The 56,160-nt window shown below is 44.8% G+C and carries 63 protein-coding genes, 11 pseudogenes and 2 other annotated features (1 of these 76 only partly in view); of the genes and pseudogenes, 3 read left to right on the top strand and 71 right to left on the bottom strand.

The genetic code is table 11. The annotated features are described in order from the left end of the window. Positions 1-211: 211 nt before the first annotated feature. A complete protein-coding gene (gene pdaB, locus D368_RS15500; protein ID WP_065180728.1) occupies positions 212-976 on the top strand; it encodes a polysaccharide deacetylase family sporulation protein PdaB in 765 nt (254 codons plus the stop codon). Here pdaB and kbaA read toward each other — a convergent pair. Then, positions 977-1,572: pseudogene (kbaA, locus tag D368_RS15505) on the bottom strand (KinB-signaling pathway activation protein). A gap of 107 nt (positions 1,573-1,679) precedes the next feature. Between kbaA and gerD the strand changes: the two are divergent. After that, positions 1,680-2,237 carry a spore germination lipoprotein GerD gene (gene gerD, locus D368_RS15510; protein WP_128574966.1) on the top strand — a complete coding sequence of 186 codons (558 nt, stop codon included), beginning with the start codon at positions 1,680-1,682 and terminating at the stop codon, positions 2,235-2,237. A gap of 32 nt (positions 2,238-2,269) precedes the next feature. Here gerD and D368_RS15515 read toward each other — a convergent pair whose 3' ends face one another. From D368_RS15515 to D368_RS15525, 3 genes are all read right to left on the bottom strand, one after another. Beyond that, entirely contained in the window at positions 2,270-3,322 is a 1,053-nt protein-coding gene (locus tag D368_RS15515) for an Mrp/NBP35 family ATP-binding protein (RefSeq protein WP_003156567.1), read from the bottom strand. Between the two features lie 79 nt (positions 3,323-3,401). Next, positions 3,402-4,115, bottom strand: a complete 714-nt coding sequence (gene cwlD, locus D368_RS15520) for an N-acetylmuramoyl-L-alanine amidase CwlD (protein ID WP_070081277.1) — start codon at positions 4,113-4,115, stop codon at positions 3,402-3,404. Positions 4,116-4,175: 60 nt separating this feature from the next. Beyond that, on the bottom strand, positions 4,176-4,619 hold the full coding sequence (locus D368_RS15525; protein ID WP_017419478.1) for a DUF2521 family protein: 444 nt from the start codon (positions 4,617-4,619) through the stop codon (positions 4,176-4,178). Positions 4,620-4,749: 130 nt separating this feature from the next. Here D368_RS15525 and D368_RS15530 point away from each other — a divergent pair. Next, positions 4,750-5,208, top strand: a pseudogene (locus D368_RS15530) (DinB family protein); the annotation flags it as partial. Positions 5,209-5,235: 27 nt separating this feature from the next. On the opposite strand, the gene D368_RS15535 reads toward D368_RS15530, so the two are convergent. The 67 genes and pseudogenes from D368_RS15535 to clpC form a co-directional block, all read right to left on the bottom strand. Further along, a complete protein-coding gene (locus D368_RS15535) occupies positions 5,236-6,003 on the bottom strand; it encodes a class I SAM-dependent methyltransferase (protein WP_070081275.1) in 768 nt (255 codons plus the stop codon). A gap of 137 nt (positions 6,004-6,140) precedes the next feature. Continuing rightward, complete coding sequence (gene rpsI, locus D368_RS15540; RefSeq protein ID WP_003225846.1) at positions 6,141-6,533, bottom strand: 30S ribosomal protein S9; 393 nt, start codon at positions 6,531-6,533, stop codon at positions 6,141-6,143. Between the two features lie 20 nt (positions 6,534-6,553). Continuing rightward, positions 6,554-6,991 carry a 50S ribosomal protein L13 gene (rplM, locus tag D368_RS15545; protein WP_003156556.1) on the bottom strand — a complete coding sequence of 146 codons (438 nt, stop codon included), beginning with the start codon at positions 6,989-6,991 and terminating at the stop codon, positions 6,554-6,556. A gap of 159 nt (positions 6,992-7,150) precedes the next feature. After that, a complete protein-coding gene (gene truA, locus D368_RS15550) occupies positions 7,151-7,894 on the bottom strand; it encodes a tRNA pseudouridine(38-40) synthase TruA (RefSeq protein WP_071392197.1) in 744 nt (247 codons plus the stop codon). 12 nt (positions 7,895-7,906) lie between these two features. After that, positions 7,907-8,704 (bottom strand): energy-coupling factor transporter transmembrane component T family protein, encoded by a 798-nt coding sequence (locus tag D368_RS15555; RefSeq protein ID WP_014304219.1) that lies wholly within the window; start codon positions 8,702-8,704, stop codon positions 7,907-7,909. Beyond that, positions 8,701-9,569, bottom strand: a pseudogene (locus D368_RS15560) (energy-coupling factor ABC transporter ATP-binding protein). Before D368_RS15560 ends, D368_RS15555 begins: the two are co-directional and overlap by 4 nt. After that, positions 9,545-10,390, bottom strand: coding sequence for an energy-coupling factor ABC transporter ATP-binding protein (locus D368_RS15565; protein ID WP_007615256.1), 846 nt, complete (start codon positions 10,388-10,390; stop codon positions 9,545-9,547). The pseudogene D368_RS15560 and the gene D368_RS15565 overlap by 25 nt, the downstream one beginning before the upstream one ends. Positions 10,391-10,521: 131 nt before the next feature. Continuing rightward, on the bottom strand, positions 10,522-10,884 hold the full coding sequence (rplQ, locus tag D368_RS15570; RefSeq protein WP_003156550.1) for a 50S ribosomal protein L17: 363 nt from the start codon (positions 10,882-10,884) through the stop codon (positions 10,522-10,524). Between the two features lie 77 nt (positions 10,885-10,961). After that, positions 10,962-11,905: pseudogene (locus D368_RS15575) on the bottom strand (DNA-directed RNA polymerase subunit alpha). Positions 11,906-12,081: 176 nt separating this feature from the next. Next, complete coding sequence (gene rpsK, locus D368_RS15580; RefSeq protein ID WP_007410409.1) at positions 12,082-12,477, bottom strand: 30S ribosomal protein S11; 396 nt, start codon at positions 12,475-12,477, stop codon at positions 12,082-12,084. Between the two features lie 16 nt (positions 12,478-12,493). Beyond that, positions 12,494-12,862 (bottom strand): 30S ribosomal protein S13, encoded by a 369-nt coding sequence (gene rpsM / locus D368_RS15585; protein WP_128574967.1) that lies wholly within the window; start codon positions 12,860-12,862, stop codon positions 12,494-12,496. An 18-nt stretch (positions 12,863-12,880) separates the two neighbouring features. Then, the gene (gene rpmJ, locus D368_RS15590; protein ID WP_128574968.1) at positions 12,881-12,997 is read right to left on the bottom strand and encodes a 50S ribosomal protein L36; all 117 of its coding nucleotides are present in this window, start codon (positions 12,995-12,997) and stop codon (positions 12,881-12,883) included. A 33-nt stretch (positions 12,998-13,030) separates the two neighbouring features. Continuing rightward, positions 13,031-13,249: a translation initiation factor IF-1 gene (gene infA, locus D368_RS15595; protein ID WP_003156508.1), complete on the bottom strand. Its 219-nt coding sequence runs from the start codon at positions 13,247-13,249 to the stop codon at positions 13,031-13,033. Then, positions 13,227-13,509 (bottom strand): annotated as a pseudogene (locus D368_RS15600) (KOW domain-containing RNA-binding protein). Before D368_RS15600 ends, infA begins: the two are co-directional and overlap by 23 nt. Before the next feature lie 64 nt (positions 13,510-13,573). Next, positions 13,574-14,320, bottom strand: a complete 747-nt coding sequence (gene map, locus D368_RS15605; RefSeq protein WP_003156505.1) for a type I methionyl aminopeptidase — start codon at positions 14,318-14,320, stop codon at positions 13,574-13,576. Beyond that, a complete protein-coding gene (locus D368_RS15610) occupies positions 14,317-14,970 on the bottom strand; it encodes an adenylate kinase (protein ID WP_007410407.1) in 654 nt (217 codons plus the stop codon). Before D368_RS15610 ends, map begins: the two co-directional genes overlap by 4 nt. A gap of 51 nt (positions 14,971-15,021) precedes the next feature. After that, positions 15,022-16,318: pseudogene (gene secY / locus D368_RS15615) on the bottom strand (preprotein translocase subunit SecY). A 1-nt stretch (position 16,319) separates the two neighbouring features. After that, the gene (rplO, locus tag D368_RS15620) at positions 16,320-16,760 is read right to left on the bottom strand and encodes a 50S ribosomal protein L15 (RefSeq protein ID WP_003156499.1); all 441 of its coding nucleotides are present in this window, start codon (positions 16,758-16,760) and stop codon (positions 16,320-16,322) included. A 30-nt stretch (positions 16,761-16,790) separates the two neighbouring features. Next, a complete protein-coding gene (gene rpmD, locus D368_RS15625) occupies positions 16,791-16,970 on the bottom strand; it encodes a 50S ribosomal protein L30 (RefSeq protein WP_003156497.1) in 180 nt (59 codons plus the stop codon). A gap of 13 nt (positions 16,971-16,983) precedes the next feature. Then, positions 16,984-17,484, bottom strand: a complete 501-nt coding sequence (rpsE, locus tag D368_RS15630; RefSeq protein ID WP_003328273.1) for a 30S ribosomal protein S5 — start codon at positions 17,482-17,484, stop codon at positions 16,984-16,986. A 24-nt stretch (positions 17,485-17,508) separates the two neighbouring features. After that, positions 17,509-17,871, bottom strand: a complete 363-nt coding sequence (gene rplR / locus D368_RS15635) for a 50S ribosomal protein L18 (protein WP_003156492.1) — start codon at positions 17,869-17,871, stop codon at positions 17,509-17,511. A 34-nt stretch (positions 17,872-17,905) separates the two neighbouring features. After that, a complete protein-coding gene (gene rplF / locus D368_RS15640; protein ID WP_128574969.1) occupies positions 17,906-18,445 on the bottom strand; it encodes a 50S ribosomal protein L6 in 540 nt (179 codons plus the stop codon). A gap of 30 nt (positions 18,446-18,475) precedes the next feature. After that, positions 18,476-18,874, bottom strand: a complete 399-nt coding sequence (gene rpsH / locus D368_RS15645) for a 30S ribosomal protein S8 (RefSeq protein WP_003156489.1) — start codon at positions 18,872-18,874, stop codon at positions 18,476-18,478. Between the two features lie 31 nt (positions 18,875-18,905). Next, positions 18,906-19,091: a 30S ribosomal protein S14 gene (gene rpsN, locus D368_RS15650; RefSeq protein ID WP_003156488.1), complete on the bottom strand. Its 186-nt coding sequence runs from the start codon at positions 19,089-19,091 to the stop codon at positions 18,906-18,908. A gap of 22 nt (positions 19,092-19,113) precedes the next feature. Continuing rightward, on the bottom strand, positions 19,114-19,653 hold the full coding sequence (gene rplE, locus D368_RS15655) for a 50S ribosomal protein L5 (protein WP_003156487.1): 540 nt from the start codon (positions 19,651-19,653) through the stop codon (positions 19,114-19,116). 26 nt (positions 19,654-19,679) lie between these two features. Then, entirely contained in the window at positions 19,680-19,991 is a 312-nt protein-coding gene (rplX, locus tag D368_RS15660; protein WP_003156486.1) for a 50S ribosomal protein L24, read from the bottom strand. A 36-nt stretch (positions 19,992-20,027) separates the two neighbouring features. Continuing rightward, a pseudogene (gene rplN / locus D368_RS15665) lies at positions 20,028-20,397 on the bottom strand (50S ribosomal protein L14). 40 nt (positions 20,398-20,437) lie between these two features. Continuing rightward, a complete protein-coding gene (rpsQ, locus tag D368_RS15670; protein ID WP_003156484.1) occupies positions 20,438-20,701 on the bottom strand; it encodes a 30S ribosomal protein S17 in 264 nt (87 codons plus the stop codon). A gap of 22 nt (positions 20,702-20,723) precedes the next feature. Then, entirely contained in the window at positions 20,724-20,924 is a 201-nt protein-coding gene (rpmC, locus tag D368_RS15675) for a 50S ribosomal protein L29 (RefSeq protein WP_003156482.1), read from the bottom strand. Next, positions 20,914-21,348 carry a 50S ribosomal protein L16 gene (gene rplP / locus D368_RS15680; protein WP_003156478.1) on the bottom strand — a complete coding sequence of 145 codons (435 nt, stop codon included), beginning with the start codon at positions 21,346-21,348 and terminating at the stop codon, positions 20,914-20,916. Before rplP ends, rpmC begins: the two co-directional genes overlap by 11 nt. A gap of 1 nt (position 21,349) precedes the next feature. Then, positions 21,350-22,006: a 30S ribosomal protein S3 gene (rpsC, locus tag D368_RS15685; RefSeq protein WP_003156476.1), complete on the bottom strand. Its 657-nt coding sequence runs from the start codon at positions 22,004-22,006 to the stop codon at positions 21,350-21,352. Positions 22,007-22,009: 3 nt separating this feature from the next. Continuing rightward, positions 22,010-22,351 (bottom strand): 50S ribosomal protein L22, encoded by a 342-nt coding sequence (gene rplV, locus D368_RS15690; RefSeq protein WP_003156475.1) that lies wholly within the window; start codon positions 22,349-22,351, stop codon positions 22,010-22,012. A gap of 16 nt (positions 22,352-22,367) precedes the next feature. Further along, positions 22,368-22,646: a 30S ribosomal protein S19 gene (gene rpsS / locus D368_RS15695; protein ID WP_003156472.1), complete on the bottom strand. Its 279-nt coding sequence runs from the start codon at positions 22,644-22,646 to the stop codon at positions 22,368-22,370. A 57-nt stretch (positions 22,647-22,703) separates the two neighbouring features. After that, positions 22,704-23,537, bottom strand: coding sequence for a 50S ribosomal protein L2 (rplB, locus tag D368_RS15700; protein ID WP_003156470.1), 834 nt, complete (start codon positions 23,535-23,537; stop codon positions 22,704-22,706). A gap of 31 nt (positions 23,538-23,568) precedes the next feature. Beyond that, on the bottom strand, positions 23,569-23,856 hold the full coding sequence (rplW, locus tag D368_RS15705) for a 50S ribosomal protein L23 (RefSeq protein ID WP_003156467.1): 288 nt from the start codon (positions 23,854-23,856) through the stop codon (positions 23,569-23,571). Then, the gene (rplD, locus tag D368_RS15710) at positions 23,856-24,479 is read right to left on the bottom strand and encodes a 50S ribosomal protein L4 (protein WP_003156466.1); all 624 of its coding nucleotides are present in this window, start codon (positions 24,477-24,479) and stop codon (positions 23,856-23,858) included. Before rplD ends, rplW begins: the two co-directional genes overlap by 1 nt. Before the next feature lie 27 nt (positions 24,480-24,506). Further along, on the bottom strand, positions 24,507-25,136 hold the full coding sequence (gene rplC / locus D368_RS15715) for a 50S ribosomal protein L3 (protein ID WP_003156465.1): 630 nt from the start codon (positions 25,134-25,136) through the stop codon (positions 24,507-24,509). Positions 25,137-25,175: 39 nt separating this feature from the next. Beyond that, a complete protein-coding gene (gene rpsJ, locus D368_RS15720; RefSeq protein ID WP_003156464.1) occupies positions 25,176-25,484 on the bottom strand; it encodes a 30S ribosomal protein S10 in 309 nt (102 codons plus the stop codon). 248 nt (positions 25,485-25,732) lie between these two features. After that, positions 25,733-26,698 (bottom strand): alpha/beta fold hydrolase, encoded by a 966-nt coding sequence (locus D368_RS15725; RefSeq protein ID WP_101562634.1) that lies wholly within the window; start codon positions 26,696-26,698, stop codon positions 25,733-25,735. Between the two features lie 103 nt (positions 26,699-26,801). Then, positions 26,802-27,991, bottom strand: a pseudogene (gene tuf, locus D368_RS15730) (elongation factor Tu). A 115-nt stretch (positions 27,992-28,106) separates the two neighbouring features. After that, entirely contained in the window at positions 28,107-30,188 is a 2,082-nt protein-coding gene (gene fusA / locus D368_RS15735; protein WP_099566357.1) for an elongation factor G, read from the bottom strand. 52 nt (positions 30,189-30,240) lie between these two features. Beyond that, on the bottom strand, positions 30,241-30,711 hold the full coding sequence (gene rpsG, locus D368_RS15740) for a 30S ribosomal protein S7 (RefSeq protein ID WP_003156447.1): 471 nt from the start codon (positions 30,709-30,711) through the stop codon (positions 30,241-30,243). Positions 30,712-30,751: 40 nt separating this feature from the next. Beyond that, positions 30,752-31,168: a 30S ribosomal protein S12 gene (gene rpsL / locus D368_RS15745; protein ID WP_003156445.1), complete on the bottom strand. Its 417-nt coding sequence runs from the start codon at positions 31,166-31,168 to the stop codon at positions 30,752-30,754. A 115-nt stretch (positions 31,169-31,283) separates the two neighbouring features. Continuing rightward, positions 31,284-31,532 carry a 50S ribosomal protein L7ae-like protein gene (locus D368_RS15750; protein WP_003156443.1) on the bottom strand — a complete coding sequence of 83 codons (249 nt, stop codon included), beginning with the start codon at positions 31,530-31,532 and terminating at the stop codon, positions 31,284-31,286. Between the two features lie 168 nt (positions 31,533-31,700). After that, the gene (rpoC, locus tag D368_RS15755; RefSeq protein ID WP_007410398.1) at positions 31,701-35,300 is read right to left on the bottom strand and encodes a DNA-directed RNA polymerase subunit beta'; all 3,600 of its coding nucleotides are present in this window, start codon (positions 35,298-35,300) and stop codon (positions 31,701-31,703) included. Positions 35,301-35,362: 62 nt separating this feature from the next. After that, a pseudogene (rpoB, locus tag D368_RS15760) lies at positions 35,363-38,943 on the bottom strand (DNA-directed RNA polymerase subunit beta). Between the two features lie 244 nt (positions 38,944-39,187). Continuing rightward, positions 39,188-39,791, bottom strand: a pseudogene (locus D368_RS15765) (class I SAM-dependent methyltransferase). A 91-nt stretch (positions 39,792-39,882) separates the two neighbouring features. Further along, entirely contained in the window at positions 39,883-40,254 is a 372-nt protein-coding gene (rplL, locus tag D368_RS15770) for a 50S ribosomal protein L7/L12 (RefSeq protein ID WP_003156436.1), read from the bottom strand. Positions 40,255-40,295: 41 nt separating this feature from the next. Continuing rightward, positions 40,296-40,796 carry a 50S ribosomal protein L10 gene (gene rplJ / locus D368_RS15775; protein ID WP_003156433.1) on the bottom strand — a complete coding sequence of 167 codons (501 nt, stop codon included), beginning with the start codon at positions 40,794-40,796 and terminating at the stop codon, positions 40,296-40,298. A gap of 63 nt (positions 40,797-40,859) precedes the next feature. Then, positions 40,860-41,002 (bottom strand) — a sequence feature (ribosomal protein L10 leader region). Between the two features lie 48 nt (positions 41,003-41,050). Next, complete coding sequence (gene rplA / locus D368_RS15780; RefSeq protein ID WP_003156431.1) at positions 41,051-41,749, bottom strand: 50S ribosomal protein L1; 699 nt, start codon at positions 41,747-41,749, stop codon at positions 41,051-41,053. A 94-nt stretch (positions 41,750-41,843) separates the two neighbouring features. Next, the gene (gene rplK, locus D368_RS15785) at positions 41,844-42,269 is read right to left on the bottom strand and encodes a 50S ribosomal protein L11 (RefSeq protein WP_128574970.1); all 426 of its coding nucleotides are present in this window, start codon (positions 42,267-42,269) and stop codon (positions 41,844-41,846) included. Positions 42,270-42,436: 167 nt separating this feature from the next. Further along, positions 42,437-42,970, bottom strand: a complete 534-nt coding sequence (gene nusG, locus D368_RS15790; RefSeq protein WP_003156423.1) for a transcription termination/antitermination protein NusG — start codon at positions 42,968-42,970, stop codon at positions 42,437-42,439. Positions 42,971-43,134: 164 nt separating this feature from the next. Then, positions 43,135-43,314, bottom strand: coding sequence for a preprotein translocase subunit SecE (gene secE, locus D368_RS15795; RefSeq protein ID WP_003156422.1), 180 nt, complete (start codon positions 43,312-43,314; stop codon positions 43,135-43,137). Between the two features lie 32 nt (positions 43,315-43,346). Further along, complete coding sequence (rpmG, locus tag D368_RS15800) at positions 43,347-43,496, bottom strand: 50S ribosomal protein L33 (protein WP_003156421.1); 150 nt, start codon at positions 43,494-43,496, stop codon at positions 43,347-43,349. Positions 43,497-43,581: 85 nt separating this feature from the next. Beyond that, positions 43,582-44,238, bottom strand: a complete 657-nt coding sequence (gene sigH, locus D368_RS15805; RefSeq protein WP_003156415.1) for an RNA polymerase sporulation sigma factor SigH — start codon at positions 44,236-44,238, stop codon at positions 43,582-43,584. Positions 44,239-44,300: 62 nt separating this feature from the next. Continuing rightward, the gene (gene rae1 / locus D368_RS15810) at positions 44,301-44,813 is read right to left on the bottom strand and encodes a ribosome-dependent mRNA decay endonuclease Rae1/YacP (protein ID WP_003156414.1); all 513 of its coding nucleotides are present in this window, start codon (positions 44,811-44,813) and stop codon (positions 44,301-44,303) included. A 6-nt stretch (positions 44,814-44,819) separates the two neighbouring features. Next, a complete protein-coding gene (rlmB, locus tag D368_RS15815) occupies positions 44,820-45,569 on the bottom strand; it encodes a 23S rRNA (guanosine(2251)-2'-O)-methyltransferase RlmB (RefSeq protein WP_003156413.1) in 750 nt (249 codons plus the stop codon). After that, positions 45,553-45,984: a Mini-ribonuclease 3 gene (locus tag D368_RS15820; protein ID WP_003156412.1), complete on the bottom strand. Its 432-nt coding sequence runs from the start codon at positions 45,982-45,984 to the stop codon at positions 45,553-45,555. Before D368_RS15820 ends, rlmB begins: the two co-directional genes overlap by 17 nt. A gap of 4 nt (positions 45,985-45,988) precedes the next feature. Then, complete coding sequence (cysS, locus tag D368_RS15825; RefSeq protein ID WP_003156411.1) at positions 45,989-47,389, bottom strand: cysteine--tRNA ligase; 1,401 nt, start codon at positions 47,387-47,389, stop codon at positions 45,989-45,991. Further along, positions 47,386-48,039, bottom strand: coding sequence for a serine O-acetyltransferase (gene cysE / locus D368_RS15830; RefSeq protein ID WP_128574971.1), 654 nt, complete (start codon positions 48,037-48,039; stop codon positions 47,386-47,388). Before cysE ends, cysS begins: the two co-directional genes overlap by 4 nt. A 75-nt stretch (positions 48,040-48,114) precedes the next feature. Continuing rightward, positions 48,115-48,348 (bottom strand) — a binding site (T-box leader). A 2-nt stretch (positions 48,349-48,350) separates the two neighbouring features. Next, a complete protein-coding gene (gltX, locus tag D368_RS15840) occupies positions 48,351-49,802 on the bottom strand; it encodes a glutamate--tRNA ligase (protein ID WP_071392201.1) in 1,452 nt (483 codons plus the stop codon). Positions 49,803-49,893: 91 nt separating this feature from the next. Then, a complete protein-coding gene (ispF, locus tag D368_RS15845; RefSeq protein WP_003156407.1) occupies positions 49,894-50,370 on the bottom strand; it encodes a 2-C-methyl-D-erythritol 2,4-cyclodiphosphate synthase in 477 nt (158 codons plus the stop codon). Beyond that, positions 50,363-51,061 (bottom strand): 2-C-methyl-D-erythritol 4-phosphate cytidylyltransferase, encoded by a 699-nt coding sequence (gene ispD / locus D368_RS15850; RefSeq protein ID WP_071392202.1) that lies wholly within the window; start codon positions 51,059-51,061, stop codon positions 50,363-50,365. The genes ispF and ispD overlap by 8 nt, the downstream gene beginning before the upstream one ends. A 12-nt stretch (positions 51,062-51,073) precedes the next feature. Then, positions 51,074-52,174, bottom strand: a complete 1,101-nt coding sequence (locus tag D368_RS15855; protein WP_003156403.1) for a PIN/TRAM domain-containing protein — start codon at positions 52,172-52,174, stop codon at positions 51,074-51,076. A 113-nt stretch (positions 52,175-52,287) separates the two neighbouring features. After that, positions 52,288-53,370 carry a DNA integrity scanning diadenylate cyclase DisA gene (disA, locus tag D368_RS15860; RefSeq protein ID WP_003156401.1) on the bottom strand — a complete coding sequence of 361 codons (1,083 nt, stop codon included), beginning with the start codon at positions 53,368-53,370 and terminating at the stop codon, positions 52,288-52,290. Positions 53,371-53,373: 3 nt separating this feature from the next. Continuing rightward, positions 53,374-54,753, bottom strand: coding sequence for a DNA repair protein RadA (radA, locus tag D368_RS15865; protein ID WP_014304212.1), 1,380 nt, complete (start codon positions 54,751-54,753; stop codon positions 53,374-53,376). Positions 54,754-54,846: 93 nt separating this feature from the next. Further along, positions 54,847-56,160, bottom strand: a pseudogene (gene clpC, locus D368_RS15870) (ATP-dependent protease ATP-binding subunit ClpC); it runs 1,116 nt beyond the window's last position.

Consider the following 56,160-nt stretch of genomic DNA (forward strand, 5'->3'; position numbering starts at 1 on the left):
CCCAGCTTCTTTTATGTCAACAACTTTTTTAAGTTGTTTCCGAAGCTTTTTGTTGTTGTCTGCTGACCATCAGCGACGTTTAATAATATACCATGCATCCGCTGAATTTAGCAAGTATTTTTTTCGTTTTTTTGAAACGTATTTCGTTATATTCATCTCCGCCGCGGCATACGATGTAATCAAGCATGGACAAGATAAGGAGGCGTCATCAGTGAACCACTTCTACGTGTGGCACATCAGAAGGATAAAACAGCTGCTTATTATTATCATTGCCGCATTTGCAGCAGCCAGCTTTTTTTATATACAGAGAGCCGTCCCCCTTCCTGTATTTTTAACTGATAGCGGCCCGAAGGCTATTTCAAAAGGGGAAACGAAAGCGGGCGAAGTCGCATTAACATTCGATATCAGCTGGGGCGACGAAAAAGCGGTTCCGATTCTGAACGCGCTAAAAGCAAACGGTATTAAAAACGCCACTTTTTTTCTGTCAGCTTCTTGGGCGGAACGGCACCCGGACACAGTTGAACGTATGGTAAAAGACGGACATCAAATCGGCAGCATGGGATATGCGTATAAGAATTATACCAACCTAGAGGACAATGAAATAAAAAAAGATATCCTCCGGGCCCAGACCGCATTTAAAAAGCTGGGTGTGAAGAATGTTCATTTACTCCGCCCGCCGACCGGACAATTTAATAAAAAGGTTCTTACCATTGCACAGCAGTACCGCTATTCAGTGGTTCATTACAGCGTTAACTCGCAGGATTGGACAAATCCCGGTCCTGATAAAATCATTGAAAATGTAAACAGTCATATAAAAGGCGGCGACATTGTCCTGCTGCACGCCTCTGATTCAGCAACACAGACCGAAGAAGCGCTCCCCGCCATCATTCACAATTTAAAGCAAAAAGGACTGAAAAACGTGACAGTCGGCGACCTGATCGCAAATACTGACGTCAAGTCATCAGAAGTGAAATAACTACCTCTGGGCAAACTTCGGCAGCATTAACAGCTGAAACGCATTGCAGCCCATCAGCGGAATCAGCATCAAATAAAGCCAGTCCTCATTATTCACTCTTAGCGCAGGAACCCATTCAAGCGCTGTAATTACGACCATTAAAAATAATGATGAAACGAACGTATTTTTGAGGACTGCTTTTGTTTTATATACGCCGTCAACAGGCCGACGGCAAGCAGAGCCAGCGGCAGCCAGACAAACCCCGCAATCGAGTCATCCCGCTCACCAAAAAACAAAAATCTGACGTACATTAAATCAAAAGCGACAAACAGAATGATAAACAGCTGAAGCAGATTCCAAAGCGAGTTTGATCTGAGAATTTCAAGGGCAAACCGGTGCACTGTCAGAAAAACGAAGAATCCCATCTGGCTGATCACACTGAAAATCATGCCTACCCCGATAAACCAGATCAGAACGGAGAAAATCTGACCGGCCTCAAAATTCAGAAAGAACTCCTTGTACTCCCCCCACTTCAGTGCAAATCCCACGACGCTTGTAATAAGAGCGCCCACAGCTAAAATCGAAAAGAAAAATCGAACAAGCCCGCGGCTTTTCATCTCTTATTCATCCCCCTGACAATCGCGTTCAGCGATATTTTGTTATGTATAAATCCATTCCGATGAATCATATTAAAAATAAGTACAAGTAAGGAAGGAGCTTATGCATGTCAAAAGCCAAAACGCTATTGATAAGCTGTTTTGTTGTATTATCTGTAACAGCTTGTGCTCCAAAAGACCAAGCAGCGGATATGGATTATGACCAGACTAAAAAAATGGTTGTTGATATATTAAAGACAGATGATGGAAAAAAAGCAATTAAGGAAATATTAAATGATGATGCGATGAATGAGGCATTGGTGATTGATCAAAATGCCATTAAAGGCACAATAGAGAAAACCCTCACCTCTAAAAAAGGGGCGGAGTTCTGGAAAACCATCTTTGAAGACTCAAAGTTCGCCGAGAGCTTTGCAAAAACGCTTCAGCCCGAGCACGAAAAAATCATAAAAAAACTGATGAAAGACCCTGATTATCAGAAAAGTTTTATGCAGATCATGCAGGACCCCGGCATGGATAAAAAATACTATGAGCTGGTGAAAAGCCAAAAGTTCCGCAGTTACTTAGAAGATGTAATTACAGAGACACTTTCCAGCCCGCTTTTCAAAAAGCAATTCGAGGATGAATTTAAAAAAGCGGCTTCAAGCTCTGAAAAAGAAAGCCAATAAAAGGCCGGGCCGTGTTGATCCCGGCCCCTTTTTTATTCAGCTGTTTTTTCAATGACTTTCTGGGCGATTCCCATATAAATTTCCCCGATCGGATGACTTCTGTCATAGACAGAAGGCGCAAACTGGTCCTTGTCCCAATCAGGCTGTTTTAAAGGAATTCTGCCAAGCAGCGGCACCTGCAATTCCTCTGCAAGCTTGTCTCCCCCGCCTTGACCGAACACATATTCTCTCTCGCCGGTTTTTGCACTTTCATAATAAGCCATATTTTCAATGACCCCTACAACTTCATGATCGGTCTTAATCGCCATAGAACCCGCTCTCGCCGCTACAAATGCGGCTGTAGGGTGCGGCGTTGATACGATAATCTCTTTGCAGCTCGGAAGCATCGTGTGTACATCGAGCGCCACATCACCCGTGCCGGGCGGCAGATCGAGAACGATATAGTCAACCTCTCCCCAGTCAACCTCATGGAAGAAGTTATTCAGCATCTTGCCCAGCATCGGCCCTCTCCACACAACCGGAGCGTTTTCTTCGACGAAAAAGCCCATCGACATAACCTTTACTCCAAATCTTTCGACAGGAAGCAGTTTTTCTCCTTCAACTGTCGGGCGAACTGTAATACCCATCATGTCCGGCACGCTGAATCCGTATATATCCGCGTCGATCAAGCCGACTTTTTTGCCGAGCCGCGCAAGAGAAATGGCCAGGTTGACGGAAACCGTTGATTTGCCGACACCGCCTTTTCCGCTTGCCACCGCAAGAAAGACCGGCGGATGTTTCCTATTCAGCAGAGTTTCGCTTTCAGCAGCAGGCCGGCTGAATTTCGCCAATGTTTCTTCCGGCAGCTCTTCAAACCGCAGTCCGACAGTTTCCGCACCCGCTTCTTTCAAAACGGATACGATTTCCTGCTGAATGCCCATCTGTTCAGCCGTCCCCGTTTTTGCCAATGCAATTTTTACACTGACATGCCGTTTTTCCGGCTTGACCTTTACTTCTTTAATGGCATCCAATTCTCCCAGCGGTCTATGAAGAAAAGGTTCGCGCATGTTTCCGACTATATTTCTTACTTCATCTTCTCTTATCATCGAACCCTCACCCTTTGTGTATTCGTTTACAAATGGTATTATACCATATATTAAACGTAGAATCGGCGAAAAACCCTCCTTACTCGGGAGGGTCTCCTTTCTCTGTGAAATATCTCAATACGCCCTTATACACGGAAGAAGCGATTTTGTCCTGATATTTAGGCTGGCCGAGCCTTTTCGCTTCCGCGGGATTGGACAGAAATCCGATTTCCACCAGCGCGCCCGGTTTGGTTACATTCTGCATTAAGTAAATGCCGTGTATCCGTTTTGCCTTTCTCGTTGTATTCTCCAAATTGATTCTCAATTCGTCCTGTATATATTTTGCCACTTTTTCATTCTCTTCGTATTTTCCATAGTAGAAGCTTTGGGCGCCGCTCCATCTCGGTGACGGTATGGCGTTCAGATGAATGCTGATATAAAGCTCCGCCTCTGAACGGTTGATGATCTCCACGCGCTTTCTCAGATCTTCCGCTTTGCGTCGGCTGTAGCCTCTCGTCCCTTCAGGAGCTAAATCAGTATCCGTCTCCCGCGTCATAATAACCAAAGCTCCCTGCTCCTGCAAATAGTCTCTGACCCTGGAGGCCACTTCGAGAGTAATGTCCTTTTCAAGGTGACTGCCTCCCGTGGCGCCTCCGTCCGGCCCGCCGTGTCCCGGATCGAGATAGATGATTTTCCCGCTCAGCGGCAGGCTCCACGGCCGCCAGGAATCATCATTATGGAATTGAAACCGGAATAAACACAATAATATGATAAAGCCAAGTAAAAAACCGAGCCATTTCAGCTTTTTTGTCATAGCTTTCCCTCCCGCTTGTCCCCGTTATTAATAAGTATGGGACAAGGGAGGAAATTATGATTACCTCATGCGGAGCTTACATTGTTTTTCCCTTTGCAGAAATCCTTCCGTCCACCAGCTGTTGATAAACCGGCAGGACGCTTCATAGACTTCTTTTTGTTCAACGGAGGAATATTGCTCATGCGTCCAATTGCAAAGATATTCAAAAAAATCGGCCGTCAGTTCTTCCTCTTCTTCAGCCGAACGGGCGTTTGCCCTCTGCAAAGACTCACCATAATAGCCAAAGACGCCGAACCTGCCGCCTAATAAATACGCTTCAATTGCAAAATCTATGCATCCTTCACTCAGAATGCCGTTTTCGTCTTGAAGAAAGGGAAACAAAGGGGTAAGACATGCTTTTACGGACTGAATGATCTGCGTCAGTGACAGCTCCTTTAGTAAACTCTTCTCAAGCTCATAATCCTTCTGCCGTTTCACGTCTGAAAAAGATAATACTTCTGCCATTGCCAGCCACGCTCCTTTTTACTGTTATTTTGAAAGGAAAAGGGAAAAAGCATGCTTTGTTGATAGTGGAAATCCTCCCAAATGAAGGAGTTTCATGTTAACTGGAAGAATAAAGAGCTGAGGTGACGTGATGAAAAAGCTGTTTCAATACAATTGGACGGTGCGTGACGAGTGGCTTATGATATGTGAAAAGCTGAGCCGGGAGGAATTGACGAAAACCCGGACGGGCGGAATGGAGAGCATCTTGCGGACTTTATTTCATATCATTGATGTCGAGATCAGCTGGGCTCGTGCCATTTTAGGTAAAGATGATGTTTTACCCGCTGAGTCTGACTATACGAGCATTCAGGATCTCAGAAAGCTGTCTGAACAGTATCGGGAGGATGTTATTCATGCGGTCTCCCGCAAAGGGGCGGATCTTGTTAAGCCGGACTGGATGGACCAAACCTTTCCTAAAGAAGATATTCTCCGCCACATCCTTGCGCATGAGATTCACCATATGGGACAACTGTCGGTTTGGGCCAGAGAAATTGGAATAGAACCGGTTTCGGCTAATGTGATCAGCCGTCCGCAGGAAAAAGCCGCAAAAAACAGCACCTCTGACGGGATGCCGTTTTTATATTTTAATGCTTCTTGTTACGGAGTATGTATTAATGTATTCATCCAGCACGAGGCCGCCTTTGTCCTCGTAAAAACCGGCAACCATAAAGCCTGCGTCAATCTGGCCTTTAATTTGATCCTCCAGCGTATGGCCGAATTCAAGCGCTTCATGATTATCAATAAGTTCCTTTACCTTTTTCTTACTCAGATCTTTTTCATCCGAAAACGGAATGGAATACTTTACTTTTAGTACGCCTTCCTGCTCTAAATCCATATCAAATAAGAACACGACGGGATTTACAAAACCGGAGACTAAAGACCCGCCTTTTTTCAATACGCGATGAGCTTCTTTCCATACCGGAAGAACCGTATCAACAAAGCAATTCGATACTGGGTGCACGATAAAATCAAATGTCTCATCATCAAAACAGCTCAGATCATTCATGCTGCCTTTGACAGTCCGAAGCGTAAGATCGTCCCGCTCGGCAACCATTCTGTCTTGCGCAAGCTGTTTTTCCGAATTGTCAAAGATGGTGACGTCCGCTCCTGCAGCAGCAAGGACCGGCCCTTGCTGTCCTCCTCCTGAAGCAAGACAAAGAACCTTCAGACCGTCTATGGGCGGAAACCAATCCGCCGGCACATCTTTTCCGGGGGTCATTCTGATGCTCCAATTGCCTTTTTTCGCTTCACCAATCGTATGAGAATCAACCGCAACCGTCCATTCATTGCCTGTTTCGACTTTTTTATCCCATGCCTTGCTGTTATGTATGACTAACTTATTCATTATAACTGCGCTCCTTATTGGTAATGAATAGAGTATAACAAACAATTCTAGAAAAACATCGGATAACCTCTTCGATATGAGAAAAAAATACAAAAAAACCACAACCAAGAAGTTGTGGTTTTTGCAATCCAAAACGATTAACGTTTTGAGAACTGAGGTGCACGACGAGCGCCTTTAAGACCGTATTTTTTACGTTCTTTCATACGAGCGTCACGAGTCAGAAGACCAGCACGTTTAAGTGTTGCACGGTATTCTGGATCTGCTTCAAGCAAAGCACGAGCGATACCGTGACGGATTGCTCCAGCTTGACCAGATAAGCCGCCTCCATGTACGTTTACTAAAACATCATAAGTACCAGCTGTTTCAGTTAAAGTTAATGGTTGTTTGATATCTTCGATTAGAGCCGGAGATGGAATGTGCTCGCTGATTTCACGATTATTAACGACGATACGACCTTCTCCTGGAACTAAGCGCACACGCGCTACAGAACTTTTACGACGGCCAGTACCGTAATATTGAACCTGTGCCAAATTGGTAACCTCCTTTTTAATTAACCGCGAAGTTCGTAAACTTCAGGTTTTTGTGCTTCATGTGGATGCTCAGAACCACGGTATACGTTCAATTTCTTGAACATTTGACGACCTAGAGAACCTTTTGGAAGCATGCCTTTGATAGCAAGCTCAAGCATTTTCTCAGGGTAGTTTGTACGCATTTCAAGAGCTGTTCTTGATTTCAGACCGCCTGGGTGCATTGTGTGACGGTAGTAGATTTTATCAGTTAACTTTTTACCAGTTAACTCGATTTTTTCAGCGTTGATGATGATCACATGATCTCCAGTATCAACGTGCGGTGTGTAAGTCGGTTTGTGTTTCCCGCGAAGGATAGATGCAACTTCTGTAGAAAGACGTCCTAAAGTCTTGCCTGCTGCATCAACAACTAACCACTTGCGTTCAATAGTACTTGCGTTAGCCATAGGTGTTGTACGCATTTAATTCCCTCCTAAATGATCTGTCATTTTTTCATAAACTTCTGTTACGTTCTATTTCACAACACAATAAGTTCCGGGGCTTATCGTGGGGTTGAAATACATACCATATGATATCTTATAACTTTATGCAGACTCTGTCAAGAAAATGTTACACCTGGTTTAGTTGTCATAGCAAACGCTCCATAAATACAGCCCGTGCCCCGGTGCGGTGCGCCCCGCGGCTTCGCGATCCTTCGCTTTGAGCATTGCTTTTACATCATCGGGAGAAAATTTTCCAGCTCCTGTATCCAATAACGTTCCGGCAATGATTCTGACCATATTATAGAGAAAACCGTTTCCGGTGATCCTCATCTGCAGGCCGTCTCCGGTCTCAGTCCAATCCAGCTCGTAAATCGTTCTGACCTTATCCTGAACCGCGGTATCAGCCGCGCAAAAGCTTGTGAAATCATGTGTCCCGATGAGGTGCCTTGAAGCTTCCCTCATTTTCTGCACATTAAGCTGATATGCAAAATGGTAAGCGTAATGTCGTTTAAATACGTCCGGGTGTTTCTCCGTATATACAAAGTAGCGATATTCCTTTTGGACCGCGCTAAATCGTGCATGGAACCCATCATCCGCAATCTCTGCTGTTTTGACGGCAATATCATCAGGCAGCAGGGCATTGAGCGCAAACGGCCATTTCTCAGCCGGGATGGACAGCGGCGTATCAAAATGAATGACCTGCCCGGCAGCATGAACATCGCTGTCCGTGCGGCCGGATGAGTACACAGGCACCCTGCCATCCGTTTTGTGGATAACAGCCAGCGCTTTTTCCAATTCACTTTGAACGGTCCGCTTTCCAGGCTGAACCTGATATCCGTTAAATAAATGCCCGTCATAAGCAATGGTACATTTCACTCTCATTCAGCAGCACCTCTAACTTCTTAAGAAAAACAATAACACGGCTAATACGATGATGAGCAGAATAGCTCCGGTATCCTTTCCGGTCCAGACGAGCTTTCTGTATTTCGTTCTCCCCTCACCGCCCTGGTAGCCTCTCGCCTCCATAGCGACCGCAAGCTCTTCCGCGCGTTTAAAGGCGCTGACAAACAGCGGGACAAGCAGCGGAACAACCGCTTTGATTCTGTCTTTCACCGGGCCGCTTGTAAAGTCCGCACCCCTCGCCATTTGCGCCTTCATGATTTTATCTGTCTCTTCCATTAATGTCGGGATAAATCGCAATGATATCGACATCATCAATGCGAGTTCGTGTACAGGCAGCTTCACCTTTTTAAAAGGATTCAGGAGCTGCTCCATTCCATCCGTTATTTCAATCGGCGTTGTTGTCAGCGTCAGCAGCGTCGTCATAAAGATAAGGTAAACGAAACGGAGGGAGATAAAAATCCCCTGTATAAGTCCGCCCTCATACACTTTAAACCAGCCAAGCTGAAAAATGACAGATCCTTCATGCGTCATGAAAATGTGTAATAAAAAGGTAAACGCCACAATCCAGATAATCGGCTTAAGCCCCTTCAGCAAAAAGCTGAACGGCACTCGTGTTAAGGCGATCACTCCGAATGTAAACAAACCGAGCAAAGCGTACGTCTGTACGTTGTTTGCCAAAAAAACGATACATACAAAAAGAAAGATGCTGACAAGTTTTGTTCTCGGGTCCAATCGGTGAATAAGCGATGATCCGGGAACATACTTTCCGATAATCATGCTGTCCATCATTGGTCCTTTTCCTCCTGAAAGAAAGCCTTAATTTCACTGACGGCATCCTGCAGGGTCAGCATGGGTTTCTCATACTTGACTCCGAGAGCCTTCTCAAGCCGTCTCTGAAACTTCACCGACTCAGGAAGATCCAGTCCCATTTCGGCCATCTCTTCACCTTTTACAAACAAGTCACGCGGACTCCCCGTCGCTTTAATGGTTCCTTTGTGCATGACGATCATTTCGTCAGCATAGCGGGCGGCGTCCTCCATGCTGTGGGTGACGAGAACGGTAGTCAGGTTTCCCCGCTGATGAAGCGCATAGAACATGTCCATAATGTCCTGGCGCCCTCTCGGATCAAGACCGGCCGTCGGTTCATCCAAAACCAGCACTTCCGGCTCCATCGCGAGAACGCCGGCAATCGCCACTCTGCGCATCTGGCCGCCGCTGAGCTCGAACGGTGAACGATCCAAAATGTCTTCCGGAAGGCCCACAAGCCCCAGCATTTCTTTTGCTTTCCGTTCAGCGTCTTCTTTTTTTACACCGAAATTCATCGGTCCGAATGCGATGTCCTTCAGCACAGTCTCTTCAAACAGCTGATGTTCGGGAAATTGGAAAACGATTCCGACTTTTTTTCGCAAAGTCTTAAGGTCTTTATTTTTTTACCGGCTGCCAGAATCGTGCTCCCGAGCTCAAGCTGTCCTTTAGTCGGTTTCAGCAAACCGTTTAAATGCTGCAGGAGCGTCGATTTGCCCGACCCTGTATGCCCGATGACGGCAACGTAGCTGCCCTCTTTTATCACGGCATTGATATCATACAGAGCAAGCCGTTCAAACGGTGTCTTCATTTGATAGCGGTGTTCTACATCTTTGATTTTAATGTCCACAGCTCATTCACCAGCCCTTCCTGAGTCAGATGGTTTTTCGTTAACGCCAGTCCGCTTTCTTTCAAAAGCAGGCTGAGCTGGAATGAGAAAGGCAAATCAAGACCGATGCGAACCAAGTCTTCATTTAATTTAAAAATCTCTTCAGGCGTGCCCTCTGCATATTTCCTGCCGCCGTTCATCACAATGATCCTGTCCGCCCTTGCGGCTTCTTCCAGGTCATGTGTTATCGAAATGACGGTGGCCATGCCCTGATCTTTTAAGCGTCTGACAGTATCAAGGACTTCTTCTCTCCCAATCGGGTCAAGCATGGATGTCGCTTCATCCAAAATCATAATATCAGGACGCGCGGCAATAATTCCCGCGATCGCCACTCTTTGTTTTTGACCTCCGGAGAGATGGTGCGGCTCTTGATCAAGAAAATCCTGCATATTGACTTGTGTGACAGCCCAATCTACTCTCTCAATCATTTCTTCGCGCGGAACACCATTGTTTTCTAAACCAAAAGCCACATCATCGCGAACAGTCGTTCCGACAAATTGGTTATCGGGATTCTGAAAGACCATCCCTATTTTTTTTCGCACATCCCACACGGTATCCTCAGTCAGCTTGATGCCGCCGACTTCAATTTCTCCGGCCTCAGGCAAAATCAGCCCGTTCAGCGCTCTGGCCAAAGTCGACTTCCCTGAACCGTTGTGACCTACGATAGCAAGCCATTCTCCTTCATATACCTCCAGACTCACACCGTCCAGCGCCGGTCTTTCTGCATCTTTGCGGTAGCGGAATAGAATGTCTTTTACGGATATAAGCTGTTTTTGATCCACGGGCGCCTGACCTCCTCTCAGCTATAGCTCTGCTTTTCTGTCTCATGATAAAAAGTTCTGATATCTAAAAAAAGGGCATAGATCCAGTTAGAAACTGTCCCGCCCTTCTTTAGATACACAAAAATATGTGATTAAACCAATTCGATGATTGCCATTGGTGCACCGTCACCACGGCGAGGACCAAGCTTCATAATACGTGTGTATCCGCCTTGGCGCTCCTCGTAACGAGTTGCAATGTCAGAGAATAATTTTTGAAGTGCATCTTGGTTATTTTCTTCATTAGCAACCTCGTTGCGAATGTATGCAGCAGCTTGACGACGAGCATGCAAGTCACCGCGCTTACCAAGAGTGATCATCTTTTCAACAACAGAGCGAAGTTCTTTCGCACGTGTTTCAGTTGTTTCAATTCTTTCGTTGATGATCAAATCTGTTGTAAGATCACGAAGCATAGCTTTACGCTGTGAACTCGTACGTCCTAGTTTTCTGTATGACATGTGATGTCCCCTCCTTTAATGGAATGCTGTTTCTAATTAAAAAACACACGAAAATCCTAGTTCACATGGAAACTAGATCAATCGTCTTTGCGAAGGCCGAGTCCAAGTTCTTCAAGTTTCGCTTTCACTTCTTCAAGTGATTTGCGTCCCAGGTTGCGAACTTTCATCATATCTTCTTCCGTCTTGTTCGCAAGTTCTTGAACCGTGTTAATGCCCGCACGCTTCAAGCAGTTGTAAGAACGGACAGAAAGATCAAGTTCCTCAATCGTCATTTCAAGAACTTTTTCTTTTGGTCCTCTTCTTTTTCAACCATGATTTCAGCATGCTGAGCTTCGTCAGTTAAACCGACGAATATATTAAGGTGTTCAGTTAAAATCTTTGAACCGAGAGCAATTGCTTCCTTCGGTCCAGTGCTTCCGTCAGTCCAAACATCAAGTGTAAGTTTGTCATAGTTTGCAACCTGGCCTACACGAGTGTTTTCTACCTGATAAGATAAACGAGAAACTGGCGTAAAGATTGAATCGATCGGAATCACGCCGATTGGCTGATCGTCTCTTTTGTTCGAATCAGCAGGTGTATACCCACGTCCTCTTTGTGCAGTAAGGCGAACTCGGAAACTCGCATTCTCACCAAGAGTCGCGATATGAAGATCCGGATTAAGGATTTCAACATCGCTGTCGTGTGTAATATCAGCTGCTGTGACAGTTCCTTCGCCCTGTACATCAATTTCAAGCGTCTTCTCTTCATCAGAGTAGATTTTCAATGCAAGCTTTTTAATGTGCAAGATTATCGTTGTAACATCTTCCACAACGCCTTCGATTGTCGAGAATTCGTGCAGTACACCATCTATCTGGATCGATGTTACAGCGGCACCAGGGAGTGAGGATAAGAGGATACGACGTAAGGAGTTACCCAGAGTTGTACCATATCCACGCTCAAGCGGCTCTACGACAAACTTACCAAATTTGGCATCGTCGCTGATTTCAACCGTTTCGATTTTTGGTTTTTCAATCTCGATCATTACTTAAAACCCTCCTTCAAAACGTCGAAACCTCGAATAGAATCATATGAGATTCCATCCGAAATTCCCCATTGTTTAGTCCCGTATGTGCTCAGGCAACGAGTCGGTGCATTCGTTTCATAAATAACTGTATCATAACCCATTATTGACAGGGACACAAAATCTATACAAACAAATTACACGCGGCGACGTTTTGGTGGACGGCATCCATTATGAGGAACAGGAGTTACGTCTCTGATAGCTGTAACTTCAAGTCCGGCAGCTTGTAAAGCACGGATTGCAGCTTCACGGCCAGAACCTGGTCCTTTAACAGTTACTTCAAGAGTTTTAAGTCCGTGTTCGATTGAACCTTTAGCAGCTGTTTCAGCAGCCATTTGCGCAGCAAAAGGAGTCGATTTACGAGAACCTCTGAATCCTAGAGCTCCGGCACTTGACCAAGAAAGAGCATTACCATGAGTATCAGTGATCGTAACGATCGTGTTATTGAAAGTTGAACGAATATGAGCGATTCCTGACTCAATATTCTTTTTCACGCGACGTTTACGCGTGTTTTGTTTACGAGCAGCAGCCATTGTTTAGGTACCTCCCTTACTTATTTTTCTTGTTAGCTACAGTACGACGCGGACCTTTACGAGTACGCGCATTGTTTTTAGAGTTTTGTCCGCGAACAGGCAAACCTCTGCGATGGCGGATTCCGCGGTAGCTTCCGATTTCGATCAGACGCTTGATGTTAAGAGAAACTTCACGGCGAAGGTCACCTTCTACTTTCAGTTTGTCAATAACATCACGGATTTTACCAAGTTCTTCTTCAGTAAGATCACGCACACGAGTATCTTCAGAAACACCAGCCTCTTTCAAGACTTGCTGAGCCGTTGTGCGGCCAATTCCGAAGACATATGTTAAAGAAATAACAACACGTTTGTCACGTGGGATATCTACACCAGCAATACGAGCCATTCTCTGGGCACCTCCTTATTAATTATCCTTGTTTTGTTTATGCTTTGGATTTTCACAGATCACCATTACTTTTCCTTTTCTGCGAATAACTTTACATTTCTCGCAGATTGGTTTAACTGATGGTCTCACTTTCATGTGTTTCCAACCTCCTTCAGTTTCCGGAGTGCTTTATTTGTAACGGTACGTAATCCTGCCACGAGTTAAGTCATATGGAGATAATTCTACCGTAACTTTGTCTCCAGGTAAAATGCGAATGAAGTGCATGCGGATTTTACCAGATACGTGAGCCAAAACCGTATGGCCATTTTCGAGTTCAACTTTGAACATCGCGTTTGGCAGTGTTTCGACAATCGTACCTTCCACTTCAATTACATCGTCTTTCGCCATTCAAGTGTTCTCCCTTCTTCAAATCAGTAACTTGCTCTCTGACAAATTTCAAAAGAGAAAATCTCAGTTATCCGTTTGTCACACGCCCTGTTTCGTTTATACTGTTCTGAACTTCCGGAGATACGCAATCATAAAGGGTGAATGATTGATATTCTTTTTCTAAGGAGAATGAAATGTACGCTTTTCTCCGTCTGCTTTAGTACACGATGATGAATCTTCATTCCGATGACAGCAGCTAGCCGGTTTTTCTTCCGACCAATTGTAAACCTACAATCTGCCCAGGTGCGGAATGAAAAACATGTGTCATGGAATTCATTTCATCATCTAGACTTTTGTCAGTATATCAAAACCCGTTTCCGTAATCGCAATCGTATGTTCAAAATGAGCACACTTTTTCCCATCTACCGTTACAACCGTCCAGTTATCAGCCAATGTTTTCACATACCGGCTGCCAGCGTTAACCATCGGTTCTATAGCGAGAACCATACCAGGCTTCAGCCTAGGTCCTTTGTTTGGCGGACCGTAATGAGGAATTTGCGGATCCTCATGCAAGTCTTGACCAACACCATGTCCGACATACTCCCTAACAACTGAAAACTGCTCATTTTCGACATACGTTTGTATTGCGTGGGAAATATTCGACAAACGTTCACCTGGTTTTGCTTCCTTCAAGCCTTTATATAAAGACTCCTCTGTCACTTCCAGCAGTCGTTTATCATCATCACTGATGTTTCCTACCGGATATGTCCAAGCAGAGTCACCATGATAACCATTTAATTTAGCACCGATATCAATGCTGATAATGTCACCGTCACGCAAAACCCTTTTACCGGGAATTCCGTGAACGAGTTCTTCATTAACTGATACACAGATGCTCCCGCGAAACCCATTATACCCCTTAAAAGATGGGATTGCACCCTGCTTCTCAATAAAACGTTCGGCAATTTGATCCAATTCTTTTGTCGAGATTCCTGGTTTAATGTGCTTTTTCATCTCTTCATGAGTCAAAGCCACGATTCGCCCTGCTTCCCGCATGATGCTAAGCTCACGAGGGGTCTTACAGATAATCATTTGCTCAATCCTCCAAGAAGCTCTTTCACATCTTTGTACACGTCGTTAATGTCCTGCTGGCCATTGACGTTGACAAGATACCCTTTCTCAGAATAAAAATCGAGTAAAGGCTGAGTCTGCTTCATGTTGACCTCAAGCCGTTTTGAGACGGTTTCCTCATTATCATCTGCCCGTTGATAAAGGTCTCCTCCGTCTTTATCACAAACACCCGGCGTTTTCGGCGGATTGAAAACCAAATGATAGGTTGTGCCGCAAACACTGCAAATTCTGCGTCCAGTCAAACGTTCCATTAAAGAGTCTTTGTCTACTTTAATGTTAATGACATAATCAATCGGCTTGCCGTATTCCTCAAGAATGTTTTCAAGAGCTTCAGCCTGAGCGACTGTTCGCGGAAATCCGTCCAGAAGAAAACCTCTTTCACAATCATCTTTGCCGAGTCTTTCTTTGACAATGCCGATTGTGACTTCGTCCGGTACGAGCTCGCCTTTATCAATATAAGACTTTGCTTCGAGTCCGAGTGGTGTTTCTTCTTTCATAGCAGCACGGAACATATCTCCCGTTGAGATATGAGGTATCCCATAATCCTCAACAATTCGTTCTCCCTGTGTGCCTTTACCGGCTCCAGGAAGTCCCATTAAGACTAAGTTCATTCGGATTTCCCCCGTCCTCTCTTATTTAGAGGAATGGTTAAAACCAGTCCTCTAATTTTTCATAAATCCTCGGTAATTACGTTTCACTAACTGGCTCTCCAGCTGCTTCATTGTCTCCAAGGCTACCCCGACGACAATTAACAATGATGTTCCGCCAATCTGTGCACTTTGAGGCAATCCAGCGAATTGAATGAAAAAGATAGGAAGAATGGAAATCACGGCTAAGAATATAGAACCCACAAACGTAAGTCGATACAAAATGCTCGTAATTCTATCTTGAGTCATTTTCCCTGGACGAACCCCCGGGATATAGCCACCCTGTTTTTTAAGGTTATCAGCCATTTGTTCAGGGTTTACCTGCACAAAAGCATAGAAGTACGTAAAGGCGATAATTAATGCGACATAAACCGTCATGCCCACCGGATGTGTATTGTCAAAGTTGGCTTGAATCCACTTTGTCACATCGTTTTCTCCGAAAAATGACGCGATAGTACGCGGCGTAATAAGGAACGCAACCGCAAAGATTACCGGAATAACCCCTGCCGGATTCACTTTAAGCGGAAGGTGAGTTGACTGGCCTCCGCCAACAGGTGAACGACCTTGCCCTTTTGCATATTGAATCGCGATTTTGCGTACGGCCTGCTGAATGAAAATAACACCAACAATAACGGCCAAAATCGCAATCACCAGTAAAGCGATTTTTACAATATGAATAAACAGCTGATCGCTGCTGCCGACAAATTGAGTCTCATAAATCTGCCCAACAGTTTTCGGAATACTAGCCACAATCCCCGCGAAGATGATGATCGAAATTCCGTTACCTACTCCATTGGAAGTAATTTGTTCTCCCAGCCACATTAAAAAAGCAGTTCCTCCAGTGAGTACTAAAGCAATAATCAGATATGTCGATATGCCGGATTTTTCAATCAGCATACCGTTTGCCAGGTTGTTAAACCCGTAAGACATACCTAATGCCTGGATAAAACCAAGCACAATCGTAAAATATCTCGTGAACTGAGCTAATTTACGGCGGCCGACTTCACCTTGCTTAGACCACTCGGTAAACTTCGGCACAACATCCATCTGAAGCAGCTGAATGATGATCGAAGCAGTGATGTAAGGCGTAATTCCCATCGCAAAAATGGAGAACTGATAAAGCGCACCGCCGCCAAATGTGTTAAGGAGATCAAAAACCCCCCATCGAACTTTGTGTCTGCAACGCCTGAGCATTTACATATGGCACAGGGATAAACGCACCTATGCGAAAGACGATAAGCATGAGTAATGTAAAAATGATTTTATTCCGAATATCACTCACACGCATAAAGTTGGAGATTGTCTTAAACAAGTTAGATCACCTCAGCTGTACCGCCAGCAGCTTCAACAGCTTCTTTCGCAGAAGCAGAGAATTTATTGGCTTTTACAGTTAATTTTTTCTCTAATTTACCGTTGCCAAGAATCTTTACTCCTGCATTAAGTTTGCTAATAACACCAGTCTCAAGAAGAAGTTCAGGAGTGACTTCCGTTCCTTCCGCAAAACCGTTCAATTTGTCTACGTTCACAATAGCGTATTCCTTACGGTTGATGTTTGTAAAACCGCGCTTAGGAAGACGTTGGAATAAAGGCATTTGTCCCCCCTCGAATCCAGGGCGTACACCGCCGCCAGAACGAGCGTTTTGACCTTTGTGACCTTTACCAGCTGTTTTACCGTTACCAGAACCAATACCACGACCTACGCGATTGCGTACTTTACGTGAACCTTCTGAAGGCTTTAATTCATGAAGTTTCATTAGGACACCTCCTTAGCCTATAATTTATTTTTATTGTTCTTTAACAGAAACTAGATGAGAAACTTTATTAATCATACCGCGGATCGCAGCGTTATCTTCATGAACGACAGTTTGGTTTGTTTTCTTTAAACCAAGTGTTCTTACAGTAACGCGCTGATCTTCCGGGCGACCGATTACACTGCGTTTGAGGGTAATTTCTAATTTAGCCATTAATGTTCCCTCCTTATCCTAACAGTTCTTCTACAGATTTTCCACGAAGCTTCGCAACGTCTTCGGCACGTTTAAGCTCACTTAAACCTTGAAGTGTTGCACGGATCATGTTGATCGGTGTGTTAGAACCTAAAGACTTAGAAAGGATATCAGCAACGCCAGCAAGCTCAAGTACCGCACGTACAGGGCCTCCAGCGATAACTCCAGTACCTTCAGAAGCAGGTTTCAACAAGATATTGCCTGCACCGAAACGTCCGATGATTTCGTGTGGAATCGTAGTTCCAACCATTGGTACTTCAATCAAATTCTTTTTCGCATCTTCAACAGCTTTGCGGATTGCTTCAGGTACTTCTTGTGCTTTACCAGTACCGAAACCTACGTGACCGTTTTTGTCACCGACAACGACTAGAGCTGCGAAACGGAAACGACGACCACCTTTAACAACTTTCGCTACGCGGTTAACCGTAACTAAGCGTTCTTCTAACTCTAATTTGCTTGGGTCAATACGACGCATAATCATGTGTCCCTCCTTTTTTTATTAAAATTTCAGTCCGGCTTCACGAGCTGCATCGGCCAGAGCTTTTACACGTCCATGGTATAAGTATCCGCCGCGGTCAAATACTACGTCAGAAACACCTTTCTCAGAAGCGCGTTTCGCAACGAGTTCACCGACTTTAGCAGCAGCAGCGCTGTCACCAGTGCTTTCCACGTTCAAATCTTTATCGAGAGTAGAGGCACTAGCAAGTGTAACACCATTTACATCATCGATGATTTGAGCATAAATGTGTTTGTTTGAACGGAACACATTCAGACGAGGTCTTTCAGCTGTGCCTGAAAGTTTAGCACGAACACGGGCATGTCTTTTTTGACGAGCAGCATTTTTGCTAGTTTTCGTAATCATCCTTAGGTCACTCCTTTCTTCACTTTAAGCGGTCTTACTTAGCAGATTTACCTTCTTTACGGCGAACAACTTCACCTTCGTAGCGGATTCCTTTACCTTTGTAAGGCTCTGGAGAACGTACAGCGCGGATGTTAGCAGCGATAGCTCCTACACGCTCTTTGTCTGTACCTTTTACAACTACTTTAGTTTGAGAAGGAACTTCGATTTCGATGCCCTCTTCAGGAACGATCTCAACAGGGTGAGAGTATCCAACGTTTAAAACAAGTTTGTTTCCGGATTTAGCCGCACGATAACCGACACCGACTAATTCCAAACCTCTTTCAAATCCTTTAGATACGCCTTCAACCAAGTTTCCAAGCAGACTGCGAGTCGTACCATGCAGCGCACGGTGCTCTTTGTGATCAGAAGGACGAGTAACTGTAAGCACGTTGTCCTCAATTTTGATTTCCATATCAGGATGGAAAGTACGAGTTAATTCTCCTTTTGGTCCTTTTACAGCTACAGTGTTGCCTTCGTTCAGCGTTACTGTAACTCCAGAAGGGATCTCAAGCAGTTTTTTACCTACACGAGACATACTAAAACACCTCCATTCTTGTTAAACTTCTTACCAAACGTATGCTAGTACTTCTCCACCAGCTTGTTTTGCACGGGCTTCTTTGTCCGTTAAAACACCTTGTGATGTAGAAATAATCGCGATTCCAAGACCGTTAAGTACGCGAGGTACTTCATTTGATTTAGCGTATACACGCAAACCTGGTTTGCTGATTCTTTTAAGACCAGTGATAACGCGCTCGTTGTTTTGTCCGTATTTCAAGAAAACGCGGATGATACCTTGTTTGCTGTCTTCTACGAACTCAACGTCACGAATGAAACCTTCACGCTTTAAAATGTCAGCAATTTCTCTTTTCAATTTAGAAGCAGGAATTTCAAGCTTCTCATGACGTACCATGTTTGCATTGCGAATACGAGTCAGCATATCTGCAATTGGATCTGTCATAACCATTATATAATTACCTCCTTCCCATTCTTGGGGATTACCAGCTGGCTTTTTTCACGCCAGGAATTTGTCCTTTATATGCAAGCTCACGGAAACAAATACGGCAAAGTTTAAATTTACGAATGACTGAGTGCGGACGTCCGCAGCGTTCACAGCGAGTGTACTCTTGCACTTTAAACTTTGGTGTACGTTGTTGTTTCGCAATCATTGACTTTTTAGCCACGATTTCGCCTCCCTTTCATTGATTATTTCTGGAACGGCATACCTACTTGAGTTAATAGCTCACGAGCCTCTTCGTCAGAGTTAGCAGTCGTTACGATAACGATGTCCATTCCGCGAACCTTTGTTACTTTATCGTAGTCAATTTCAGGGAAGATTAACTGTTCTTTGATACCAAGAGTGTAGTTTCCGCGACCGTCGAAAGATTTCTTAGAAATCCCGCGGAAGTCACGTACACGCGGTAAAGATACAGAAATAAGTTTATCAAGGAAATCATACATGCGCTCTCCGCGAAGAGTTACTTTCGCACCGATAGGCATTCCCTCACGAAGACGGAATCCAGCAATTGATTTCTTCGCACGAGTAACGACAGGTTTTTGACCTGCGATAAACGTTAATTCTTCAACAGCACTGTCGATTGCTTTTGCGTTTTGAACAGCATCACCGACACCCATGTTGATTACGATTTTTTCGATTTTTGGCACCTGCATAACAGAGTCGTAGTTGAACTTCGTCATTAAAGCAGGTGAAATTTCTTTATTGTACTTTTCTTTAAGGCGGTTCATGAGATAGACCTCCCTTCCTTTAAATACTATTTATCTAAGACTTGCCCAGATTTTTTTGCAACACGAACTTTTTTGCCATCTTCCACTTTGTATCCTACGCGAGTCACTTCACCTGTTTTAGGATCGAGCGGCATAACGTTTGATACATGAATTGGCGCCTCTTGATTAGAAATACCGCCTTGAGGGTTTGCTTGAGTTGGTTTAGAGTGCTTCTTCACCATGTTTACGCCCTCAACTAGAACGCGGTCCTTTTTAGGGAAAGCAGCAAGGATCGTACCTTGTTTGCCTTTATCTTTACCAGAGATAACCATTACTTTATCGCCTTTTTTCACATGCATCCTGATCGCACCTCCTTGAGTAAGGCATTTATTTCATTAGATAACTTCTGGAGCCAGAGAAACAATTTTCATGAAGTTGTTTTCACGTAATTCACGGGCAACCGGTCCGAAGATACGAGTTCCACGCGGGCTCTTGTCGTCACGGATGATAACACATGCATTCTCATCGAAGCTGATGTATGATCCGTCAGTTCTGCGTGCTCCGCTTTTTGTGCGAACGATAACAGCTCTTACGACTTCACCTTTTTTTGACAACGCCTCCTGGTGTTGCTTGTTTAACCGTGCAAACAATTACATCACCAATGTTAGCCGTTTTACGTCCAGAACCGCCAAGAACTTTAATAGTAAGTACCTCACGCGCACCGGAGTTGTCAGCAACTTTTAAACGAGTCTCTTGTTGAATCATTATTTGTTACCTCCCTTCGGAAAAAGAATTCCGAACTTTATTAGATAATAACAGCTTCTTCGACAACTTCTACTAGACGAAAACGCTTAGTTGCAGATAATGGACGAGTTTCCATGATCTTTACGATGTCTCCGATTTTAGCTTGGTTATTTTCATCATGTGCTTTGAATTTCTTTGAGTATTTTACGCGTTTACCGTAAATAGGATCCTTTTTGTATGTTTCAACAACAACAGTGATGGTTTTATCCATTTTGTCAGAAACAACACGGCCTTGGTAAACTTTGCGTTGGTTACGTTCGCTCATGCTCACGACCTCCCCTCAGTGATTATTTGTTGGCAGCAATTTCTCTTTCACGAATCACAGTTTTCATGCGCGCGATAGCTTTGCGCACTTCACGAATGCGAGCAGTATTTTCAAGTTGTCCTGTCGCTAATTGAAAGCGAAGATTGAAAAGTTCTTCTTTAAGAGACTTTACTTTTTGTTCAATTTCAGCAGTGGTAAGGTCACGAATTTCATTAGCTTTCATTTGATTCACCACCAATTTCTTCACGTTTTACGAACTTCGTTTTAATTGGCAATTTGTGAGATGCAAGACGAAGAGCTTCACGAGCTACCTCTTCAGACACACCAGAAATTTCAAATAAAACTTTGCCCGGTTTTACAACAGCTACCCAGCCTTCAGGAGCCCCTTTACCGGAACCCATCCGTACCTCAAGCGGTTTAGCAGTGTAAGGTTTTGAAGGGAAAATTTTAATCCAAACTTTACCGCCACGTTTCATGTAACGAGTCATCGCAATACGTGCAGCTTCGATTTGGCGGTTCGTAATCCAAGAAGCTTCAAGAGCCTGGATACCATACTCACCAAAATGTACTTCAGTACCGCCTTTAGCGCGACCGCGCATTTTTCCGCGATGCTCTCTGCGATATTTAACGCGTTTTGGTAATAACATATTATTTTCCTCCTTCCTCAGTTTTCTTCTTAGTAGGAAGAACCTCTCCACGATAGATCCAGACTTTTACACCAAGCTTACCGTAAGTTGTGTCAGCTTCAGATGTTGCATAGTCGATGTCAGCACGTAAAGTGTGCAATGGAACAGTTCCTTCACTGTAGTATTCAGAACGAGCGATATCAGCTCCGCCAAGACGGCCGGAAACCATTGTTTTCACACCTTGTGCTCCAGCACGCATAGTGCGTTGGATTTGTTGTTTCTGCGCACGGCGGAAAGAAATACGGTTTTCTAGTTGACGAGCGATGTTGTCAGCTACAAGCTGAGCATCAAGATCTGCTCTTTTGATTTCAAGAATGTTAATGTGTACACGCTTGCCAGTAAGGCTGTTAAGGGCTTTACGAAGTGCTTCAACTTCAGATCCGCCTTTACCGATTACCATACCAGGCTTAGCAGTGTGGATCGTAATGTTAACGCGGTTTGCTGCACGCTCGATTTCTACTTTAGAAACAGAAGCGTCAGAAAGGCGTTTGCTAATGAATTCACGAATTTTTAAATCTTCGTGCAGGAAGTCAGCGTAATCTTTACCAGCGTACCACTTAGATTCCCAATCACGAATGACTCCGATACGAAGACCGACTGGATTTACCTTTTGACCCACTACTTATCCCTCCTTCTTTTCTGATACAACGATTGTAATGTGGCTCGTACGTTTGTTGATTTGGCTCGCACGTCCCATAGCACGCGGGCGGAATCTTTTTAACGTTGGGCCTTCGTCAACAAATGCCTGAGAAATAACCAGATTGTTAGCGTCCATCTCGTAGTTGTGCTCAGCATTTGCGATAGCAGATTTTAAAACTTTTTCGATGATCGGAGAAGCAGCTCTCGGAGTTAGGTTCAAGATAGATACTGCTTCGCCTACTTGCTTACCTCGAATCAGGTCCATTACTAGACGTGCTTTACGAGGAGCAATACGGACTGTTCTTGCAACAGCTTTAGCTTGCATTTAAAAGCCTCCTCTCTTAGCGTCTTGTTTTTTTATCGTCACTGGCGTGGCCTTTGTAAGTACGAGTCGGTGCGAATTCGCCCAACTTGTGGCCTACCATGTCTTCAGAAATGAATACAGGCACGTGTTTACGTCCGTCATATACTGCGATAGTGTGACCGATAAATTGTGGGAAAATAGTTGAACGGCGAGACCAAGTTTTTACAACTTGTTTCTTGTCCGTTTCATTTAATTTCTCGATTTTTGTCATCAAGTGTCCATCGACAAATGGTCCTTTTTTCAAGCTGCGAGCCATTTTGGAACCTCCCTTCGTGATTGCACTACGGTCCGAAATGAACCGTAGACAACCCCGTTATTTATTTTTACGACGACGTACGATAAATTTATCAGATTTGTTCTTTTTCTTACGTGTCTTGAATCCAAGAGTCGGTTTGCCCCAAGGAGACATTGGTGATTTACGTCCGATTGGCGCGCGACCTTCACCACCACCGTGCGGGTGATCGTTAGGGTTCATTACAGAACCGCGGACTGTAGGGCGGATGCCTTTCCAGCGAGAGCGTCCTGCTTTACCAACGTTGATAAGTTCGTGCTGCTCGTTACCTACTTGACCGATAGAAGCGCGGCAAGCAGAAAGGATCATGCGAACTTCACCAGAGTTAAGACGTACAAGAACGTATTTGCCTTCTTTACCAAGAACCTGAGCAGATGTACCAGCTGAACGTACAAGCTGTCCGCCTTTACCAGGTTTTAATTCAATGTTATGCACAACTGTACCAACAGGAATGTTGATAAGCGGAAGTGCGTTACCTACTTTGATGTCAGCTTCAGGGCCGGACATGATTTCAGTACCTACTTGAATTCCTTTTGGTGCAAGAATGTAACGTTTTTCTCCGTCTACATAGTTGATTAGTGCAATGTTAGCTGAACGGTTTGGATCGTACTCAACTGTAGCAACGCGTCCAGGTATACCATCTTTATCGCGTTTGAAGTCGATAACACGGTATTGGCGTTTGTGTCCGCCACCTTGGTGACGTACAGTCAATTTACCTTGGTTGTTACGTCCGCCTTTTTTGTGAAGGGGCGCAAGCAAGGATTTTTCCGGCTGGTCAGTCGTGATTTCAGCAAAATCTGAAGTTGTCATGCCACGACGTCCGTTAGAGGTCGGTTTATACTTTTTAATCGCCATTTTGAATTTCCCTCCTTCTTTTTACAGATAATTAAGCTTCAAAAATTTCGATTTCTTTGCTGTCTGCAGTAAGTTTTACGATCGCTTTTCTGCGACGGCTAGTCATACCAGTGTAGCGGCCGACACGTTTTGATTTCCCTTTGTAGTTCATGATGTTGACTTTGTCAACTTTCACTCCAAAGATACTTTCAACTGCATCTTTCACTTCTGTTTTATTAGCTCTTACATCAACTTCAAAAGTATATTTTTTTTCAGTCATTAAATCAGCAGAACGTTCAGTAATGACGGGGCGCTTAAGAACATCACGAGGATCTTTCATTATGCAAGCACCTCCTCTACTTTTTCAACCGCAGCTTTTGTAATCAGAAGCTTCTCGTGGTTGACAACGTCTAACACGTTGATTCCGTTAGCTTGAACAACTGTAACTCCAGGGATGTTGCGTGCAGAAAGAGATACTGCTTCGTTTGCATCCGCAGTTACGATTAAAGCTTTTTTCTCAACAGATAATCCTTTAAGGACAGCTGCCATTTCTTTTGTTTTAACCGTATCAAGAGTAAGATCTTCAAGAACAATAATGTTGTTGTCGTTCACTTTAGAAGACAATACTGATTTGATTGCCAAGCGGCGAACTTTTTTAGGTAATTTGTAAGAATAGCTGCGTGGTGTTGGGCCGAATACGACACCACCTCCGCGCCATTGCGGTGAACGGATTGAACCTTGACGGGCACGACCTGTACCTTTTTGACGCCATGGTTTGCGACCTCCGCCGCGTACTTCAGAACGATTTTTTACTTTGTGAGATCCTTGACGTAAGGAAGCTCTTTGCATAAGAATAGCGTCGAATACTACGCTCTCATTTGGCTCAATTCCAAATACAGAAGCGTTTAATTCGATATCACCAGCAGTAGAACCGTTTTGGTTGTATAATGCTACTTTTGGCATGATCAATTTCCTCCTTTCCTAAGAGACTTATTTAGATTTAACAGCACTTTTAACAGTGATTAAAGCTTTTCTCGCACCAGGTACGTTACCTTTAATCAAAAGAAGATTGCGCTCAGCATCTACTTTTACGACTTCAAGGTTTTGGACAGTGATTTGATCTCCGCCCATGCGTCCAGGTAATAGTTTACCTTTGAATACACGGTTAGGATCTACAGGTCCCATTGAACCAGGACGACGGTGGTAGCGTGAACCGTGAGACATAGGTCCGCGAGATTGTCCGTGGCGCTTGATTGCACCTTGGAAACCTTTACCTTTAGATACTCCTGTTACATCTACGATTTCTCCTGCAGAGAAAATTTCAACCTTGACTTCCTGACCAATTTCATACGCATCCATATCCACGCCGCGTAATTCTTTAACGAAGCGCTTAGGAGCAGTTTCCGCTTTTGCAACGTGTCCTTTTTCCGGTTTGTTTGAAAGCTTTTCGCGCTTATCGTCAAAACCAAGCTGGATCGCTTCATAGCCATCATTTTCAGCTGTTTTCTTTTGAAGAACAACGTTTGGAGCTGCTTCAATAACAGTTACCGGGATAAGATCACCGTTCTCTGCGAATACTTGCGTCATACCAATTTTTCTTCCTAAGATTCCTTTGGTCATTCGTCACACCTCCTATTAAGATCATTCTATATTTTAGAATTAAAGTTTGATTTCGATATCGACACCAGATGGTAAGTCTAATCGCATGAGAGCATCAACAGTTTGTGGTGTTGGGTTCACAATGTCGATTAAACGTTTATGTGTACGCATTTCAAATTGCTCACGAGAATCTTTGTATTTGTGCACCGCACGAAGGATTGTGTAAACTGATTTTTCAGTTGGCAACGGAATCGGACCAGATACGCTGGCACCAGAACGTTTTGCCGTTTCAACAATCTTCTCTGCAGATTGATCAAGGATTCTATGATCATATGCTTTTAAACGAATACGAATTTTTTGTTTTGCCATTATTTTCCCTCCTTTTCGCCTACATCACGTTAGACAGTTCTCCGTGAGAAAAACCTGATCACCTTGCCATGGCAAAGCGGCCGGGTGTGTCAGCAACCTCTCACTTCATCGCAGTCAAAGACCAACATACACTATTATACAGAAAATAGACGCATGTTGCAAGGTTTATTTAAAGAACCTTGTGGTTTTCACACTTTGATTATTATACAGGTGATACCATGATTAATCAAGGATATGACTGTTTTCTTTCAGAGATGGAACGATGCGAACCGGCTGACAACTTCGGCAAAGCGATCCGGTTCCTCCAAGTGAGGCGAATGGGCTGAGTTCTCAAACCAATGCCATTCTTTATACGGCGTATCAACCTTCTGATAATATTCATAAGACGTCGTCCCCGGAACCGTCAAATCATATCTCCCTGACATAAAACAGCACGGTATTACAATAGAAGAAACTGATTCCCCGGCATCAAAGGCAATGAGATCCTCCCACAGGTATTTCAGGCTGAACATTTGTCCCCGCGCGGCTAAGAAGCTCCCTCTCACACCGTACGGTTCACCAAACAGCATTCGCCCCCCTGCTTTAAGAGCGCCGATCGGATGATGGGTAAAGCCCCCTCCCCTCATCTCGATACAAAGCAGAAACAACGTTCGCTGCAGCTGTTTCTCCCATGGAGGTGCTCCGATAAAGCTCAGCGTCTTTTCCAGCAGGAAATGTTTGTGTTGCCTGCTCCATTCCATCATCAGCCGGTAAGCTTCCGTTTCTTCCTTTTGAATATTAACCACCTGACTGATTCCGATATACGCATAATACAAATCAGGTTTTTCTTGAAGAACATGAAGCGCCAGAACTGAGCCCCACGAATAGCCGGCGATATATATTTTTTGCCTGCTGAATTGCTTGCATAAGCGTTCGGTCAGCTGAATGGTGTCAGCTGTCAGCTGATCCAAAGTCATAGATGAACCCGGAATTTCCTTTGAATAAGAGAGACCCGCCCCTCTCTGATCCCAGTTCACAACGGTGAAATGCTTTTCCAGCTTATTCTGGTATTTTCTCGCATAGCCGATTTGAGGCGTGCCGGGACCGCCGTGCAAAAACAAAAGCAGCGGATTACTCCTGTCATCACCATTAATCATAATGGTTTGTTCACTGCCATTAATCAGCAATTGCTGAAGCATTGAAATACGATTGGTTTTCTTGAAGTTATCGTCCATCGGTCTTCTCCTAAAATTTGTATACGTTCTATTATACATGGAATCAGCGGGGAAACAAAAAAACGAGGCCCCATAAGGGACCCCGCATTAATGAACGAGTCGATTACTCAGTGATTGTAGAAACAACGCCTGAACCAACTGTACGTCCGCCTTCACGAATAGAGAAACGAGTTCCTTCTTCGATAGCGATTGTAGAGATAAGTTCAACGATCATTTCAGTGTTATCTCCAGGCATAACCATTTCTACGCCTTCTGGAAGATTGATGATACCAGTTACGTCAGTTGTACGGAAGTAGAACTGAGGACGGTAGTTAGAGAAGAATGGAGTATGACGTCCACCCTCTTCTTTAGAAAGAACGTAAACTTCAGCTTTGAATTTGCTGTGTGGAGTGATTGTACCTGGTTTAGCAAGTACTTGTCCACGTTGGATGTCTTCACGAGCTACACCGCGAAGAAGTGCACCGATGTTGTCTCCAGCTTCAGCGTAGTCAAGAAGCTTACGGAACATTTCAACACCTGTAACAGTTGTTTTGCTGTTTTCTTCTTGAAGACCGATGATTTCAACTTCGTCACCGACTTTAACTTGTCCGCGTTCTACACGGCCAGTAGCAACTGTACCACGACCAGTGATTGAGAATACGTCCTCAACTGGCATCATGAATGGTTTTTCAGTGTCGCGTTCTGGAGTTGGGATGTACTCATCAACTGCAGCCATAAGTTCAAGAATTTTTCTTCGTACTCAGCATCGCCTTCAAGAGCTTTAAGAGCAGAACCTTTAACAACTGGTACATCATCACCAGGGAAGTCGTATTCGCTAAGAAGATCGCGAACTTCCATTTCAACAAGCTCAAGAAGCTCTTCGTCGTCTACCATGTCGCATTTGTTAAGGAATACTACGATGTATGGTACACCAACGTTTTTAGAAAGAAGGATGTGCTCACGAGTTTGCGGCATTGGGCCATCAGCAGCAGATACTACAAGGATAGCTCCGTCCATTTGCGCAGCACCAGTGATCATGTTTTTAACATAGTCAGCGTGTCCTGGGCAGTCAACGTGTGCATAGTGACGAGTGTCAGTTTCGTACTCAACGTGTGCAGTAGAGATTGTGATACCGCGCTCACGTTCTTCTGGAGCACCATCAATTTGATCGTACGCCATAGCTGTACCTTTACCAGATTTCTTATGAAGTACTGTTGAGATAGCAGCAGTTAATGTTGTTTTACCATGGTCAACGTGTCCAATTGTACCGATATTGGCATGTGATTTGGAACGGTCGAATTTTTCTTTAGCCATTCTAAAATCCTCCTTAAGAGCTTTTAATTAGTAATGTATAGAGTGATAGAAAGTGAAAGCAAGCTCTCACTTCCTCATCTTACAATAGTAGTTATACTTGAGTTAAGTGGCAAAATCAATTATTCGCCTTTATTTTTTTGATAATTTCTTCAGCGATGCTCTTCGGCACTTCTTCGTAGTGATCCATGAACATTGTGAACGTACCGCGTCCTTGCGTGTTAGAACGAAGGGCAGTAGCGTAACCGAACATTTCAGCAAGAGGTACCATCGCACGCACAACTTGAGCGTTACCGCGAGCTTCCATACCTTCTACGCGTCCGCGACGAGAAGTAACATCACCCATGATGTCTCCCATGTATTCTTCAGGAATAACAACTTCAACTTTCATGATTGGTTCAAGAAGAACTGGGTTACATTTGCTGACTGCATTTTTCAATGCCATAGAAGCAGCGACTTTAAACGCCATTTCGTTTGAGTCAACATCATGGTAAGATCCATCAAAAAGTTTCGCCTTGATGTCGATTAGCGGGAATCCGGCTAGGACACCATTTTCAAGAGAGTCTTCAAGACCTGCTTGTACGGCTGGGATGTATTCACGAGGAACAACACCACCGACGATTGCGTTTTCGAATTCAAAGCCAGCGCCTTCTTCGTTCGGTTCAAATTCGATCCAAACGTGACCGAACTGACCGCGTCCGCCTGATTGACGTACGAATTTACCTTCAACTTTTGCACCGGTACGGAATGTCTCACGGTACGCAACTTGAGGAGCACCAACGTTAGCTTCAACTTTGAACTCACGCTTCATACGATCAACAATGATATCAAGGTGAAGCTCACCCATACCAGAGATGATTGTTTGACCCGTTTCAGGGTTTGTTTGTGTACGGAATGTAGGATCTTCTTCAGCAAGTTTCGCTAAAGCGATACCCATTTTATCTTGGTCAGCTTTTGATTTAGGCTCAATCGCTACGTCGATAACAGGCTCTGGGAATTCCATTGATTCAAGGATTACAAGATCCTTTTCATCACATAGAGTATCTCCAGTAGAAGTATCTTTTAGACCTACAGCAGCTGCGATGTCTCCAGCGTAAACAGTAGAGATCTCTTCACGGCTGTTAGCGTGCATTTGAAGGATACGTCCTACGCGCTCACGCTTGCCTTTTGTAGAGTTCTTTACATATGAACCGGAATCAAGTGTACCGGAATATACGCGGAAGAATGTCAGCTTACCGACATAAGGGTCAGTCATAACTTTAAATGCAAGTGCAGAGAACGGCTCTTCATCAGAAGAATGACGAACGATCTCTTCATCTGTGTCAGGACGTACACCTTTGATTGCAGCAACATCAGTTGGCGCAGGAAGGTAGTCAAGAACAGCATCAAGTACAAGCTGAACACCTTTGTTTTTGAAAGCAGAACCAACAAGTACAGGGTAGAATTCAACATTCAGTGTACCTTTACGGATAGCAGCTTTCAGTTCAGGGATAGTGATTTCTTCACCTTCAAGGTACTTTTCCATAAGCTCTTCATCAAGCTCAGCTACAGCTTCAATCAGGCTGCTGCGAAGCTCTTCAGCTTGCTCTTTGTACTCTTCAGGGATTTCTTTCGCATCTGAACGAGTTCCAAGGTCATCTTCGTAGAAATACGCAACGTTTTCTACTAAGTCGATGATGCCTTCGAAGTTGTCTTCAGCGCCGATCGGCAATTGAATTGCGTGAGCGTTAGCTTGAAGACGGTCTCTTAAAGTGCCTACAGAGTAAAGGAAGTCTGCGCCGATTTTGTCCATTTTGTTGACAAATACAACGCGCGGTACTCCGTAAGTTGTTGCTTGGCGCCATACTGTTTCTGTCTGAGGCTCAACACCTGATTGAGCATCAAGTACGGCAACCGCACCATCAAGTACACGGAGTGAACGTTCAACTTCAACTGTGAAGTCTACGTGTCCCGGTGTATCGATGATGTTTACACGGTAACCTTTCCACTGTGCAGTCGTTGCTGCAGAAGTGATTGTGATGCCGCGTTCTTGTTCCTGCTCCATCCAGTCCATTTGCGAAGCACCTTCGTGAGTTTCGCCAATTTTATGGATACGGCCTGTGTAGAACAAGATCCGTTCTGTAGTAGTCGTTTTACCGGCATCAATGTGAGCCATGATCCCGATATTACGAGTTTTTTCTAAGGAGAACTCTCTTGCCATTGGGTAATTTCTCCTTCCTTATTAGGGAATTATTATTTTGATTATATGAATCCTACCAGCGGTAGTGAGCAAATGCTTTGTTCGCTTCTGCCATCTTGTGAGTGTCTTCACGTTTCTTAACGGCAGCACCAGTGTTGTTAGCTGCATCAAGAATTTCGTTAGCCAGGCGCTCTTCCATTGTTTTTTCTCCGCGAAGACGCGCATAGTTAACCAACCAGCGAAGACCAAGAGTTGTACGGCGTTCAGGACGAACTTCTACAGGCACTTGGTAGTTAGCTCCACCTACACGGCGTGCTTTTACTTCAAGTACAGGCATGATGTTTTTCAATGCTTGTTCGAAAACCTCCATTGCATCATTGCCAGTGCGTTCTTTAATGATATCGAATGACTTGTATAGGATTGTTTGAGATTTACCTTTTTTACCGTCGATCATCATTTTGTTGATCAGGCGGGATACCAGCTTAGAGTTGTAAAGCGGATCAGGTAAAACATCTCTTTTTGCTACAGGACCTTTACGTGGCATCTGAATATCCTCCCTTCATAGTTTTAATGATTTATTATTATTACTTTGCTTTAGGACGTTTCGTACCGTATTTAGAACGGCCTTGCGCACGGTTTTCAACTCCGGCAGTATCAAGCGCGCCACGAACGATGTGGTAGCGTACCCCCGGTAAGTCTTTTACACGTCCGCCGCGGATCAGTACAACGCTGTGCTCTTGCAGGTTGTGACCGATACCAGGAATGTAGGCAGTAACCTCGATTCCGTTAGTCAAACGAACACGAGCATATTTACGAAGTGCTGAGTTCGGTTTTTTCGGTGTCATTGTACCCACACGAGTACATACCCCGCGTTTTTGTGGAGAAGATACGTTAGTGTGCTCTTTTTTAAAGCTGTTGTATCCTTTGTTTAGTGCAGGTGACTTAGAGTTTTCAACTTTGCTCACGCGTCCCTTGCGAATTAGCTGATTAATTGTAGGCATGTTGTGTTCCTCCCTTCATTACGTTTTATAACCCACATACCCAGGTGGTTCATCATTAGGCAAAAAACAATGTCTTTACACAAGATTGATATCTTATATAAAAACAAAAAGTACGCTATAACATAATGGCAACAGCTGCTGCTCCCACTTCAATTCCGCAGGCTTTGCCGAGCTTTTTCATGGAATCCACCATACAGACAGCGGTATTTTGGTTCTTTGCAAGCTGGATAACGCCAGCCGTAAGAACTGAATCCGCGTCTTTTGCCACGACGACTTCCTTCACTGAACCTCGTTTTAGAGCTTTCACTGTTTGCTTCGTACCAATAATAATTGATTTGGCCTGTGATACTTTATCATAAGACATAAACATATCCTCCAAAGTAACAGGTTTTATTTCGAGCACCTTGGTTATATTATCACTCTGCGGGACGGATGTCAACAACGTATGACATTTTTTAGTGCAGTCCCCCGTCAGAATAATTGTAATACTGAGGAAAAGCTGTCGAAACAGCCTTTCCTGCAGCAGTTTCTGTTATTCAGCCGGAACCATATCTTCCGAAGGCTGAACGTTTGAAACAGGTTTTACTTTTCTGTAATTCATCATACCGGTACCGGCCGGAACCAGTTTACCGATGATAACATTCTCTTTCAGGCCGAGAAGCTCATCGCGCTTGCCTTTAATCGCTGCATCCGTAAGAACGCGTGTTGTTTCTTGGAATGATGCGGCAGACAAGAATGAATCCGTCTCGAGTGAAGCTTTTGTGATACCGAGAAGGACAGGACGCCCTGTAGCAGGCCGGTTGCCTTCAAGCAGCACTTTTTTGTTCGCTTCTGTGAATTGGTGAATATCAAGCAATGTGCCAGGAAGAACATCAGTATCTCCGGCATCGATCACACGGACTTTGCGAAGCATCTGGCGAACCATTACTTCTACGTGTTTATCGCCGATTTCAACCCCCTGCATACGGTAAACCTTCTGAACCTCGTGCAGAAGATATTCTTGAACCGTTGTCAGGTCAGTGACTTTAAGAAGTTCTTTCGGATCGATAGAACCTTCTGTCAGCACTTGACCGCGGGTAATCTGATCACCCTCAGCCACTTTCAGGCGTGAGTTGTAAGGTGCCGTGTATGAACGTGTCTCAACAGCGCCCTGAACAACAATCTCCTGCTGTTTGTCGCGGACTTCATTGATTTCGGCAATTGTACCGTCAATCTCAGAAATCGTCGCTTGACCTTTAGGATTACGCGCTTCGAAAAGCTCTTGGATACGCGGAAGACCTTGTGTAATATCGTCTCCGGCAACCCCGCCTGTGTGGAACGTACGCATCGTTAACTGTGTTCCAGGCTCACCGATAGATTGAGCGGCGATAATACCTACTGCTTCGCCGACTTCAACATCAGTTCCGGTTGCAAGGTTTCGTCCGTAGCATCGTTTACATACACCATGAGGAGTGTTACATGTGAACGCGGAACGGATCCACACTTCTTCGATTCCGGCTTCAACGATTTCCAGCGCTTTATCTTCATCGATCAATTCATTTTCGTTAATGAGCACAGCACCCGTTTCAGGATGTTTGATCTGTTTTCTGGCGAAACGTCCGATCAGACGCTCTTCCAGACGCTCGATGATTTCCGTGCCTTCTTTGAGCGGTTTTGCAAGAATACCGCGGTCTGTTCCGCAATCTGTTTCACGAATGATAACATCCTGCGCAACATCAACAAGACGGCGTGTAAGGTAACCTGAGTCAGCAGTTTTAAGGGCGGTATCGGCAAGACCTTTACGCGCACCGTGAGTGGAGATAAAGTACTCCAATACTGTCAGACCTTCACGGAAACTTGATTTAATCGGCAATTCAATGATTCGTCCAGCCGGGTTGGCCATCAGACCGCGCATACCCGCAAGCTGTGTAAAGTTAGATGCGTTACCACGGGCTCCTGAGTCACTCATCATGTAGATCGGGTTGACTTCGTCTAATGATTTCATCAGTTTGCCTTGGATAACATCTTTCGCTGAACTCCAAATTGAAATGACTCTTTCATAACGTTCTTCTTCGGTGATTAAACCGCGTCTGAACTGTTTCAGAACATTATCCACTTTGCTTTGTGCTTCTTCAAGGATTTCCTGTTTATCATCGAGAACGACGATATCAGAAACCCCTACTGTGATGCCGGCTTTCGTTGAATATCTGAAACCAAGGTTTTTCATGCGGTCAAGCATTTTAGACGTTTCCGTGATATGGAATCGTTTAAAGATTTCCGCGATGATTTTACCCAAAATGCCTTTTTTAAACGGTGCGTTGATCGGCTGCTCAGCAATCACAGCTTTTACGTCAGCACCTTTATCTAAGAAGAAACGGTCAGGTGTCTTCTCTTCAATGTTGCTCTTCGTTGGTTCATTCATGTAAGGGAATGATTCCGGAAGAATTTCATTGAAGACGAGCTTACCGACAGTTGTAATTAATAATTTTGAACGCTGTTCTTCAGTAAATGTCACATTCTTAAGGGAGTTCGCTGCAACAGCTACTCTCGTATGAAGGTGAACATAACCGTTTTGATAAGCAAGAAGCGCTTCGTCCGTATTTTTGAAAACCATACCCTCGCCGACTGCTCCGGCGCGCTCAAGCGTCAGGTAGTAGTTTCCTAATACCATATCCTGAGACGGCGTAACAACCGGTTTACCATCTTTAGGGTTCAAGATGTTTTGGGCTGCAAGCATCAGAATGCGCGCCTCAGCTTGAGCCTCAGCTGATAAAGGTACGTGAACCGCCATTTGGTCACCGTCAAAGTCAGCGTTATAAGCTGTACATACTAACGGGTGAAGACGGATGGCGCGTCCTTCAACAAGCGTCGGTTCGAAAGCCTGGATACCTAATCTGTGAAGAGTAGGGGCACGGTTCAGTAAGACCGGATGCTCCTTAATGACAGATTCAAGTACATCCCATACTTCAGGCTGCACGCGTTCGATTTTGCGTTTTGCGCTCTTGATATTGTGAGCAAGGCCTTTTTCAACAAGCTCTTTCATGACGAAAGGCTTGAAGAGCTCAAGCGCCATTTCCTTCGGCAAACCGCACTGATACATTTTCAGATGCGGGCCTACGACGATAACGGAACGGCCTGAGTAGTCTACACGTTTACCGAGAAGGTTCTGACGGAAACGCCCTTGTTTCCCTTTCAGCATATGAGAAAGAGATTTAAGCGGACGGTTACCCGGTCCGGTAACCGGACGGCCGCGGCGTCCGTTGTCAATCAGAGCGTCGACTGCTTCCTGAAGCATACGTTTTTCGTTCTGAACGATGATGCTTGGCGCGCCGAGGTCTAACAGACGTTTTAAACGGTTATTACGGTTGATGACACGACGGTAAAGGTCGTTCAGGTCAGACGTTGCGAAACGTCCGCCGTCAAGCTGAACCATCGGTCTTAATTCAGGCGGAATAACCGGAAGCACGTCGAGGATCATCCAAGACGGCTTGTTTCCTGAATTACGGAAGGCTTCAAGCACTTCAAGGCGTTTGATCGCACGTGTACGGCGCTGTCCTTGAGAAGTCTTCAGCTCTTCTTTTAACATATCAACTTCTTTGACAAGGTCGATGTCCTGCAGAAGTTTATTAATGGCTTCCGCACCCATAGAGGCTTGGAATTTGTTTCCGTACTTATCCAGATACGCACGGTATTCCTTTTCAGATAAAAGCTGTTTCTTTTCGAGCGGTGTATTGGCCGGGTCAGTTACGACGTAAGAAGCAAAGTAAATAACTTCTTCCAGCGCACGCGGTGACATATCCAATACAAGACCCATACGGCTCGGAATACCTTTGAAATACCAAATGTGAGAAACCGGGGCAGCCAGTTCAATATGCCCCATTCTCTCACGACGGACTTTAGCCCGCGTTACTTCAACTCCGCAACGGTCACAAACTACGCCTTTATAACGAACCCGCTTGTACTTGCCGCAATGACATTCCCAGTCCTTAGTCGGTCCGAAAATGCGTTCGCAGAACAGGCCGTCCTTTTCAGGTTTCAACGTACGATAGTTTATCGTTTCAGGCTTTTTCACTTCACCAAAAGACCATGAACGGATTTTATCCGGTGAAGCAAGACCGATGTTCATATACTCAAAATTGTTCACATCTAGCAAGGGGCCTACCTCCCTTTTTATCTTCGGATTAACCGATGTCACTTGCCTTTATCAATCAGAGACTATTCTTTCGTTACTGCGTCACGTTCAACGTCTGGAGATGCTGTTTCTTCCGGCGCTTCATCACCTGATAATGCAAGGCCGTCAGCCTGTTTCGCATCTTCCTCGTCTTCTAGATCTCTCATTTCTATTTCTTCTTCATCGCCTGAGAGGATTTTTACGTCCATACCTAAGCTTTGAAGCTCTTTGATCAATACTTTGAATGATTCCGGAACACCAGGCTCTGGAACATTGTCGCCTTTGACGATGGCTTCATATGTTTTCACACGTCCGACCACGTCATCGGACTTCACAGTCAGGATTTCTTGAAGCGTGTAAGCTGCGCCGTAAGCTTCAAGCGCCCAAACCTCCATCTCACCGAAACGCTGTCCGCCGAATTGGGCTTTACCGCCGAGAGGCTGCTGCGTAACAAGTGAGTAAGGACCTGTAGAACGGGCATGAAGTTTATCATCAACCATGTGCGCCAGTTTGATCATGTACATGATTCCGACTGATACACGGTTGTCGAACGGTTCTCCCGTACGGCCGTCATAAAGAACTGTTTTAGCGTCTCTTGACATGCCTGCTTCTTCAAGTGTTTCCCACACATCTTCTTCACGCGCGCCGTCAAATACAGGTGACGCGATGTGAATGCCGAGGTAGCGGGCAGCCATACCCATGTGAAGTTCTAATACCTGACCGATATTCATACGTGATGGTACACCCAGCGGGTTAAGCATGATATCGATCGGCGTGCCGTCAGGAAGGTAAGGCATATCTTCTTCAGGAAGAATCTTCGAGATAACCCCTTTGTTTCCGTGACGTCCGGCCATTTTATCACCTTCAGAAATCTTACGTTTCTGAACGATATATACGCGTACAAGCTGGTTCACTCCCGGAGGAAGTTCGTCGCCGTCTTCACGGTTGAAGACTTTTACGTCGTGGATAATTCCGCCGCCGCCGTGAGGCACACGGAGAGAAGTATCACGGACCTCACGCGCTTTTTCTCCAAAGATCGCATGAAGAAGGCGTTCTTCAGCCGTAAGCTCAGTTACACCTTTAGGCGTTACTTTACCTACGAGAAGGTCTCCGTCGTTGACTTCCGCGCCGATACGGATAATTCCGCGGTCATCAAGGTTGCGAAGCGCGTCTTCCCCTACGTTTGGAATATCGCGGGTGATCTCTTCCGGTCCAAGCTTTGTATCACGTGCTTCTGATTCATATTCTTCAATGTGAATAGATGTGTATACATCATCTTTCACAAGGCGTTCACTCATGATGATGGCATCCTCATAGTTGTAACCGTCCCATGTCATGAAGCCGACCATTACGTTGCGGCCGAGAGCAAGTTCACCAAGCTCCATTGAAGGTCCGTCAGCAAGGATTTCTCCTTTGACTACTTCATCGCCGACACTGACGATCGGACGCTGGTTGTAGCACGTACCTTGGTTGGAGCGGACAAATTTCAGCAAGCTGTACTTATCCAGGTTGCCTTTTACTTTTTGGCCGTCAATTTCTTCATAGCGGCGCACCCATACGTTTTTCGCTTCCACCCGTTCTACGATACCAGGGTGTTTACAAATAACGGCTGCACCGGAGTCTTTACCGGATACGTATTCCATACCCGTTCCGACGATCGGAGCTTCCGGCTGCATCAAAGGCACAGCCTGACGCTGCATGTTCGCTCCCATGAGGGCGCGGTTCGAGTCATCGTTTTCCAAGAACGGAATACATGCTGTCGCAGCAGATACAACCTGTTTAGGAGATACGTCCATGTAATCCACGCGGTTGCGGGCTACAACGGTGTTTTCCCCTCTGAAACGCGCTACGATGCTGTCATCCAAGAAAGAACCGTCATCGCTCAGCTTAGCATTCGCTTGGGCTACGACATAGTTATCCTCTTCATCAGCAGTCAGGTAGTCGATTCTAGGCGTTACTTTTCCTGTTTCAGGATCAACGCGGCGGTATGGCGTCTCAATGAAACCAAAGCGGTTTACTTTCGCAAATGATGACAATGAGTTGATCAAACCGATGTTAGGGCCCTCAGGCGTTTCAATCGGACACATACGGCCGTAGTGAGAGTAGTGAACGTCACGTACTTCCATACCTGCGCGCTCACGTGTCAAACCGCCCGGTCCGAGAGCTGACAGACGGCGTTTGTGCGTCAATTCAGCAAGCGGGTTCGTCTGATCCATGAATTGAGAAAGCTGTGAGCTTCCGAAGAACTCTTTAATAGACGCAATAACAGGTCTGATGTTAATCAGCTGCTGCGGCGTAATTGTATTCGTGTCTTGAATAGACATTCTTTCACGTACGACACGTTCCATCCGGCTTAAACCGATACGGAATTGGTTTTGCAGGAGCTCACCTACAGAACGCAGACGGCGGTTTCCGAGATGGTCGATATCATCAGTGTCGCCCACTCCGTGCAGGAGGTTGAAGAAGTAGCTGATAGAAGAAATAATATCAGCAGGCGTAATGTTTTTAATCGCCTCTTCGATGTAAGCATTGCCGATCACATTGATCGTCTGCTCTCCTTCTGCATCAGTAGGAGCATAGATTTTAATGGATTGAAGCATCACTTCATCCTCGACAACGCCGCCGTTAGGATAAAGCTTTCTGAAGCCGATTCCATTTTCTAAGTATGGCAGTACTTTATCAAGTGTTCTTCTGTCAAGAATCTGCCCTTTTTCAGCGAGAATTTCACCGGTTTCCGGATCCACCAGTGTTTCTGCAAGGCGCTGGTTAAACAGGCGGTTCTTGATATGAAGCTTTTTATTAATTTTATAGCGTCCTACATTCGCAAGGTCGTATCGCTTCGGATCGAAGAAACGGGAATCCAGCAAGCTTTTTGCGTTTTCTACTGTAGGCGGCTCTCCGGGACGAAGGCGCTCATAGATTTCAAGAAGCGCTTTGTCACTGTTTTCGGTGTTGTCCTTATCCAGTGTATTGCGGAGATATTCGTTCTCACCAATGAGATCGAGAATCTCTTGGTCGGAACCGAAGCCGAGAGCACGCAAAAGAACCGTAACCGGCAACTTACGTGTGCGATCAATGCGGACATACACAACATCTTTCGCATCAGTTTCGTATTCTAACCATGCGCCACGGTTTGGAATGACAGTCGCGGTAAAACCTTTTTACCGTTTTTGTCTACTTTACCACTGAAATATACACTTGGAGACCGAACAAGCTGAGATACGATAACACGTTCTGCACCGTTGATGATAAAAGTACCGGTATCTGTCATAATAGGGAAATCACCCATGAAGACATCCTGGTCTTTTACCTCTCCAGTTTCTTTGTTAATTAAACGAACCTTCACTCTTAGCGGAGCTGAGTAAGTCACATCACGTTCTTTTGACTCTTCAACGGGATACTTAGGATCTCCTAAACTGTAGTCAATGAACTCTAGAGAGAGGTTACCAGTGAAATCCTCAATTGGTGATATGTCTTGAAACATCTCTCTAAGACCCTCATCAAGAAACCACTGATAAGAAGAGGTTTGAATTTCAATGAGATTTGGTAATTCTAACACTTCGCTAATGCGAGCATAGCTTCTGCGCTGGCGGTGTCGTCCATACTGAACTAGTTGACCTGTCAACTGATTCACCCCTCAAATCATGCGTATTATATGTGTAATAAGCATCTCTTACGATAAAGAAATACTTTTACAAGACAAAAGAAAAAAGGGTTTCTAATTAAGAAAACCACATCCAAAAACAAATACCGATTTTATTAGCATTTCCATGTTTGTATAATTTATACATGCACTATGATTATTTGAGCATATCATGCAAAATATATACATTGGCATTTTACAATATTAACATAGCTGAAAATTCAAGTCAAACTTTTTTTGCTTTTATGATATAATAGCCTTTCTTTTTTTGAACCACAGAAACTTCGTCAAAAAGCTCCTTCAGTTTTTCAATGGCAGAAGGCCCGCCCTGTTTTTTCTGTATAACGATCCACAATTCACCTGAAGCCCTTAAATGCTCAGCGCTTTTTTCAAAAATGGCATGGACAACTTTTTTTCCGGCGCGGATTGGGGGGTTTGTAATAATAGAAGCAAATGTTTGAGCAGAATCAATATTTGAAAATAAATCACTCTGATAAATCCGAACGTTTTTATTCCGTTTTTTCTGCATTTTCATTTGACAGCTCTACGGCTCTTTCATTCACGTCAATCATGTGCACGGTCCGGTCTGTAAATGCACCGGCGAGCGACAGACCGATCGGGCCGTAACCGCAGCCTGCATCCAGGAAGTCACCATCGATCTCCGGCTCTTCAAACGCTTCAATTAAGACACGCGAACCGAAATCAACTTCCTTTTTCGAGAAAACGCCGCTGTCACTTGTGAATGTATAAGATCTGTTCCGCAGTGTAAATGACCATGTCTGTTTATCGCTTTTAACTGAAGGTTTTTCTGAATAATAGTGTTCACTCATTATTAGAACCTCCTTTTTTAATTGCACTTAAAGAAAAGCAAAGAAAAAGCCCGCCTCATAAAAGCGAGCTTCCCCTACAGGCAAGTGAAGATTACTTAACTTCTACAGAAGCGCCAACTTCTTCAAGTTTAGCTTTAAGCTCTTCAGCTTCTTCTTTCGCAATACCTTCTTTAAGTGGTTTTGGAGTGTTGTCAACAAGTTCTTTAGCTTCTTTCAAGCCAAGACCAGTGATTTCACGAACAACTTTGATAACTTTGATTTTCTGAGAACCTGCACCAGCAAGGATAAGGTCGAATTCGCTTTGCTCTTCAGCAGCGCCGCCAGCAGCAGCTCCGCCAGCTACAGCTACAGGAGCAGCAGCAGTTACGCCAAATTCTTCTTCGATTGCTTTTACTAGGTCGTTCAATTCAAGTACAGTTGCTTCTTTAACGGAAGCAATGATTTCTTCGATATTTAAAGCCATTTGAAATTCCTCCATTTGTTTTATTTTAGGGTAAAATCAGATTAAGCGCCTTGTTCTTCCTTTTGGTCTGCAACTGCTTTAGCTGCAAGTGCAAGGTTGCGAACTGGAGCTTGAAGTACGCTAAGCAACATAGAAAGTAAGCCATCGCGTGAAGGAAGTTCAGCAAGAGCTTTCACTTCTTCAACAGAAGATACTTTTCCTTCGATAACGCCCGCTTTGATTTCCAGAGCTTCGTGATTTTTCGCGAACTCGTTAAGAACTTTTGCCGGAGCGACAACATCTTCAGTACTGAATGCGATCGCATTCGGTCCAGTTAAGACATCATTCAAACCATCAAGTTCAGCTTGTTCAACCGCACGGCGAGTCATTGTGTTTTTGTACACTTTGAACTCTACGTTAGCTTCGCGAAGCTGTTTACGGAGTTCAGTTACTTCAGAAACGTTAAGTCCGCGGTAGTCAACGATGATCGTTGATTTGCTTTCTTTCAGTTTAGAAGCAATCTCTTCAACAACAACTTTTTTTGTATCAATTGCGCTGCTCATGGTTACACCTCCTGTAGATTTTGTGTAACACTTATACCGCTAGGTGATCACGACTGTGACGACGATTTCATATAAAAAGCCTCCATGTGGACATGGAGGCTGTATATACAAGCATACGTAACGTAATAGCTGTGATATATATACACCTCGGCAGGATATTAAGCCTCAACGGCCCCTGCTGTCTACGGTATAAATGACATATTATATTTTACAACATTTTGAATCATATCAGAATGCTGATCTAAAGTCAAATATTATTTTACGTTGAAAGTAGAAGCGTCTACTTTGACACCAGGGCCCATAGTAGAAGTAACGGCAACGTTTTTCACGTAAACACCTTTAGCCGCAGCCGGTTTTGCTTTCAGGATTGTATCATACATTGTTGTGAAGTTCTCAACAAGTTTTTCATCCTCGAAAGAAACTTTTCCGATCGGAACATGAATGTTACCAGCTTTGTCAACGCGGTATTCTACTTTACCAGCTTTGATTTCGCCGATTGCTTTTTCTACTTCGAATGTAACAGTTCCTGTTTTAGGGTTTGGCATAAGACCTTTTGGTCCAAGCACACGGCCGATTTTACCGACTTCACCCATCATGTCAGGAGTCGCAACGATTACATCGAATTCGAACCAGCCTTGCTGGATTTTCGCGATGTAATCAGAATCGCCGACGTAGTCTGCACCGGCAGCTTCAGCTTCTTTTGCTTTTTCGCCTTTAGCGAATACAAGCACGCGCTGAGTTTTACCAGTTCCGTTAGGAAGTACAACTGCACCGCGGATTTGCTGATCGTTTTTACGAGGGTCAACCCCTAAACGAAAAGCAACTTCAACTGTAGCGTCGAATTTAGCTGTGTTTGTTTTTTTAGTAAGCGCCACTGCTTCAGCGACGTCGTAAGCTTTCGCACGGTCTACAAGCTTCGCAGCTTCAACGTACTTTTTACCTTTTTTAGCCATTTTAAAATTTCCTCCTTATGTGGTTATAGCGGAATAACCTCCCACGAATAAGGGTTGCGAACTTGTGAAAACTCGCAACCCGACAAGAAACAAATTAATCCTCGATAACGATACCCATACTGCGGGCAGTACCTTCAACCATGCGCATTGCCGCTTCAACGTCTGCTGCGTTTAAGTCAGGCATTTTCGTTTCAGCGATTTCGCGAATCTTATCGCGCTTAACGGTTGCCACTTTATTACGGTTTGGTTCACCAGAACCAGACTCAATTCCAGCTGCTTTTTTAAGTAATACTGCAGCAGGTGGAGTTTTTGTAATAAATGTAAATGAACGGTCTTCGTAAACCGAAATTTCAACAGGAATGATTAAACCAGCTTGGTCAGCTGTACGAGCGTTAAACTCCTTACAGAATCCCATGATATTTACACCGGCTTGACCTAGTGCAGGTCCAACTGGCGGCGCTGGGTTAGCTTTTCCAGCAGGAATTTGCAATTTTACAACTTTTACTACTTTTTTAGCCACGAGACACACCTCCTTAAGTCCGTGATGTGGTAATAGGGTAAACCCTCCCACTCAAGGTTTCATTCTTTATATGAATGACGAAATATCAAGCTAGCTGCCTTGGATTAGTCCAAGACGTACCTTTGCTATATTATCATTAATATATAGCAATTTCAAGTTTTTTCACATTACAATTTGTCGATCTGGGTAAATTCCAGCTCAACCGGCGTTTCACGGCCGAACATGTTAACGAATACTTTCACTTTGCTCTTATCATAATCAATCTCTTCAATTGATCCTGTAAAGTTGGCGAAAGGTCCGTCTATAACTTTGACTGTCTCATTCAATTCAAAATCAATGTCGGTTTTCCGCTCATCCATGCCCATGCGTTTTAAGATGGTTTCCGCTTCGCCAGGAAGAAGCGGAGTCGGCTTTGAGCCTGAACCGGCTGATCCGACGAATCCGGTAACGCCCGGCGTGTTGCGGACCACATACCAGGAATCATCAGTCATGACGATTTCAACAAGCACATAACCCGGGAACACTTTCTTTTTGACTACTTTTTTCTTGCCGTTCTTAATATCAGTCTCTTCCTCTTCAGGGACGACAACGCGGAAAATTTTATCCTGCATTCCCATTGATTCCACACGTTTTTCAAGGTTCGCTTTTACTTTGTTTTCATAACCGGAATACGTATGAACAACATACCAATTCTTTTCCATTCTATCAGGACTCTGCAGTCCTTCCCTCCCCGCATTTAAAAATGAAGTGTAAAACAAAAAATAGGCTCAGAGCCTATGAATCCTTTTTTCAACACAATAAAAAACCCGCTGAACGGGTTTTGGCAAACGATATTATGATCTATTATAGCACGTATTGCTGATCATTATTCAACTATTAAACGAATTAATTGAGAAATTCCTGTATCAAGGAGGGCAAAAAAGATAACAAAAAAGATAACCGTTGAAATCACCGTGATCGTATAGCGCGTTAACTCTTTGCCTTTAGGCCAGCTAACCTTTTTCATTTCTTTCCCAACATCTTTAAAGAAACTCATCATGCGCATGTAAAAGACCTCCACAATTTAAAAAGCGAACACTATTTTGTTTCTAAATGAGCTGTATGTGAATTGCAAGTGCTGCAGTACTTCTTAACTTCTAACCGCTCAGCCGCTGATGCAGAGCTTTTCATTGTCGTATAATTACGATTTCCGCATGTTTTGCATGCCAGCGTAATCTTTTTTCTCATGTCGTTACACCTTTTCCTAAACAATCATTTATCTTAATAAAATAGCACAGTCAGAAAAATTCTGTCAATATGACACAGAAACCTGCTACAGACTGATTTCTCTTATTTCCAAATACTTTTCAAGCTTGCGCTTCACGCGCTGCAGGGCATTATCGATTGATTTTACGTGTCGGTTTAAGTCATCTGAAATTTCCTGGTAACTTCTTCCGTCCAAGTACAGAACAAGCACCTTTCTCTCCAGATCGCTCAGCAGTTCTCCCATTTTCATTTCGATATCATCAAATTCTTCCTGATTAATAATCATCTCTTCAGGATTTAACGTTTTAGCGCCTGAAATGACATCAAGCAGTGTTCTGTCAGATTCTTCATCAAAAATAGGTTTGTCTAAAGAAACATAGGAATTTAAAGGAATGTGTTTCTGACGGGTAGCTGTCTTTATTGCGGTAATAATCTGGCGGGTAATGCATAATTCTGCAAAAGCTTTAAATGAAGTAAGCTTGTCCTCTCTAAAGTCTCGGATAGACTTATATAAGCCTATCATCCCTTCCTGTACAATATCTTCTCTGTCGGCCCCTATTAAAAAATAAGACCTTGCTTTCGCCCGTACAAAATTACGGTACTTCGTAATCAAGTAATCTAACGCATCACTGTCCCCAACATGAACCTTTTCAATGACCTGCTCGTCCTCCAACTGGCAAAATTGCACTTTGTTGAACTTTCCCTTGCTGTTCTGTAGATTCACTGCGATCCCCCCGGCGCACGTAGATAGAAATATTATACATTAATGGGCGAAAAAGCGTCAACCTAATCCAGACCGCCTCGGCGCCACTTTTCAAACGTTTTCAAAACCTCTTCGGACAGCTCGATTTTCCCCGGTGGTTTTTCAGAAGTGATCTTTGAAACCCGCCTTTGAATCCGCCGTTCTATCGTATCCACTTCCCTCAGAAGCTCCCGGGCGGATTTGCGGAGAGCCCCTTGTCCGAAAATCGCCCACTGCTCCGTATAATCGGAGGTTGCGACATGAATCTGTGTCGCAATATTATTCAGTGCCTGGGCAAGCTTCTCGATCCGCTCATCCGCCGTCTCATTCTCCCGTGTAAAAATCACTTCGACTCTGTGATTCGTTTGTTTTTTCTCTATGCCTTTTACCAGATGTGCGTCAAACACCACAATGACTCTGATTCCCGTGTAGGACTGATATTCCGCCATCTTCTGGATCAGTACATCTCTCGCTTCTTCAAAACTGTTCGCTTTTAAATCCTTTAGCTGCGGCCAAGCTCCAATCATGTTGTATCCGTCTACTAACAGGATGTCCATCTGTCTTCATTCCCCTAAAGGATTGCGCTTCCGGTAGACTTCATACATGAGAAGGCCGGCCGCTACCGACGCATTCAGAGACGTGACTTTTCCGGCCATCGGAAGTTTAATGAGAAAATCACATTTCTCTTTCACAAGCCGGCCCATTCCTCTGCCTTCGCTTCCGATAACGAGCGCCAAAGGCATCTTGCCGTCCATAGAGCGGTAGTCTTCCCGGGCGGATGCATCCGTTCCGACGACCCAAATCCCCCGCTCCTTCATTTCATCAAGTGTCCGGGCAAGGTTGGTCACCTTCACGACGGGAATGTGTTCAATCGCACCGGTCGAAGCTTTTGCGACCGTCGACGTCAGTCCGACCGCTCTGCGTTTCGGAATCACAATGCCGTGTGCACCGACAGCGTCAGCCGTTCTCATGATGGAACCGAGATTATGAGGGTCTTCCAGCTCGTCCAATATGAGAAAGAAAGGCTGTTCGTTTCTCTCTTCCGCTCTTTTATATAATTCGTCTAATTGTGCATATTCATATGCCGCCACCTGGGCGACAACACCCTGATGCTGCCCTTCCACCATCTGATCGAGTTTTTTCCTCGGTACAAATTGAATGGTGACGCCGCGCTTTTTAGCAAGCTCCATAACTTGCTGCGCCTGTCCTTTTACTGTGTTTTCCGCCATCCATAACTTATACAGCTTGCGATCTGACTTTAACGTCTCAATCACAGCGTTTTTTCCTATGACGTAATCATGTTGCTGACTCATTTGTTTTCCTCCCTGACGTCCCGACTTGTATAGCCTCAGCAATCAGCTGATTCAGTCTTTCTTCTCTTTTCTCAAGAAAAAGGTATCCGAGTAAAGCCTCAAAAGCTGTACTATGGCGGTACGTCTGTACATCTGTGTTTTTAGGCGTCGTCCCTGATTTCGCGTTTCTGCCTCTTCTCAGCACGGCTTCCTCTTCCTCCGTGAAAAAGGATTCGTCCTGAAGGCGGAACAATATGTCTGCCTGTGATTTTGCCGATACAATCCGGCTCGCCTTCTTATGAAGGTCATTCGGTTTCGTAAAGCCCTGCTTAAGCAGGTGATGCCGGACGTATATTTCAAAAATGGCATCACCCATATAAGCGAGCGCAAGACCGTTTAACTGCTTTGAATCTTTGATTTGTTCAAATTGAAGCATCCGCTTATTCTCCCCGCTTCCAGCGAGTTCCCTGGGCCGTATCTTCAAGAATGATATTCATGCTTTTCAGCTGATCGCGAATCTGGTCTGACAAAGCGAAATCGCGATTGCGGCGGGCTTCATTTCTCTTCTCAATCAACTCTTCAATCTCTTCGTCGACAAGCTCTTCTTCGCCGAGCGTAAGTCCGAGAACAGATCCGATTCTGTCAAACATGCTGATAAAGGCTTTAATCACGTGATCCGCCGTATTGTCTTCCTGCATGTAGTAATTGGCGAGCTTCGCCAGATCAAACCAAACGGAAATCGCATTCGCCGTATTAAAATCATCATCCATTGCTTCTTCAAACGCAGTGCGGTGCTCTTCGATTTTAGCGAGCCATTCCTCATCATTGTCAGTCAGATTCGTGCTGCTAATCAAACGATGGTTTAAATTACTGTATGCCGTCTTCAGGCGGTTAAACGCGTTTTTTGTTTTCTCAAGCAGCTCTTCCGAATAGTTGATCGGGTGGCGGTAATGAACGGACAGCATGAAAAATCTCAAAAGCTGCGGGTCATATTGCTTAATGATATCGTGCACCAAAACAAAGTTGCCGAGCGATTTTGACATTTTCTCATTATCGATATTGATATATCCGTTATGAAGCCAGTATTTTGCGAATGTCTTGCCTGTTAATGCTTCAGATTGCGCGATTTCGTTTTCATGGTGCGGGAATGTCAGGTCCTGACCGCCGGCGTGAATATCGATTTCGTCACCCAAATACTTTTTCACCATTGCGGAGCATTCAATATGCCAGCCCGGGCGGCCTTTTCCCCAAGGGCTATCCCATGAAATTTCTCCGTCCTTAGCAGCTTTCCAAAGCGCAAAATCCAGCGCATCCTCTTTCTTCTCGCCGACACGGATACGCGCGCCTGATCTGAGTTCATCAATTGATTGCTGAGATAGCTTGCCGTAGCCTTCGAAGGCCCTTGTTTTGAAATAGACGTCGCCTTCTGATTCATAAGCGTAACCTTTTTTAATCAGCTCGCTGACAAATTCAATAATGGCGTCCATGTTTTCCATGACCCGGGGGTGAAGATCCGCTTTCCGGCATCCGAGGGCGCCCACGTCTTCAAAATACGCTTTAATGAACCGTTCAGAAACGGTCGGGACGTCCTCGCCGAGCTCGTTGGCCGCCTTAATCAGTTTGTCGTCAACATCGGTGAAATTCGATACGTATTGAACATCGTATCCTTTATACTCCAAATAGTTGCGTACGGTATCATACACAATCGCCGGACGGGCGTTTCCGATATGAATATAGTTGTATACAGTCGGTCCGCACACGTACATTTTTACTTTGCCTTCCTCAAGAGGAACGAATGTTTCCTTTTTCCGTGTCAATGTATTATAAAGTGTAATGGTCATTTTTGGTTGATCCTTTCTTTTTTATCTTCCAGTTCAGCCTGCAGTTCAAAAATCTGCTGCTCCAATGCTCTAAACCGGTCAGCAACCGGATCGGGCAAGTCGTGGTGATTGAGATCGCGTTTGATTTTTCTTCCGTTCTGAATGACGACTTTCCCCGGTATGCCGACAACGGTCGAAAAGTCGGGAACATCACGAAGCACAACGGAGCCGGCCCCTACTTTAGAACCCTGCCCGACCGTAATAGAGCCGAGCACCTTCGCTCCGGTTGCAATTAAAGCATCATCTTTTATGGTCGGATGCCGCTTTCCCTTTTCTTTTCCCGTCCCACCAAGAGTGACACCTTGGAATACCGTCACGTTATTGCCGATTTCACATGTTTCCCCTATGACGACCCCCATACCGTGATCAATGAAAAACCTTCTCCCGATGGTCGCGCCGGGATGGATTTCAATTCCGGTAAAGAAACGGGCAATCTGTGATATCAGGCGCGCCAGGAAGAAAAATCTCCGTTTATATAAAGCATGTGCAATCCGATGCGCCCATATAGCATGTAAACCAGAATAAGTTAAAACAACTTCGAAATAGCTTCTTGCTGCCGGATCTTGATCGAACACTGTATCTATGTCTTCTTTTAGCATTTTAAAAAACACATGCTTCCCCCCATTCTCTCCCCGCTCCAGTCTGTTTTTCCGCCTATAAAAAAAAGCGCCTCTGCATGTAAACATGACAGAGACGCTTTTACCGCGCGGTTCCACTCTGTTTGAAAAACAAGTCACTGTTTTCCCAACTTAAAAGCCGGTAACGGCGGCGGCCGCCTTTAAATACTGATTTCCGCAGAAATGTTCTTCAAAGGTCTTAAGGGCGCACTTCTAAAACATGACGCATGAATCTCTCTCAGCCGACGAAGATTCTTTCTGTAATGGTCATTGTTTTATACTCTTCCCTGTCAACAATCGTATATTTAAATGCTTTTCAGGCGTCTGACGGCTGTTTCTCTGCCGATCAGCTCAATGGCCTGCGGAAGCTCCGGACCGTGTGTCTGACCGGTAACCGCTACACGAATCGGCATGAACAGCTTTTTGCCTTTATGGCCTGTTTCTTTCTGAACAGCTTTGATTGAGGCTTTGATCAGCTCAGGCGTAAATTCTTCAAGCTCTTCAAGCTTCGCAGCAAATACGCTGAGCACTTCAGGCACCTGTTCTTCTTCCAGAACGGCTTTTGCCTCTTGATTATACTCGATCTCATCTTTAAAGAACAAATCAGTCAGCTCGACAATTTCAGCGCCGTAGCTCAATTGCTCATGGTAAAGAGAGATTAATTTACGAACCCATTCCTGCTCCTCGGCAGAAAGCTCAGTGCCGACTTTTCCTGCTTTTTGCAGGTGCGGCAGAGTCAGCTCAACCACTTGATCAAGATCCAGCGCTTTGACGTATTGGTTGTTGACCCATTTCAGTTTATGCATATCAAACAGAGCCGGTGACTTAGACAAACGATTTACATCAAAAATTTCAATGAATTGTTCTCTTGTGAAAAGCTCTTCTTCACCGACGGGAGACCAGCCGAGAAGTCCGATAAAGTTAAACAGCGCTTCAGGCAGGTAACCCAGCTCATCATACTGCTCAATAAACTGGATAATTGATTCATCACGTTTACTTAATTTTTTGCGGCTTTCGTTTACGATAAGCGTCATATGTCCGAAGACAGGAATATCCCAGCCGAATGCCTGGAAAATCATGATCTGTTTCGGTGTATTTGAAATGTGATCCTCACCGCGGAGCACGTGCGTCATTTTCATTAAGTAATCGTCAATCGCGACAGCAAAGTTATATGTCGGTGTTCCGTCTTTTTTGACGATGACAAAGTCGCCGATGCCGTCTGATTCAAAAGAAATCTCGCCTTTTACGATATCGTTAAATGCGATGATTTTCCCTTCCGGCACGCGGAAACGGATGCTCGGCTGTCTGCCTTGGGCTAAAAACTGCTCCTGCTCTTCCTGAGTCAGGTTTCTGTGTTTGCCGGAATAGCGCGGCATTTCCCCGCGGGCGATTTGCTCTTCACGTTCTTTCTCAAGTTCTTCTTCCGTACAGAAACATTTATAAGCAAGCCCTTTTTCAAGAAGCTCTTCATAGTACTCTTTGTAAATGTCGTTACGCTCAGACTGGCGGTACGGGCCGTATTCTCCGCCGACATCCACACTTTCATCCCAGTCCATGCCGAGCCATTTCAAATAGTTGAGCTGGCTTTGCTCTCCGCCTTCAATATTTCGCTTTTTGTCCGTATCCTCAATCCGGATAATAAACTTTCCGCCTTGGCTGCGGGCAAATAAATAGTTAAAAAGCGCCGTTCTGGCGTTACCGATATGCAAATGTCCGGTCGGACTCGGTGCATAACGAACGCGTACTTCATTTCCCATGTTCAAATACTTCCTTTCATCTCGTCTGTAGCCTCTAGCCGAATATATGTATCTATTCTACCACCAAATAGACCCGGCATCAAAACAATGATCAGGCTTTTTGGATCAGAACGGTTGCCTGAGCGGCAATTCCTTCGGCTCTTCCGGTAAACCCGAGCTTTTCAGTCGTCGTCGCTTTTACGTTTACTTGAGAGACGTCCGCCTCAAGGCCTTCAGCTATCCGTTTTCTCATAGCATCAATATGCGGCGCCATTTTCGGCTTTTGCGCAATAATCGTGCAGTCTATATTTCCGAGTACGTACCCTTTTTCTTTTACAATGTTCCAGACATGCTGAAGCAGCTTAAAAGAATCCGCATCCTTGAATTCCGGATCAGTATCCGGGAAATGTTTGCCGATATCTCCTTCACCTGCCGCTCCGAGACACGCGTCTGCGACTGTATGCAGCAATACATCAGCATCTGAATGTCCGAGCAGCCCCTTTTCATAAGGAATTTCAATTCCGCCGATGATGAGCGGACGGCCTTCCGTTAATTGATGCACATCAAATCCTTGTCCGATTCTAAACATTATGATTCCCACTTTCCGCTTTCATGATTGCTTCCGCAAATATCAGGTCATCCGGCGTTGTCAGCTTAATATTGGTATAGCTGCCTTCAACGATACTCACCTGATATCCATCAAGACGCTCGACGAGGCTGGCGTCATCCGTACCTAAGAAGCCTTTGTTTTCCGCTTCCATATGCGCCGTCTTCAATAAAGAAAGACGAAAAGCTTGCGGCGTTTGAACGGCCCACAAGCTTGAACGGTCAAAGGTCTCCGCAACCCGGGAGCCTTCCGCCCGTTTTATCGTGTCTTTCACAGGAACAGCCAGGACAGCCGCTCCTGCCTTCTCTGCTGTTTCAACGAGCTTATCGATATGCTGATGTGTGACAAACGGGCGCGCTCCGTCATGAACAAGGACGACCGATTCCTTATCAATCACTTTCAGTCCTTCGTATACACTGTGCTGACGCTCCGCACCTCCGGTAACAAGCTCAATTTCCGTCTGAATCGGACATTGGGCCAGCAGCTGGCGAAAATCTTCCCGTTCACTCTCGTTTATCACCAGGATTATTTTCTGACAGGGTGCGTGGCTTTCAAAAACCCGCAGTGTGTGTATAATAACAGGCGCACCTTTTAAGCTGATGAACAGCTTATTTTTCCCGGCCTTCATCCTTTTTCCTTGTCCGGCAGCCGGAATAACGACAACATACTCCATATGAACTCCCTCTTAAAGAGCTTTCTCAAGCAGCTTGGGCTTGGCAAAAATCATTCGTCCCGCCGCTGTCTGCAGTACGCTGGTTACGAGCACATCAATATGTTTCCCTATATAATTGCGGCCTTCTTCCACAACAATCATCGTGCCGTCATCCAAGTAAGCCACACCTTGATTATGCTCTTTCCCGTCCTTAATCACCTGCACATTCATCTCTTCGCCCGGAAGCACAACCGGCTTCACCGCGTTTGCAAGGTCATTAATATTCAGTACTGCAACCTTTTGAAGCTCGCATACTTTATTTAAATTAAAATCATTCGTCACAACGACACCAGATGTCAGCTTCGCAAGTTTGACAAGCTTGCTGTCAACCTCCTGAATGTCTTCGAAGTCGCCTTCATAAATTTCAACCGTAATATCCAGTTCCTTTTGAATGCGATTCAAGATATCCAGTCCGCGGCGTCCTCTGTTACGTTTTAAAACATCTGAAGAATCAGCGATATGCTGTAATTCCTCCAGCACAAATTGAGGAATGACAATGACGCCTTCTAAAAAGCCCGTCTGACAAATATCTGCAATTCTCCCATCAATAATAACACTTGTATCCAAGATTTTCAGCCTTTTATCCTGTTCTTCCTGCTCCTCATCAGCACTTCCCTTTTTCTTCTGCATTCTTGCAGAAATGGAGAAAAGACTGATCAGTTCATCCTTTTTCTTAAATCCGACTTGGAAGCCCAGATAACCGAGAAAGAAAGCCAGAAAGACCGGAATGATGGTGCTGAATATACGGTACGGAATATTGTCCAGCGGAATCACGTTTACAATGAGATATGCGATGATAAGTCCAAAAACCAATCCGAGACTCCCGAATAACAGATCCGGCACCGGAGCTCTCAGCAAAGAATCTTCAATCCATTTTACCCAATTAATCACATATTCTGTCGTCCATATACTGATGAGAAAAAAGATAATAGCACCAATTGCAGCAGACGTATATGCGTTTGTTATTAAAGGTATGTCCTGTATATTTGACAGCACAAACAATTCAGGTATTAAAAAGATACCGACAACGCCGCCCACAATAATGAAGAACGCCTGAACTATTCGTTTTAACATACCTCCACCTCCTTTTAAGTAGCATTTTTTCAGCAGACTGTCAGAGCCTACAAATTCAGAATAAACAAAAACTAACAATAATATACCCGGATTCCGACAGGTTTAAGCGATACTTAAAGCTGTCTATCTATATAGTGTTTTTCCTGAAGGCGTTTTAAGCCTTTTTTGATTTTTTGGGCGCGCACTTCGCCGATACCCTCGACATCATCAAGCTCTTCTACAGTGGCTTCCGTTATGCTTGGCAAAAACCCGAACGCCTCAACCACATTTTCAACAATCGGCATCGGCAGACGCGGAATTTTGTTCAGCAGCCTGTAGCCTCTCGGGAGCACATAATCATCAAGATTCGTAGAAGCCGGATATCCAAGCAGTTTAAACAGAATGGAATCATCAAGCAGATCATAGCTGGACATATCCTGAAGCTCTTTTAACAGCACGAACGGATCTTTGATTTTTTCTTTGACATAGTCTTTGATGAAAAGTGCCGCCTCTTCTTCCATGTCCGTAATCAGTTCAATCACCTGCAGACGGATTAAGTGTCCTTCCGTTCCGAGTTCTTTAATATACATATTGATTTCATTTTTTATTCGGAGCACCATTTCATACCGATGCATGACAGACAGCACGTCACTGAATGTCACAAGCTCCTCAAACTCTAATGCGTTTAAAGCCGTAATCGTTTTGTCTAAAATGGTTTTATACTTCTCGAGCGTTTGAATCGCCTGATTTGCCTTTGTTAAAATAAAACCTATGTCCTTTAGTGTGTACTTCATGCTGTCCTGATATAACGTAATGACATTTCTGCGCTCAGAAATGGCGATGACGAGACAGCCGGTCTGCTTCGCCACCCGTTCCGCCGTACGGTGCCTCATTCCCGTTTCTGAAGAAGAAATGGTCGCCTCCGGCATAAGCTGCGTATTCGCATAAAGAATTTTCTGGCCGGAATCACTTAAAATAATGGCACCGTCCATTTTGGCCAGCTCGTATAAGTGAGCGGGCGCAAATGATGTATTAATATGAAAACCGCCATCCACGACTTGCTTTACCTTATCATTGTATCCGACAACAATCAGGCCGCCTGTATTTGCCCGAAGTACATTCTCTATCCCGGCTCTGAGCGGGGTGCCCGGTGCAACGAACTGCAGAATTGCAGACAGGTCAAGCTCTTGTTTCGCCCCTTTTTTCTCTTTTTCCATCTATTATGATCCTCCTAATGAAGTACGAAGCGCTTCTGCAACATTTGCTACTCCGACAACCTCAATCCCTTTTGGTATTGTCCACCCGTCTGCATTCGCCTCAGGTATGATCATGCGCTTGAAGCCGAGTTTTGCTGCTTCTTTTACGCGCTGTTCGATTCTTGACACCCTGCGGACTTCTCCTGTCAGTCCCACTTCACCGATAAAGCAATCTGCGGGATTCGGCGGTGTATCTCTGAAGCTTGAGGCAATGCTGACGGCTACTGCCAAATCAATCGCCGGTTCATCCAGTTTAACCCCGCCGGCGACCTTTAAATATGCATCTTGATTTTGAAGCAAAAGACCCACCCGCTTCTCAAGCACAGCCATAATTAACGATACCCTGTTGTGGTCAATGCCTGTAGCCATACGGCGCGGGTTTCCAAAACTGGTCGGTGATATGAGCGCCTGGATTTCAACCAGGATCGGTCTCGTTCCTTCCATTGACGCAACGATACTCGAGCCCGATGCCCCGGCAGAACGCTCTTCCAAGAAAATTTCAGAAGGGTTCAGCACTTCCGTAAGCCCCTCTTCCCGCATTTCAAAGATGCCCATTTCATTTGTTGAGCCGAAACGGTTTTTTACGGCCCGCAAAATACGGAATGTATGGTGCCGTTCTCCTTCAAAGTATAGAACGGTATCGACCATGTGCTCAAGCAATCTCGGCCCTGCGATCGATCCTTCTTTTGTGACGTGTCCGACGATAAAAATAGGTATGCCGTTTGTTTTCGCAATTTTCATCAATTCGGCCGTACACTCTCTTACTTGCGATACACTGCCGGGAGCTGAGGTGATATCACTTTGGTAAACGGTCTGAATGGAGTCTACCACAACAAATGCGGGTTTCATCTCTTGTATAGCAGACGAAATATACTCCATATCGGTTTCAGATAAAACATGTAACATTTGGCTGTTGATTCCAAGTCTGTCGGCACGCAGCTTCGTTTGCTTCACGGATTCCTCCCCTGAAATGTAAAGCACGCTGCCGGCTGTATCTGCTAATTGTGCGGATACTTGGAGAAGGAGCGTTGATTTTCCGATCCCGGGATCGCCGCCGATCAATACTAACGAGCCTTTCACAACGCCGCCGCCAAGCACTCTGTTGAATTCTTCGAGCTTTGTTTGAACGCGGGGTTCTTCTGATGTTTCAATTGATGTAATGGGTGATGGTTTCTGGACGGTTTGAACGGAGTGGGAGAAAGCCGCCCGCCGATTCGCCGGCGCTTTTTTTATGGTTTCTTCCACCATTGTATTCCAAGCCCCGCAGCCCGGGCACTTTCCCATCCATTTTGCGGATTCATAACCGCATGAGTGGCAGATGAATTTTGTTTTTGATTTAGCCATATATGTTGTAAGACCTCTTCCTTATCAAATATTTCTCTATATAACAAAGTGAGGCATACACTCGCTTACGTATGCCTCATGTTTGTCACTATATTAGTTCGTTTTAGCAGTTGTTTTTACGACAAATTCGCCGTCCTCAACATCAAGAACAATGTGCTGGCCTTTATCAATATTGCCTCTGAGGAGTTCTTCTGATAACCGGTCCTCAACATGCTTTTGAATCGCTCTTCTTAACGGACGTGCGCCGTATTCCAAATCGACGCCCTCTTCTGCTACTTTTGCTTTGGCAGCATCCGTCAGCTCGATAGAGAGATCTTGTTCTTTCAGACGTTTTGTTAACTGATCAGACATAAGCGACACGATGTCTGTAAGATGTTTTTTCTCAAGGGAGTGGAAGACGATAATTTCGTCAATCCGGTTGATAAACTCAGGTCTGAAGGCACGCTTCAGCTCTCCCATGACTTTGTCTTTCATGTCTTTATGGTTTTGTGATTCATCCTGGACATTGAAGCCCACATATTTGTTGCGCTTCAGCTCGCTCGCCCCGACGTTTGACGTCATAATCAGGATCGTGTTGCGGAAATCCACAGTGCGTCCTTTTGAATCAGTCAAGCGTCCGTCTTCAAGCACTTGCAGGAGAATGTTAAACACATCAGGGTGCGCTTTTTCAATTTCATCAAGCAATACGACAGAGTAAGGTTTTCTTCTCACTTTTTCTGTCAGCTGGCCGCCTTCATCATAGCCGACATATCCCGGAGGAGAACCGACAAGACGTGAAGTCGAGTGTTTCTCCATGTATTCGGACATATCCACTCTGATCATCGCTTCCTCATCACCAAAAATGGATTCCGCCAGCGCTCTTGCCAGCTCTGTCTTCCCAACGCCTGTAGGACCTAAGAAGATGAATGAACCAATCGGACGTTTCGGGTCCTTCAGTCCGGCTCTTGCACGTCTGACAGCCTTTGCAACGGCTACAACGGCTTCATCCTGGCCGATGACGCGGGAATGCAGAATGCTTTCCATATTGAGAAGCTTATCTGTTTCCGTTTGGGCAATTTTAGATACGGGCACCCCGGTCCAGCTGGATACAACCATCGCGATATCCTCTACAGAAACTTCGGAGTTCTCCTGGCCTTGTTTTCTTTCCAGATTTTTTTCGTGTCTTCCACCTGTTCTCTCAGGCGCTGCTCCGTATCACGAAGGGAAGCCGCTTTTTCAAACTCCTGGCTCTGAACGGCAGCGTCTTTTCCTTGCGAACTTCGTCGAGTTTCTGCTCAAGCTCTTTTAAGTTCGGAGGCGTTGTGAAAGAACGGAGACGCACTTTTGAACCGGCTTCATCAATTAAATCGATCGCTTTATCCGGAAGGAAGCGGTCAGAAATATAACGGTCGGACAATTTAACCGCGG

Origin of the sequence: Paenibacillus lentimorbus NRRL B-30488 (assembly GCF_000411595.1) — a bacterium.
Classification (GTDB): domain Bacteria; phylum Bacillota; class Bacilli; order Bacillales; family Bacillaceae; genus Bacillus; species Bacillus velezensis.

Bases quoted from the DNA above. Each gene is read 5' to 3' on its own strand.
- rpsK (WP_007410409.1), bottom strand. From the start codon at position 12,477: ATGGCTGCTGCTCGTAAACAAAACACGCGTAAACGTCGCGTGAAAAAG.
- secE (WP_003156422.1), bottom strand. From the start codon at position 43,314: ATGCGCATGATGAGTTTCTTTAAAGATGTTGGGAAAGAAATGAAAAAG.
- rplW (WP_003156467.1), bottom strand. From the start codon at position 23,856: ATGAAAGATCCTCGTGATGTTCTTAAGCGCCCCGTCATTACTGAACGT.
- D368_RS15855 (WP_003156403.1), bottom strand. From the start codon at position 52,174: ATGTTAAAACGAATAGTTCAGGCGTTCTTCATTATTGTGGGCGGCGTT.
- rplL (WP_003156436.1), bottom strand. From the start codon at position 40,254: ATGGCTTTAAATATCGAAGAAATCATTGCTTCCGTTAAAGAAGCAACT.
- rplE (WP_003156487.1), bottom strand. From the start codon at position 19,653: ATGAACCGCCTTAAAGAAAAGTACAATAAAGAAATTTCACCTGCTTTA.
- rplR (WP_003156492.1), bottom strand. From the start codon at position 17,871: ATGATTACGAAAACTAGCAAAAATGCTGCTCGTCAAAAAAGACATGCC.
- rpmJ (WP_128574968.1), bottom strand. From the start codon at position 12,997: ATGAAAGTGAGACCATCAGTTAAACCAATCTGCGAGAAATGTAAAGTT.
- rpmD (WP_003156497.1), bottom strand. From the start codon at position 16,970: ATGGCTAAATTAGAAATTACCCTCAAACGCAGTGTAATCGGTCGCCCG.
- rpmC (WP_003156482.1), bottom strand. From the start codon at position 20,924: ATGAAAGCTAATGAAATTCGTGACCTTACCACTGCTGAAATTGAACAA.
- ispF (WP_003156407.1), bottom strand. From the start codon at position 50,370: ATGTTTAGAATCGGACAAGGATTTGATGTGCATCAATTAACGGAAGGC.
- infA (WP_003156508.1), bottom strand. From the start codon at position 13,249: ATGGCGAAAGACGATGTAATTGAAGTGGAAGGTACGATTGTCGAAACA.
- rpsL (WP_003156445.1), bottom strand. From the start codon at position 31,168: ATGCCTACAATTAATCAGCTAATTCGCAAGGGACGCGTGAGCAAAGTT.
- D368_RS15610 (WP_007410407.1), bottom strand. From the start codon at position 14,970: ATGAACTTAGTCTTAATGGGACTTCCTGGAGCCGGTAAAGGCACACAG.
- rae1 (WP_003156414.1), bottom strand. From the start codon at position 44,813: ATGGACATCCTGTTAGTAGACGGATACAACATGATTGGAGCTTGGCCG.
- rpsS (WP_003156472.1), bottom strand. From the start codon at position 22,646: ATGGCTCGCAGCTTGAAAAAAGGACCATTTGTCGATGGACACTTGATG.
- rpsE (WP_003328273.1), bottom strand. From the start codon at position 17,484: ATGCGTCGTATTGACCCAAGCAAATTAGAGTTAGAAGAACGCTTAGTT.
- nusG (WP_003156423.1), bottom strand. From the start codon at position 42,970: ATGGAAAAGAATTGGTATGTTGTTCATACGTATTCCGGTTATGAAAAC.
- rpmG (WP_003156421.1), bottom strand. From the start codon at position 43,496: ATGAGAAAAAAGATTACGCTGGCATGCAAAACATGCGGAAATCGTAAT.
- rplV (WP_003156475.1), bottom strand. From the start codon at position 22,351: ATGCAAGCTAAAGCTGTTGCAAGAACAGTCCGTATTGCTCCTCGTAAA.
- rplX (WP_003156486.1), bottom strand. From the start codon at position 19,991: ATGCATGTGAAAAAAGGCGATAAAGTAATGGTTATCTCTGGTAAAGAT.
- rpsH (WP_003156489.1), bottom strand. From the start codon at position 18,874: ATGGTTATGACAGATCCAATTGCAGATATGCTGACTCGTATTCGCAAT.
- rpsQ (WP_003156484.1), bottom strand. From the start codon at position 20,701: ATGAGCGAACGTAACCAACGCAAAGTTTACCAAGGCCGTGTTGTTTCT.
- rplA (WP_003156431.1), bottom strand. From the start codon at position 41,749: ATGGCTAAAAAAGGTAAAAAGTACGTTGAAGCTGCGAAGCTTGTAGAC.
- rplC (WP_003156465.1), bottom strand. From the start codon at position 25,136: ATGACCAAAGGAATCTTAGGAAGAAAAATTGGTATGACGCAAGTATTC.
- D368_RS15535 (WP_070081275.1), bottom strand. From the start codon at position 6,003: ATGAATAAGTTAGTCATACATAACAGCAAGGCATGGGATAAAAAAGTC.
- ispD (WP_071392202.1), bottom strand. From the start codon at position 51,061: ATGGAGTATGTTGTCGTTATTCCGGCTGCCGGACAAGGAAAAAGGATG.
- rlmB (WP_003156413.1), bottom strand. From the start codon at position 45,569: ATGAGTCAGCAACATGATTACGTCATAGGAAAAAACGCTGTGATTGAG.
- D368_RS15555 (WP_014304219.1), bottom strand. From the start codon at position 8,704: ATGATGGACAGCATGATTATCGGAAAGTATGTTCCCGGATCATCGCTT.
- D368_RS15525 (WP_017419478.1), bottom strand. From the start codon at position 4,619: ATGGCAGAAGTATTATCTTTTTCAGACGTGAAACGGCAGAAGGATTAT.
- rpsM (WP_128574967.1), bottom strand. From the start codon at position 12,862: ATGGCTCGTATTGCTGGTGTAGATATCCCACGTGACAAACGTGTTGTT.
- disA (WP_003156401.1), bottom strand. From the start codon at position 53,370: ATGGAAAAAGAGAAAAAAGGGGCGAAACAAGAGCTTGACCTGTCTGCA.
- fusA (WP_099566357.1), bottom strand. From the start codon at position 30,188: ATGGCAAGAGAGTTCTCCTTAGAAAAAACTCGTAATATCGGGATCATG.
- rpsJ (WP_003156464.1), bottom strand. From the start codon at position 25,484: ATGGCAAAACAAAAAATTCGTATTCGTTTAAAAGCATATGATCATAGA.
- D368_RS15750 (WP_003156443.1), bottom strand. From the start codon at position 31,532: ATGTCTTATGATAAAGTATCACAGGCCAAATCAATTATTATTGGTACG.
- gerD (WP_128574966.1), top strand. From the start codon at position 1,680: ATGTCAAAAGCCAAAACGCTATTGATAAGCTGTTTTGTTGTATTATCT.
- truA (WP_071392197.1), bottom strand. From the start codon at position 7,894: ATGAGAGTGAAATGTACCATTGCTTATGACGGGCATTTATTTAACGGA.
- D368_RS15515 (WP_003156567.1), bottom strand. From the start codon at position 3,322: ATGATAAGAGAAGATGAAGTAAGAAATATAGTCGGAAACATGCGCGAA.
- radA (WP_014304212.1), bottom strand. From the start codon at position 54,753: ATGGCTAAATCAAAAACAAAATTCATCTGCCACTCATGCGGTTATGAA.
- cysS (WP_003156411.1), bottom strand. From the start codon at position 47,389: ATGACCATTACACTTTATAATACATTGACACGGAAAAAGGAAACATTC.
- cwlD (WP_070081277.1), bottom strand. From the start codon at position 4,115: ATGACAAAAAAGCTGAAATGGCTCGGTTTTTTACTTGGCTTTATCATA.
- rplF (WP_128574969.1), bottom strand. From the start codon at position 18,445: ATGTCTCGTGTAGGTAAAAAACTGCTTGAGATCCCTTCTGGAGTTACA.
- map (WP_003156505.1), bottom strand. From the start codon at position 14,320: ATGATTATCTGTAAGACCCCTCGTGAGCTTAGCATCATGCGGGAAGCA.
- rplB (WP_003156470.1), bottom strand. From the start codon at position 23,537: ATGGCGATTAAAAAGTATAAACCGACCTCTAACGGACGTCGTGGCATG.
- D368_RS15725 (WP_101562634.1), bottom strand. From the start codon at position 26,698: ATGGACGATAACTTCAAGAAAACCAATCGTATTTCAATGCTTCAGCAA.
- rplP (WP_003156478.1), bottom strand. From the start codon at position 21,348: ATGTTATTACCAAAACGCGTTAAATATCGCAGAGAGCATCGCGGAAAA.
- rplM (WP_003156556.1), bottom strand. From the start codon at position 6,991: ATGCGTACAACACCTATGGCTAACGCAAGTACTATTGAACGCAAGTGG.
- rpsG (WP_003156447.1), bottom strand. From the start codon at position 30,711: ATGCCACGTAAAGGTCCTGTAGCAAAAAGAGATGTTTTACCTGATCCG.
- rplO (WP_003156499.1), bottom strand. From the start codon at position 16,760: ATGAAACTTCATGAATTAAAGCCTTCAGAAGGTTCACGTAAAGTACGC.
- rplJ (WP_003156433.1), bottom strand. From the start codon at position 40,796: ATGAGCAGCGCAATTGATACAAAAAAAGTTGTTGTTGAAGAGATTGCT.
- gltX (WP_071392201.1), bottom strand. From the start codon at position 49,802: ATGGGAAATGAAGTACGCGTTCGTTATGCACCGAGTCCGACCGGACAT.
- rplQ (WP_003156550.1), bottom strand. From the start codon at position 10,884: ATGTCATACAGAAAACTAGGACGTACGAGTTCACAGCGTAAAGCTATG.
- rplD (WP_003156466.1), bottom strand. From the start codon at position 24,479: ATGCCAAAAGTAGCATTATACAACCAAAACGGTTCTACTGCTGGTGAT.
- D368_RS15820 (WP_003156412.1), bottom strand. From the start codon at position 45,984: ATGCTTCAATTTGAACAAATCAAAGATTCAAAGCAGTTAAACGGTCTT.